Here is a 57,671-nt window from a genome sequence, read left to right on the forward strand (position 1 = left end):
ATGAACGATTTCTGGGAACACTGTTCCGCATTGCTGGAGCGCGAGCTGACGCCCCAGCAGTACGTCACGTGGATCAAGCCGCTGGCCCCGGTCGACTTCGATGCCGGCGCGAGCACCCTGCGCATCGCCGCCCCCAACCGCTTCAAGCTCGACTGGGTGAAGAGCCAGTTCTCCGGACGCATCGCCGATCTGGCGCGGGAGTTCTTCAGCGCGCCCATCGACGTGCAATTCGTTCTTGATCCGAAAGCCACGGCCCGCAGCGCGATCGGCGGCGGGCTGAACGCGGCGCCGCGCGCGGGCGCCACGCCGCCGCGCCCTCCGGCGCCGTCGGTGCCATCGCCGGCTCAGCAGGCGCCTTCGGTCGTCGCGCACGCGAATGCGGCAGCGCACATCAACGCGCTCGCCGCCGAAGCGGCGCAGCAGGCGCAAGCGACACAGGACGATCAAGCCGATCTCGACCTGCCGAGCCTCGACGCGAACGAAGCCGCCGCTGGCCGGCGCACGTGGCGGCCGGCGAGCGCGCCTTCGGCGGGCGGTGAAAACGATTCCGCTTACGAACGCTCGAAGCTCAATCCCGTCCTCACGTTCGACAACTTCGTGACCGGTAAGGCCAACCAGCTCGCGCGCGCGGCGGCGATCCAGGTCGCCGACAATCCCGGCATCTCGTACAACCCGCTGTTTCTGTACGGCGGCGTGGGCCTCGGCAAGACGCACCTGATTCACGCCATCGGCAATCAGTTGCTGATGGACAAGGCCGGCGCGCGCATCCGCTACATCCACGCCGAGCAATACGTGTCCGACGTGGTGAAGGCGTATCAGCGCAAGGCGTTCGACGACTTCAAGCGCTATTACCACTCGCTCGACCTGCTGCTCATCGACGATATTCAGTTTTTCTCGGGCAAGTCGCGCACGCAGGAAGAGTTCTTCTACGCGTTCGAGGCGCTCGTCGCGAACAAGGCGCAGGTCATTATCACGAGCGACACGTATCCGAAGGAAATCTCGGGCATCGACGATCGCCTGATCTCGCGCTTCGATTCCGGCCTGACGGTCGCGATCGAGCCGCCCGAGCTGGAAATGCGCGTCGCGATTCTGATGCGCAAGGCGCTTTCCGAGGGCGTGAGCCTGTCCGAAGACGTCGCGTTCTTCGTCGCGAAACATCTGCGCTCGAACGTGCGCGAGCTGGAAGGCGCGCTGCGCAAGATTCTCGCGTACTCGAAGTTCCACGGCCGCGACATCACCATCGAACTGACGAAGGAAGCGCTCAAAGACCTGCTGACGGTGCAGAACCGCCAGATTTCGGTGGAGAACATCCAGAAGACCGTCGCCGATTTCTACAACATCAAGGTCGCCGACATGTACTCGAAAAAGCGGCCGGCCAACATCGCGCGCCCGCGCCAGATCGCGATGTATCTGGCGAAGGAGCTGACGCAGAAGAGCCTGCCCGAGATCGGCGAACTCTTCGGCGGACGCGACCACACGACCGTGCTGCACGCGGTGCGCAAGATCGCGGCGGAGCGCGGCAACGACGCCCAGTTGAACCACGAATTGCACGTGCTCGAACAGACGCTCAAGGGCTGACGAAGCGGCGGGCGCAAGCGCGCGGCGTGCGTCGATTGTTGCGCGCGCGGGCCTGTTTATTGGCGAAAACGCCCCCAATTTTTAGGGGCCGGTGCCGATTTCAGGCACAATACAGGTTTGCCGTCCATGGCCTGGGCGGTTCTGAAGCGCAAGCTTTCGCGAGTGACCGGCGGGGGGCCGGCAACGCGTGTTACGAGGTTGTCCAGCGGGCAAACGGTGGCGCTACGGTGGCCAACCGCGGGACAGGCCGTCACATCAATGAAGGAACTCTATGCAACTGGTCAAGACCGAACGAGATAATCTTCTAAGGCCGCTGCAAACCGTGAGCGGTATCGTAGAACGCCGCCACACGTTGCCTATCCTCGCGAATCTGCTCATCACCAAGAACGGCGCCGACGTGTCGTTCCTCTCGACGGACCTCGAACTTCAGATCACCACGCGCGCCGATTTCGGCGTCGGCGGCGATCAGGTTGCCACCACCGTCGCCGCGCGCAAGCTGCTCGACATCCTGCGCGCGATGCCTTCGGGCGACGTCGCGCTCGACCTCTCCGACAAGCGCCTCACCGTGCGCTCGGGCAAGAGCCGCTTCGCGCTGCAAACCCTCGCGGCCGACGAATTTCCCACGGTCAACCAGGCTACGGACTTCGGCGCAAGCCTCTCGGTTCCGCAGAAGACGTTCCGCCAGCTGCTCGGCATGGTCTATTTCGCGATGGCCCAGCAGGACATCCGCTACTACCTGAACGGCATGCTGCTCGTGGTGGACGGCGACCAGCTGATGGCGGTCGCAACGGACGGCCACCGTCTCGCGTTCTCGTCGATGAAAATCGAAGGCGGCGCGTTTCCGCGCCAGGAAGTCATCATCCCGCGCAAGACCATCCTCGAATTACAGCGCCTGCTCGAAGACATCGACGACACGCTTCAGATCGACATCGCCGCGACGCAGGTGAAATTCACCTTCGGTCAGGTGGAACTGGTGTCGAAGCTCGTCGAAGGCAAGTTCCCCGACTTCCAGCGCGTGATTCCGAAGGCGCACAAGAACACGTTCGAAATCGGCCGCGAAGAATTGCAGCGTTCGCTTCAGCGCGCCGCCATTCTGACTTCCGACAAGTTCAAGGGCGTGCGCTGCCTCGTCGAGCCGGGCCAGCTCAAGATCATGTCGACGAACGCGGATCAGGAAGAAGCACAGGAAGAACTCGAAATCGCTTATCAGGGCGATACCGTCGATATCGGATTCAACGTCACGTACCTGCTCGACGTGCTCGCGAATCTGAAGGTCGACACGCTGCAAGTCGCGCTCGGCGACGCGAATTCCAGCGCGCTCATCACGATTCCCGAGAACGAGGAATTCAAATACGTGGTGATGCCGATGCGTATCTGACGCGCTCGATACCAATGACACTCCAAGGGGCGGCGCGCCCCTTTGGTGTTTTTAAGGTGTTTCGAAAAGTCAGCCATTACGAGCAGTTATCGAAGCAGTGTCGAAGCAGTGACGCAGAACCGGAAGAAATCCATGACTGAAAACACACATACGCAACCCGACAACAGCTACGGCGCATCGTCCATTCAGATCCTCGAAGGTCTGGAGGCCGTGCGCAAGCGTCCGGGCATGTATATCGGCGATACGTCGGATGGCACCGGTCTGCATCACCTCGTATTCGAAGTGCTGGACAACTCCATCGACGAAGCGCTCGCGGGCTATTGCGACGACATCCACGTCACCATTCACGCGGACAACTCCATCTCCGTGAAGGACAACGGCCGCGGCGTGCCCACGGGCCTGAAGCGCGACGACAAGCACGATCCCAAGCGCAGCGCCGCCGAGATCGTGATGACCGAACTGCACGCGGGCGGCAAGTTCGACCAGAACAGCTACAAGGTGTCGGGCGGGCTGCACGGCGTGGGCGTGTCGTGCGTGAACGCGCTGTCGGAATGGCTGCGCCTGACCGTGCGTCGCGACGGCAAGAAGCACTTCATGGAGTTCGCGCGCGGCGTCGTGCAGAACCGCGAAATCGTCGAGGAAGACGGCGTGCAATATTCGCCGATGCCTGTCGTCGGCGATACCGAAAATCGCGGCACCGAAGTCCACTTTCTCGCGGACGCGACCATCTTCGGCAATGTCGAATTTCATTACGACATTCTCGCGAAGCGCATGCGCGAACTGTCCTTCCTGAACAACGGCGTGCGCATCCGCCTCACGGATCTGCGCACGGGCAAGGAAGACGACTTCGCGTTCGCGGGCGGCGTGAAGGGCTTCGTCGAGTACATCAACAAGCAGAAGCAGGTGCTGCATCCGACCGTGTTCCACGCGACCGGCGAGCGCGAAAACGTGACCGTCGAAGTGGCGATGCAGTGGAACGACAGCTTCAACGAAAGCGTGCTCTGCTTCACGAACAACATTCCGCAGCGCGACGGCGGCACGCATTTGACCGGCCTGCGCGCCGCGATGACGCGCGTCATCAACAAGTACATCGTCGATAACGAGATCGCGAAGAAGGCGAAGGTGGAAACCACCGGCGACGACATGCGCGAAGGCTTGTCGTGCGTGCTGTCGGTGAAGGTGCCGGAGCCGAAGTTCAGTTCGCAGACGAAGGACAAGCTCGTGTCGTCCGAAGTGCGCGCGCCGGTTGAGGAAGTCGTCGCGAAGGCGCTCGAAGATTTTCTGCAAGAGACGCCGAACGACGCGAAGATCATTACCGGCAAGATCGTCGATGCCGCGCGTGCGCGCGACGCCGCCCGCCGCGCGCGCGAAATGACGCGCCGCAAGGGCGTGCTCGATGGCATCGGCTTGCCGGGCAAGCTCGCGGACTGCCAGGAGAAGGATCCGGCGAAGTCGGAGATTTACATCGTCGAGGGCGACTCGGCGGGCGGCTCCGCGAAGCAGGGCCGCGACCGCAAGTTCCAGGCAATTCTTCCGCTGCGCGGCAAGGTGCTGAACGTCGAGAAGGCGCGCTTCGACAAGCTCATTTCTTCCGAGCAGATCGTGACGCTCGTGACGGCGCTCGGCTGCGGTATCGGCAAGGACGATTACAACCTCGAGAAGCTGCGCTATCACCGCATCATCATCATGACCGACGCGGACGTGGACGGCGCGCACATCCGCACGCTCTTGCTGACGTTCTTCTATCGGCAGATGCCGGAGATCGTCGAGCGCGGCTATATCTATATCGCGCAGCCGCCGCTCTACAAGATCAAGGCGGGCAAGGACGAGCGCTATATGAAGGACGCGCACGAGTTGAATCAGCACATGCTGAAGCTCGCGCTGCAAGGCTCGGAACTGCATGCAAGCGAAGGCGCGGACCCGATTACCGGCGACGCTCTCGGCGAACTCGCGCGTGCGTATCTGCTGGCGCAGGCGGTGGTGGATCGCCTGAGCCGCATTTATGACGCGGCGTCGCTCGAAGCGGTGATGGACGGCGTGTCGATCGATCTGTCGTCGGAAGAAGCGGCGGCGGCATCGGCGAAGGCGCTGCAAGACCGGCTGCGCGCCGATCCGCTGAAGCCCGAAGTGACGGTGGAGCCGGCCTACGATCAGGTTCGCGAAGCGCGTTCGCTGCATATCAAGCGGCGTCATCATGGCAACGTGAAAGTCACCGTGTTCGACGAAGACCTTCAGTTGACCGCGGACTACAAGCAACTCGTTTCGACGGCGGATACGTTCAAGGGCTTGATCGGCGAAGGCGCGCTCATCAAGCGCGGAGAGCGGTCGATGGCCGTGTCGGACTTCAAGAGCGCGATGAAGTGGCTGATCGCGGATGCCGAGCGCAACGTCTCGAAGCAGCGCTATAAGGGCCTCGGCGAGATGAACCCCGAGCAGCTTTGGGAAACGACGATGGACCCGAACGTGCGGCGCCTGTTGCGCGTGCAGATCGAGGACGCGATTGCGGCGGACGGCATCTTCACGACGCTCATGGGCGATGACGTGGAGCCGCGGCGGGCGTTTATCGAAAGTAATGCGTTGCGGGCGGGGAATATTGATGTTTGAGGGGTGAAGTGACGCGTCGGCCCTCGCGCCGACGCTTCGCCCCGAACCGCCCCACACCAAGTACTTACACATCGAAACCCCCGATGTCGTCGAAAACGGCATCGCGTTCTGCTGCCTGCATCACAAACTCTTCGATATCGGCGCGTTCACGCTCGGCCGCGAGCAGCGCGTACTCGTCTCGGACGAAGCACACGGAACCGATCGATTCGACGCGATCCTTCTGCGGCATCACGGCAGCCAGTTGAACGCGCCCGTCAGACGGGAACATCATCCGTCGGGGCGTTTCGTCGACTGGCACCGCGCGCAAGTCTTCCGGGGGCGCGCACGGCCGCTCTAACCGAAGCCGGTTCGCCGCCTCAACCCGCGTACACTTCGCCTTCTGACCATCAATCAGGCGCGCGAGCCGAACGCGCGCCATCGCATCAAGAGAATCCATATGTTCACCTGCCGAAATCAATCATGCGGCACGCAATGGGAGCTATCCGACGTCGTCGTCAAGAACGAAGGCCAAGGTCTCCTGTTTCGCTGTCCGATGTGCGGCGCGCGCAACTACGTGACGCGCCATCAGTCGCAAGAAGGCGAAGTCAGCTACGAGCAGGTCACCGACATTCCGCCGCACGGCGAGCGCTAAGCATATGACGATCGATACGAACTTCAACTCCCTGCCGCTCACGCCCGCGATGCAGGCCAACTTGCAGCAGCTCGGCTATCAGTCGATGACGCCGATCCAGGCCGCGAGCCTGCCGCACGCGCTCGCAGGGCACGACCTCATCGCGCAGGCGAAGACCGGCAGCGGCAAGACCGCCGCCTTCACCTTGCCGCTGCTCGCGCGGCTCGACGCGAAGCAGTTCGCGGTGCAAGCGCTCGTGCTGTGCCCGACGCGCGAACTCGCCGATCAGGTCACGCAGGAAATCCGCCGCCTCGCGCGCGCCGAAGAGAACGTGAAAGTCCTGACGCTCTGCGGCGGCACGCCGATGCGTCCGCAGATCGCGAGCCTCGAACACGGCGCGCATATCGTCGTGGGAACGCCCGGGCGCATCATGGATCACCTTCAGCGCGAAACGCTTTCGCTCGACGCCGTTCGCACGCTCGTCCTCGACGAAGCCGACCGCATGCTCGACATGGGCTTTTTCGACGACATCGCGTCAGTCGCGCGTCGATGCCCGAAGGATCGGCAGACGCTGCTTTTCTCGGCGACGTATCCCGAAGGCATCGCGAAACTGAGCCAGCAGTTCCTGCGCAATCCGCGCGAAATCAAGCTCACCGAACAGCACAGCAACGCGAAGATCAAGCAGCGTTTCTATGAGGTCGAAGATGACGAGCGGCTCCACGCCGTCGGGCTGCTGCTGGATCACTATCGGCCGGTGAGCACGCTCGCGTTCTGCAACACGAAGCAGCAATGCCGCGATCTGCTCGACGTATTGCGCGCGCAGGGCTTCGAGGCGCTCACGCTGCACGGCGAACTGGAGCAGCGCGAACGCGATCAGGTGCTCGTGCAGTTCGCCAATCGCAGTTGCTCGGTGCTCGTCGCGACGGATGTCGCCGCGCGCGGGCTCGACATCGCGCAACTGGAAGCGGTCATCAACGTCGATGTCACGCCCGATCCCGAAGTGCATGTGCATCGCATTGGCCGGACCGGGCGCGCGGGCGAAGAAGGCTGGGCGCTGTCGCTCGCGAGCATGGACGAGATGGGGCGCGTCGGCGGCATCGAGCAATTGCTGCGGACCGAAGTGGAATGGCATCCGCTGTCGGAGCTGACGTCGGCGGAACCGGGCCATCTCAAGCCGCCCATGGCGACGCTGCAGATTCTCGGCGGACGCAAGGACAAGATCCGCCCCGGCGACGTGCTCGGCGCGCTCACGGGCGAAGCGGGCTTTACCGGCGAGCAGATCGGCAAGATCAACGTGATGGACATGGTCACGTATGTGGCCGTCGCGCGCGACATCGCCGACGACGCCGCCCGCAGGCTGAGCGCCGGCAAGCTCAAGGGCCGCAAGGTGAAAGTGCGGCGGATGTAGCCTCAGGCCTTTTGCGAGCGCTCCGCCGCGATCTCGTCCGATGCGCTCTTCGGCGCGTCGCGCGTGACGAGCCGCAAGCCGCTCGCAATGCTGCCCGCGCCCGCAAAGGCCGCGCCGAGCGAGAGCGCGAGCGTCGGTCCGTGTTTTCCGGCAAGGCTGAAGCACAGCGCGACGAGCGCCGCGCCCGTCGCCTGCCCGATCAGGCGCGAGGTCGCGATCATGCCGCTCGCGCCGCCGCTTCGTTCGCGCGGCGCGCTCGACATGAACGCCTTCAGATTCGGCGACTGAAAGAAGCCGAAGCCCGCGCCGCAGATCGCCATGCGCACGCAGATGTCGAGCGCGTGCGGCTCGGCCGGCAGCATCGCGAGCGAGGCCATTCCCGCGCAGAGAATCGCGAGTCCGACGCCGCCCAGCAAGCCTGGCGAACGGCGGTCGGACATGCGCCCGGCGATCGGCGCCATCAGCGCGACGAGCGCGGACCACGGCGTCATCAGAAAGCCGGTCTCGACCTGGCTGCGCCCGAGCACGCTTTCGAAGAAGAACGGCAGCGAGACGAACGCGAGCCCTTGCGCGGCGAACGAGCAGATCGCGGTCATCGTCGAGAGCGCGAACATCGGGCGGCGAAAGAGATCGACCGGCAGCATCGGCGCGGGATGGCCGCGCTCGCGTCGCAGCAGCAAAACGCCCGCGATCAGCGCGACGCCGAATGCCGTGAGCACGGAGCGCGCCGGCGCGCGCTGGGCCGCTTCGCCGAGCGCGAAGATCAGCGAGGCGAACGTGACGACGTTGAGCAACGCGGCGATGCGGTCGAAGCCGTGTTCCGCGCGCTTCGTCTGCGGCAGCGACGGCCACGCGATCGTCAGCGCGAACACGCCGACCGGCAGGTTCACCGCGAAAAGCCACGGCCACGTGCCGAGCGAGAGCACGATGGACGCGACCGTCGGCCCGACCGCGAACGCGATCCCGACGACGAGCGCGTTCAACCCGACGCCGCGCCCGAGCCGATGCGGCGGAAAGATCGCGCTGATGAGCGCCGCGTTGACGCTCATGATCGCGCTCGCGCCGAGGCCCTGGAGCAGGCGCGCGGCGACGAGCGTCGGCAGCGACCACGAGAGCGCGCACACCGCGGACGCCACGAGAAACACGACGAGCCCGGCGAGATACACGCGCCGATGGCCGAGAATGCCGCCGAGCGCGGCGAACGGCAGCAGCGTCGCGACCATCGCGAGCTGATACGCGTTGATGATCCAGACGGACGCGGCGGGCGTCGTGTGCAAATCGGCGGCGATGGCCGGCAGTGCAGTGTTGGCGATCGCTGTGTCGAGCGTCGCGAGCGAGACCGAGAGCAGGATCGCGGCCATGCCTCGGCGCTCGAGCGGGGTCATGGGCGCGGCGGGATCGTGAGAGGCGGGTGGGAGAGTGTCGGCGGCCACGTCGGTGATCTGGATTTAAGCGGAGCAGGAATAATCCGACACGATACGGGAACGCCGCGCTTCGTGCTCGACATCGCCGCACACGCTTTCAGAAAGATATCGACGCCGGTTATGCTCGCCGACGATAGCGACGATAGCTCCCGGAGGGCGACACATGGCAATTCGAATCGTGCGGCTGGGCGCGCCGCGAGCGGAAAACGAGGGACTGCGGATCGGCACCGTCCGGCGTCCGCCGCGCGGCGTGCCGAAAGCGGAATTCGCGCGCCGCGATTTCTACGATGTTTGGTATCCGAATCTGTCGCCGTCGCAGGAATTGGTGACAGAGGCGCTGCACGCCGAAAGCGAGAAGGACTGGCGCGGCTTCGTGAAGAAGTTCAAGGCCGAGATGGCGCAACACGATGCGAGCAAGTCGCTCGACCTGCTCGCCGCGCTCTCGCATACGGCGAATCTGTCGGTCGGATGCTACTGCAAGGATGAAGCGCGGTGTCACCGGTCGGTGTTGCGGGAACTGCTGTTGAAGCGGGGAGCGGAGGTAGTTTGAGCGGTGGCGCGCTGCCCGTGAAGGGCAAGCGCGCTCGTCGCCCGGATGGATTGCTTAGTCGGTGCCGTACTTCGGGGAGCGCGGTCCGTACAGCAGTCCTTTCTGGCCGCCCGTTGCCAGAAGCCGCTGGCTCGTGAGGCCGGCGACGTCGTAAGACTTGTCGCTCAGCGTGTGCGCGACCTGCGTGCCGATGCCCGTCGCGATCATCCCGATCAGACCGCCGCCGACGGTCACGTTGTAGCCGACTTCCTTGCCGTTGGCCGTCGCCGATCCCTTCCACAGCTCGTCGCCCGAGCGCAGATCGACCAGCTTCGCGTTCGCGGTCACGGTCGTCTTGCTGTCGAGGATCACGTATTTCGTGCCGTAGTCGGTCACGGTCGTGTAGAGCGCGGCATCGGCGCCGAAGATTTCACGCAGCTTTGCGGGCGCGACGTTCTGGATGTCGGCAGGCGTCGTCAGCCCGTTGTGCCTGAACGTCTCTTCCATTTCGGCGACCGGCACCACGTAGTAGCCGCCTTCGGCGAGCGGCATCGTCATTTGAGACAGCATGCCGTGCGTCGCGTTGACGTCGGCTGTCTGGTCGACGGGCGGAAGCACGAGAATCGAGCGCGGCTTGCTGTTGCGCAAAGCCGTGTAATCCGCCTGCTGCTGCTGCGGCGCGCGCGAGGCGCATGCGCTCAGCATCAGCAGGGCCCCGAACATCGCGATGAGTTTGCGAGAAAAGGTCATGGTCATGGCGGTCGCTTACTTGAGATGGCTCAACAGGAAGTCCATGTAGACGGACGACTCGGGAAACGCTTGCTTCTCCGCGCCGAACTCCTGGCGCGCTGCATCGGCTTGCCCGAGGCTCGCGTACAGATTGCCGAGATGCGCGTGGAAGCCCGGCGGCACCGCGTTGCCTTTCGCGAGAATCTGCTGGCGCGCTTTCTCCAGCGCGTCAATCTGCTCGGACGGGGTCTTCTGGCCTTTGAAGTATTCGTAGACCTGCGGCTGATAGCCGTCCCATTGGTAGAGCGGCGGCGTAGGCTGCGTACTCGCGCATCCCGTCAGCAGCGCGCACGCCGCCGCGACCGACAGCGCGACGCCGGTCGAAATGTGATTCGTGTTGAACATGGTTCGGATGGCTTTGGTTGATGCTTTACTTCGCGGCCTGAAGCGCGCCGGCGTCGACTTTTTCGACGAGATGGTTCACTGCTTCCTGAATCGCCAGGTCGAGGACCTTGCCATTGAGCGTGGAGTCGTAGCTCGCGGTTCCGCCGAAGCCGATGACCTCGCGATTCGACAAGCTGTATTCGCCCGCGCCCTGGCTCGATGCGACGACTTCGGACGTCGTCGTGTCGACGATGTTGAGGCTCACCTTCGCGTAGGCGACTTGCGTCTTTCCGTGACCGAGGATGCCGAAGAGTTGCTGATCGCCGACTTCCTTGCGGCCGAACTCGGTCACGTCGCCCGTGATGACGTAGGTCGCGCCCTTGAGCGCCTGGCTCTTGTTGGCGATCGCGGCTTCCTGCTTGATCTCGCCCAGGTTGTCACGGTCGAGAACGGTGAACCGGCGGCTTTGCTGCAGCGTCGTGAGGAGAATGGTTTTCGCCTGGCTGCCGACACGATCGACGCCATCGGAGAAGACGCCGCGCATGTAGCTCGAACGGTTGTCGAACTTGCCGACCGAAACCGCGACGGGCCGGCCCGCGTAGGGCGTGCGCGCGCTGCTGACTTCGGGTACGGGCAAGGATCGCGATGCTTCGGTCGCGCATGCGCTGAGGATCGCAATGGCGCACGGGACGATGATCGCCGTGCGCGCGTTGATTGACTTCATGGTTTGCCTCTTTGGATACGCCGTCGCGGTGCGCTTGGTGAGGGCGCGCGCTGACACGTCGCGTGTCAGCGGAACTTGCGGCCGGTCAGGACGCGACGGCGAAAAAGGAAGCGATTGTTAAGCGATTCGGGGCGCCGGTTCGTCGGAGCAGTCTGAAATGTCGGCGTGCGACGGGTGAGAGGCTGTCGGAAAGCAAAAAGCCCGGTCAACTTTCGCTGACCGGGCTTCGGGAATTCTTTTGGTGGGGCGTGAGTGACTCGAACACTCGACCTACGGATTAAGAGTCCGCACAAGCGACGCATTACTCGGCATTGATCTGGATTTATCGGTGAGCTAGCTCACTGATTTTAAAGAATAAAGTTTTGTCGTGCCAAGATTTTGTATTGACCCGTATTGCGCCGCGTTCCATAATCGGGTTACATGGCGGTTACATGAGATCGCTGTTTCATTGCGGAAAGGGTCGATATGGCGAAGGTCAATTTCACCGGCGCGCGCGTTGAAGCGCATCGCTGCGCGTCGGGCACGGCGCAGTCGTTTCTGTGGGACAGCGACACGCCCGGCTTGGGACTTCGCACAACCGCGGCGGGAACGAAGTCGTACATTTTCCAAAGCAAATTCCGCGGTTCAACGATCCGCATGACGATTGGCAGTCCGGCCTCGTGGCCGCTGGAATCGCAGTACAAGAAGGGTCTCGACGGCGAACGCGAGGAAGCGGTGCGCGGCGCCCGTCAGGAGGCGCGTCGCCTGCAAAATCTCATTGATCGCGGCATCGACCCGCGAGTTGCCGCCGCGAACGACCGCGCCGCGCACGAAGCGCAGCATGCAGAGGCACGGCGCCGAACTTTGACGGTCGGCGAAGTGTGGGACGTCTATGTCGAGGCGCGTCGGCCGCGCTGGGGCGAGCGGCACTACCGAGACCATGTGTTCTACGCGGACGAGGGCGGCAAGGAAAGAAAGCGTGGAAAGGGGCTGACCGTCCCCGGTCCGTTGGCGCCGCTGCGTCACGTTCGGCTCTGCGATTTGACGAGCGAGCGTATCGCCTCCTGGCTTGAGGCAGAAGCGAATGTCCGTCCGACGATGGCGGCGCTGTCGTTTCGCTTGCTGCGCGGGTTCATGCGTTGGACCGACGATACGCCGGCCTACCGCGGTGTCGTGCCGACGGATACCTATAAAACGCGCAGCGTTAAAGACGCGGTGCCGCGTGCGCGAGCCAAAGAAGGCGATGTGCTGCAGCGCGAGCAATTGCCAGCGTGGTTCGGTGCGGTCCGACGGATCGGCAATCCGGTGATCGCCACCTATCTCCAGGCGCTTTTGCTGACCGGTGCACGCCGGGAGGAAATGGCGGCGTTGCAATGGGACGATGTGGACTTTCAGTGGTGCAGCCTGTCGATTGCCGACAAGGTCGAGGCGGGCGGCAGGGTAATTCCGCTGACGCCTTACCTGCGCGCCCTACTGCTGGAACTCAAGCGACTGAATGAGACGCCGCCGAATGCCCGCGAGTTGGCTCGGATGCAGGCGCGCGGAGAAAGCTGGCGTCCTTCGCCGTGGGTCTTCGCCAGCAAGAGTTCTGCCGACGGGAAGATCGCCGAGCCGCGCATCGCGCACACGCGGGCGCTGAAGGCGGCGGGCTTGCCGCACGTCAGCTTGCATGGTCTGCGGCGTAGTTTCGGGACCTTGAGTGAGTGGCTGGAATGTCCGATCGGTATCGTCGCGCAGATTCAGGGGCACAAGCCGAGCGCGATCGCCGAAAAGCACTACCGTCGTCGTCCGCTGGATTTGCTGCGGATGTGGCATACAAAGATCGAAGAATGGATTCTGGAGCAAGCCGGCAGCGAAGTTCCGATGCAGTCGGATGCGCCGGCTTTGCATCTGGTTGCCTAAACTTGATCCTGTTTCTGCCGCGAGGACGCGCCGCTGCCGTGTGCTTTGCGGGACACATGTTGCTGCGACTGTGAGGCAGCGCATGGAAGGTGCCAGAGATCCGACCGACATTGGCGTTGCCATTCGCGCGCTGCGACTCGGCCGCGTCGGTGCCGCGACGCCATCCGCGCGCCGGCCTTGATTGCCGCAGCACTTCGCGTTTCGCGCGAACCTCAACGTCGGAGGCGCCGGGTTCTTCCGCGCATGACCAGCCGGCTTTAGGACAGAAACCGCGCGGAGCGTCACCGTGGTGCTAAGTTCAGGCAGCGAGCGCAGACCCACTTCGGCGTTCGCGGATTCGAAGGATAACGCTCATATGAAGCGCAAGATCTATATGGAACTGCCCGGCAAGGGACGGCACGACTCACTGGATCTCAGCGACGAATATACGATTACGGTCACCCGTCCCGACGGGCTCGCCTGTAGTGACGACGAGGCGAGGCACGTGCTGGTGGAGTGTCTGCGGGAGGGGCCCCGGCGGCGGCGCCGAGCCAAAGGATCTGAGCAGCAGCAACTCGAAACGCGTGGCCAGTTGCGTTTTCTGGATATGCCGTGACCGCGGGCGTTGCCAGCATGTGTAACGGCGCTTCGCCACGGCTGACCGGCGTGCGTATCAAAATAACGGGAGATCGATATGGCGATACTCGACACACTGAAGCTCGCTCGGGCGCTCGCGGCTTCGGGCGTTCCGCGTGAAAACGCCGAGGCCTTCGCGCTCGCGTTCAATGCAGCACTGGAAGATTCCGCGCATCACGGCCTGCCACTGCAGCGAATGACGACCGACGAACTGGTGGATTTAACGATCAAAAAATGGAAGGAATGCGGATGCCCGCTGCAGCCTCGAACGTGACGATGATTGACGGCGTTCCCATGTCTCTAACGGCGATGTGAACGTCGTCTGGCCGGCGATTACCGCCCGACTCAGTCGATTCGACAATCACACAAGTTCACATCAATCGATCGACGAAGAGCGCGCGCGGAAGTGTCCTCAGGCGATCACAAGTGCCCGGCGGCAATGGCACGCTACTTTGCAAAAATTGGGGGTGTAGGTTCCGCCAGCGCGGGGTGCGGTCGGTGCGGGTCCGCGCAAGAAAGCGGCCGCGCAGGGCCGCCAGGTTGCACCCGCTGCTGCGTTGCAGCGGAGTTGGTTATTCATCGACTAACCGAAGAAAGTCACGCCGGCGTTGAGCAACTGATGCAACGCTTCATGCTCGCGACACGCGGCGCGAAAGTCCATGCAACGCTTGGCCATCGGCTTAGATCCGTCGGCCAGCACCACGATGAACCACGCGGCGCCGTCCCACGACAGCCTAATATGTCGTGCGCGGTGCAAGCTCACATCGGCATCCGGGTCGGCAATCTTGGCAAGATAGGCGGCCGCTTCGGCCGCCGCGGGTTGAAAGCTTTCGACCGTCACCAGGCCATCGCAGTGGCGTACGAACATTTTCCAAGTAGCCTGTTTCATGCTGTTATCCTATTTTTGACGCAGTTATTCCAATCGAGTCCGGTCCGGTCCGATTGCTCGCCCTTCGAACTCTGCGGGCCGGTGACGCACGGTGACTTCTCGCGGGCAGATTTCGCTTCCTTCGAAGCCGCCTCTACCCGCGATTTGAAGTTCGTCCCTTAGGCGGCGCTCCACAGCCATTCGTCATTGGCTGCAAGAAAGCCACGGTTCACGAGGGCATAGATCGCTTCTTTGGCGCGCTGCATTTTGTGCTTCGGCTGGCCGTCGGGCATTTGGTTGGCCACCAGTTCAAAAGCGCGATTCAGACGGATGCTCGCGCGGTTCTGCGGCGCAACACCCTCGCCCACGTCGAACGAGTCGCGCAGCGCGGCGGTGACGGCCTCCAACGCGGCCTTTTGATTCTTGCCCTGGGGCATTCTCACGCGCTTGATCGCCTCGGCGGACTCGTCGGGCACCGCGACGCAGCTGGTGATCGGATCGCCATACTCATCGTCGCCCAACGTGACAGTCACGAGACGGAAGCCATAGACGGTTCCCGTTTCATCGTCCTTGGACTTGGCGACGCGCCACTCTCGTTGATCGCCACCGCCGGTCACTTCGATCGCGCCATCAAGCGCTGCGTGCAAGCTTGAATGACCGCGCAGGCCTTTGGCGGCGTCCTTGCCACTGTGATGGACCAACAGCACCACGCCGCCCAGAAGACCCTGCAGGCGCTTCGCGGCGGCGATGATTTTGCCCATGTCGACCGACGAGTTCTCATCAGCGCCCGGCGTGGCACGGTTCAACGTATCGAGCACGACCATGCCACCAGCACCGTTTACTTCGCGGACTGCCGTGGCAAGCGCCACCACCGCGGCAGGATCCAGCAGGTCAAAGGGTTGGGTCATGAATCGGAGGGACTCGGGCAACTTCGATTCGTTGTGCAGCGCCCACGCGCGGACGCGCTTACTCATGCCGGCTTCACCTTCCAGCACGCAGTAGGTGACCGGGCAGCACTCCACGCGACGGCCAAACCAGTCAGAAGCGGCGCCGGCGACCGCCGCAGCAAGCGCAAGCATCAAGAAAGACTTGCCGCTGCCGGGCGCGCCGAACATCGAAAACAGCCCCTCGCGCGAGATGACGCCACGGACCAGCCACTTCAGAGGCGGAGCGTTCGCGAGCTCTTCGGCCGAGCGCAAGCAGTAGTACGAAGGGGCGCATGCGGCTTTCGGGTATTCGGCATGGCGATGGCCGTCACCAGGCGCGTCGCCGCGTGCCATACGCGCCCAATGCACAATGGATCCGATCGTGACGACGTGATGCGCGCGCCCGAAGCTGGCCCATTCCTTTTCGCACAGGCCAGGCTGATACATCGGCTCGCCATTGCGATCCGTCCGCTCGTCCAGCTGCGACCAGTTGTCCCACATCTCGAGCCATGCTTCGTCGCCTTCGCCTTGATGGTGCAGCGCCATGCCAAGCGTCAGCCAGCGCTTGCGATCCCATTCGTCACCGTTCGGGTCGAGCTCGGTCAGAAGTTCGGTCTTGACGCGTGCGGCAGTCCAGCGCGCATCGGGCTCTTTCATCATCAGGCGATCGAACATCGCTTCGTTGCTCGCGAGCTGGTAGTTCCCATGCGCCAGGAATCCCGAGTCAGCAGGAGGTACGGCGGACGGATCGAGAAAACCGTGACCCAGACGGATGTCGGACAAGTACTCAGCCCCGTCGTTCTGGACAGGCATGTACATGGGGCGAGCCGATTGAACCGAGCCAGGGTCCATGCTTGCGCGCGGCAGGCAGCGTGCGACGAGTTCAACGAGTCCACGATAGGCAAGGCTCGAATCGACGTCGCGACTGAGCGGCACGATCAAGCGAAGATGCGGTACTTCGGGCGTGTGCGAACGCGTCGTGTGACAGATGTACGCGCACGGAAGCAGCGGCGCGCCATCGACGAGCGCGGCATACAGTGCTTCGCTGTCGTGGTCGAAGTCGAGCGTAAGCGCGGAGCGAAACTCGATAGGCGAACCGGCGCCATGACCACTGCGACGGTCACCGTAGAACGCACCAAAGACAACGAATGCATCGCCTTGCTTCAGCGCTTGGCGATCGCTTTGGGGCATCTTCATGAAGTCACGATGGTCGACGTTAGCCTGTTCCGGCGACGAGAAAAGGCGCTCCAATTCTGCGTAGTCCAAGGACTTGCGGCTGACTGCAACGTCCGTCACTCGGCTGCCAAACGAAGCCACGACCGGCCGGCGCGGGCCCATCGAAAGCTGTACGTCGTTGATTTTATTGGGTACCATTGCTTTTATCGATTTGGAGTACTTATGGCCCGACTTACTATCTGAGGGTAGGTCGGGTCTTTTGTTTTACGCGACGCGAGTCAGTTGTTCGACGGCATCCGCCGGCCACATCAGGCGACCGTTGGGCAGCTTGACCGGGCGCAGGCAGAAGTAGGCGCCCGTCTGGCAATAACGTTTGCGGATCGACTGGGGACGCAGGCTGAGGCATGCGGCCAGTTCTTCAGTCGAGAGGTACTGCGGCGGAGGGGAAGAGAAGCGAGGTTGCAGTTTCATTTGCGTGCGGCTCCCAATGATGAAAGGTCCGTGTCGCGCGGATCGGAAACGCATGGACGTGGGTCCATCGTTTTCCTCGCGGATCACGTGAAGCCGAACATACATGCCGCAACAGTTCGTGCACTGTTGCGCAACAGTTGCGCCCTTGTAGAGCGGGGCTCTGCGGCCGATTTACGCAACAGTGCAGCGCAACAGTAGGTTCAGCCGTTTCGAGATTTCTTTCCTGGGCGGCGTACTGCCGGAGCGTGCGGAAATGGACTCGCGGCTTTCTTCTCAAACCGCTCTTTAGCGCGCTTGAGGAGCACCGAAATCCGTTGCGGCGCGACGCCGTACTTCTGAGCGAGCTCGGCTTGAGTGCTTCCCTCCCTGGACTCGGCGCGGAGCACGCGAAGCTCGTCATCCGACCACCGCCGCGGTTTCGTCGGTCCTTCTTCCATTTCTGACGAGCCAGCGTTCGGCGCGTCGCCCGCAGACGGCACGAACTCGTTGGGCGGTTTGGGCTCGGTTTCGGGATGCGTCGCGATGTATCTACGCACGAGCTCATCGATTTCTGGATGACGCTCGAGGTCATCCGACACGGCCAGGCTCCACCATTCGATGATCGACCGACGCGCACTCAGATCGCTGCGCTCGATCTTGTCGAAATGGCCCAGCCACAGCGATTGAAACCGATCTTGCATCGAGCCGTCGACAACCGGCCTTCCGTCATCGCCGTCGCGCGTCAGCGGGTGGGATCCGCACAAGAACAGTGCGGCCTCGCGGGCGGAAGCGATCTTCTTCGGGGCGAGCCATTTCTCGTCGTCAATCAACACGCCAAGCCATTCAGCTCTGGTCGTATCGGGCGCGCGCTTTTGCTCGAAGGCGGCTGAGCCTGCTTGCCCCACAAACCAGAACGGCGTGCACTGGTCTTTCTCATCGATGAGTCGAACGGGCCGACGACATTGCGTGCAGATCACGATGGCGCCCGCATCGAGCGGCTCAGACATAGGCGTACGGCTGCTACCGCCGCACGCGCAGGTATTTTGAAGAGTTTCGATCACGCTCAATGTCACTCCGCTGCTTTGTCGAGTCGCAAGCAGAATCTATGCTTCGACGTCGGCTGAAACCGCATATTTTGGCCGATAGCAAGTGCAACCGACGCTTTTCGTTTTTAGTGAAACCCCTAGTTGAAGTCGACTGCGCAACTCGCCGTTGTGGCAGTCGATCGTCGAGGTGCTCTGATCGCGATGTGATGTGACGAGAGAAGAAATGTCCGATCAGCCCGATTCGCCCGCTCCTTATAGCTGGAGCGGGCGAATACGGGCCGTCTCTAGTTTGGATTAGTCAAGTTCGGCGGAACGGAGCAAAAACGGGCAAACCGGACCGTCAGTCGCGATCCTGGCACGGAGCTGTCGGGCGACCGTATGCCCTCCCGAATTACGTCGGGCTCTGCCGAGTCGGCGCCCCACGTCTGCTCGGCATACATGTATCGCGCGCGCGCGCGAAGCCGATCGCCTCTCTCGGGCGTGCACGTCGCTCCCCTACGCCGTCGAAGCGCGATGCAGCACTCTGCAGTGTCCGTGCGATCTTTGAGGAAGTCGGCCCCTCCCTTTGCAGGCGGAACTCGCCTTGAAAGCCATGATTCCAATCAGGAATCCAAGCTGACGAGCGAGTGGCGTCCCCTAGACTGCCGAAGGGAAGAACGGTTGGCCAACACTTTGCGGATCACCAACTTTGACCAAGAGTCCGTGCGATGCATTCGACGCGTCCGAGCCGTGCTCATCTCCCGCTGCGCGTCGCACTCGCGATGCCGCCCGCGGCGCAGGCGCAATCGGACGCGTCCGCGAGCGACTGAGTTGTAGTGGCGCGCCGGCAGACGCTCGATGCCGTCGGCGCGATGGTGTAACACATAGCTACGGTGCTAGTGAGGCTATGCAAACTGCTGAGCGGATAGCGGTTCCAGTTTGCGGAGGGACCGGTTAAATGTTCGACGGCTCAAATCCGGGACCCGGCCAGATAGGAAGTAGATGACGATGAACTCCATGACAGGCCGGACAAGATTACTCAAGGTTCGCTCGTACGCCGGAGTTCACGACCTGCCGCCGCCGAGTACGTCGGAACGGCACCGGTAGTGCCACCCACCGAGGCGAACCGCCGGGCATGTCTAGGGCATATCGGGCCAGAGGCGGTTGAGCTTTCGGAGGTTTCCACGCCGGGAAGTACCTGTAGGTTGAACTCGTTGTGCAGACCACATACGACGCGGCTGATGAGCGGAACGATGTGGTCGACGTGATATGGCGTACCCATCAGCGCGGAAAGTCGTTGCGCCTCTGCATAGAAGTGCGCGATCTTTTTCTTGTCGGCCCACTGCACCGCAGCCTGACGTTTGGCAGACCGTCGTCGCGCGCATTTGTCGTTTTCCTTCTCCGGAGCGCTGCGCGCGTAGCGCTTGCCGGAGGCGGACACCGAGAAGCGCGTGACCCCGCCTTGCCAGGCCGGATTGAGCGGACCGGTGAAGTTTTTTGACCGATCCAGGCTTACTTCGGGGTCCGCTCGATGACACGCATCTGAGCAGTAGGTCCGCCGATCGGCGCGGCTAGGTGAATCCAAAAAAAATTTGCCGCAGAGCTTGCAGTTAATTTGAAGCCGTTTGTCGTTGGGACGCTTCACTTTGTATCCACACTCGCGAGAGCATGTTCGCACCCGCATCAGACTGGGTGGCGTCCGAAACGGTTTGCCGCAAACCTCACAGTCCCGTGTGGTGTTATTACGGGCACGGGCGCAGGCTTTCGTGCAGAAGTTGCCTACGGCGCTCAATACGGCCTCGAATCTGACGCCACACGCCTGGCAGATCCGTTCCGTCCTGCGCCGCTGCTTTTGCCCGATAAGAACACGTGAGCATTCCCAGGAGCAGGTTTGTCGACCCTTTTGCATGCCGGTATTCACGAACTCTTTGCCGCATACGGGGCAGATAAGTGAAGCGGTATTACGGCGCCGCCGTTCCGCTGCTGCGAGCTTGTGGCCGCATAGTTGTCCGCAGGCGCGGTATGCCGATAGTCGAGCTGCGAAGCTCTTCCCGCAAACTTCGCACTGCTTAATTGGCATGGCACGCCTCCACGATTTATCCGATGCCCGTTATGTCTCGAGCCCGGACTCTTCCTACCGATCTAGGTTGCTTCAAGCTTGCTTCACTTGCCGCCAAGCGTTTGTTCGCTACGGAGTCTAGTCAAGAAATTGAGACGGGCAAAGTTAATTCGTGAACCGACGGATTCGCAATCCGCGCTTCACGTTTTGATAATTCTGACCCAGAAACCCGTCAAATCTGGCTTCTAAAGACGTCGGCTTGGCTCTACGAGTCCCGATAAAAAGTGACATGTAACCGCCATGTAACCGAAACGACTGCCTTGCTCATTGCAAAGGACCTCCGATCACGAATACGGAAGGGCATGCTCAACTTTCACCCGACTGCGCGGTGATCCGCGGCACGAAGCAACCGATGGAATTGCGCGCATAGTAAGCGCGCGGGGAAGCTCACCGGGGCGTGCCGATCCGATTGGTAACTGCAGCTCGGCCTCATTCGCACCGTCCTTTTTACATAGGTCTGGCACTAAGGGCACGTATGAGATTTGCCCCCCGGCACCCCCTTTTTGAGATTGCCAGCGGGTCCCATTCGAGAGCATGGGTCCACACAGGGACATCTCGGAAAATTGGATTGCGGCTAGCGGCGGCGCCTCATTTGGTTGCATTAGGGACAGTCGTTCGGACGGTGAAAACCGACGCCGTCCGATATTTCGGTTGAGTTAAGCGCTCTCGCGACGGGCCACCTTAGGCGTGATCCAAGGTTGGATGCAAGAAAGAACAACGGCTCGCGCCTGGTTAGTTCCGAGCTGGCGACGCAAGGCAATCTGTCTATGGAGAAAGCGGCGCTCCTAAAGCACTTTGCGAAAGGTCGGCATCGGGTTGGCCACACAGAGGCGCGGGATCGGAGGGTTGGAACAGATAGTTCGACTGCGCCACACCCGGTATGATTCGCACGCTCGGTTTCGCATAGAGTCACTCAAGCTTAAGAACGACATGTCCCATACCAAAGCCTATTGCTGCCTCGGAACTGTCAATCAGACAACCGCTGACAAAGCACGCGGAATTCATGCTTCCGGTTTCGCTATCGATGACCGCGCCATCGAGCGGTCTTCAAAGTGCCGGTCGCCGGTACCGCAAACTGCGCGAGTAGGATCGCGTTCCTGATTATTGAAATAGCAAGGCAATTTCGATATTCGCAACGTTCCGGGAGAGCAGATCGATCCGCTGGTCGGCATCGCTCGCCGGAGCATCCTGTTCTCGTAGCCGCGCTCGAAAATCGCCGACACGATGACGCGTGCCGGCTTCCGGCCGATCCACCTCGCGGAAATCAACTTCCAGGCGCTGTACGAGCAACGCCTGGCGCAGCTCGCCGGCGCGCAGGTAGGCGCGGGCAACGGCGCGACGCACTAACTCCATCTGACTCTGCCGACCGGAGCCGAGCATGAAAGCAGCCGTTCTCGGCGCCGGCGCGTGGGGCACCGCACTTGCGGGCCACCTCGCAACCCGGCACGACACGAAGCTCTGGGCGCGCGACGCCGCACTCATCGAATCTCTTTCCCGCACGCACGAAAACACCCGCTATTTCGCAGGCGTGAACCTGCCGCCGGCGCTCGAGTTCGAGACGGATCTGGCCGCGGCGCTCGCGCATGGCTCGGCGGACGACGCCTTGTGTGTCGTCGCGACGCCGGTCGCGGGCTTGCGCGCGCTGTGCCGTTCGATGCGGCAGTCCGGCATCGTGCCGGCGCATATCGTCTGGTTGTGCAAAGGCTTCGAGGCCGACACGCAATGCCTGCCCAATGAAGTCGTCGCGGCCGAACTGCCCGAGCATCGCAGCAACGGTACGCTGTCCGGCCCGAGCTTCGCGCGCGAAGTGGGGCAAGGCTTGCCCGTCGCGCTGACGGTGGCGAGCCCGTCGGCGGAACTGGCCGCGCGCACGGTCGCGGCGTTCCATCACGGCGCGATGCGCATCTATACCGGCGACGACATGATCGGCGTCGAAGTGGGCGGCGCGGTGAAAAACGTACTCGCCATCGCGACCGGCATCTCCGACGGCCTCGGCCTCGGCCTCAACGCGCGCGCGGCGCTGATCACGCGCGGGCTCGCGGAGATGTCGCGTCTGGGCGTCGCGCTCGGTGGGCGCGCGGAGACGTTCACCGGGCTGACCGGTCTGGGCGACCTCATCCTCACCGCAACGGGCGATCTGTCGCGCAACCGCACCGTCGGCAAGCAGCTCGCGACGGGACGCACGCTCGACGAGATTCTCGCGGCGCTCGGGCATGTCGCGGAGGGCGTGCGTTGCGCACGCGCCGTGCTCGGCATCGCGCAAACCCACGGCATCGAGATGCCGATCACGCAGGCGGTATGCCGCGTGCTCTTTGATAGCGTGGCGCCGCGCGATGCCGTTCAGGCGCTGCTCAGCAGGGTCTCGAAGGCCGAAGCATCGCGGTTGTATTCATGCTCTCATCAAGGTGTGCAAAACGGCTGACGCACCGTGGAAGAGAACTGACGAGCGTAGCCGGAGAACTGACAAAGGACGTCGCTAGTGCCGTCGCGAGGCAGAGTGCGGCTTTCCGGTCGAGCGTACGGAGTCCGGTTTACAGTGCGAGATTGCCGGAGATAGACAGAACTGGGCGAATCCATCGTCTAACAGTCGTCTCTTCTTCCGGTATATTCCTCTCGGCTTTTACGGCATCCCTATTCGGCATGAGCGCACACTTTGTGACCGTGCCAACCTCGCGCCAAGCATTAATATCTGCGACCGAAAGGAATAGTAGTTATGGTTTCTGTTGAGCGCCGCCGCTTTCTTCGGCGGCTGCTGGCCTCGGCCGGCGCTGCAACGTCACTCGGCGCGCTGCCGGAATCGATCCGGAAAGCCTTGGCCATTCCGGCAGCGACGCGCACGGGCACGATAGCCGACGTCAAGCATGTCGTCGTCCTTATGCAAGAGAACCGTTCATTCGATCACTATTTCGGCCATTTGCGCGGCGTGCGCGGGTACAACGATCGTTTTCCAGTTCCGCTTGCGAACGGGCAACCGGTATGGTCGCAGCCATCGAAGGCGGACCCCACGAAGCGCGTTCTGCCGTTCCACTTCGATACTTCCACCACGAGCGCACAGTGCATCGGCGACCTCGATCATACATGGCATCCGACGCACCGCGCGATCAATGAAGGGCGCAACGATCGCTGGCCCCCAAGCAAGACCGACATGTCGATGGGCTATCATCTTCGCAGCGACATTCCTTTCCACTACGCGCTTGCCGATGCATTCACCGTTTGCGACGCGTACTTTTGCTCGATGCCGGGACCGACACATCCGAATCGCTCGTATCTGATGACGGGCACCATCGATCCGACGGGCACGATGGGCGGGCCACTTCTAGACAACAACGATTACGTCGACAATCGAAGGCCACCGGAGTATCAACTACTGTCGTGGACCACCTATCCAGAGCGCCTGCAAGAAGCAGGCATTTCCTGGCAGATCTATCAACCGGGCACGAGCAACCGCGATATCTATCAAGGCAATTTCGGCACGAATATCCTGCAGAATTTCGAGAAATACATCAATGCGAAGCGCGGCACGCCGCTTCATGATCGCGCGATGACGGCGCGCACCGTATCCGAGTTGCGCGCCGATGTGCTGGCGGGTCGTTTGCCGCAGGTTTCTTGGCTTTGTCCTTCCGCCATCTATTCAGAACATCCGAAGTACATGCCGGCGTTCGGCGCGGAATACATATCACAGGTCATCGATGCGCTCACGGCGAATCCGGAAGTCTGGAGCAAGACGGTGCTTTTCGTGGTCTACGACGAGAACGACGGCTTCTTCGATCACGTTCCGCCGCCGCAGCCGCCCGCCAGCGACGCTCGTGGACGCTCGACGGTGAGTGTTGAAGGCGAGCTTCATACGGTGGTGAACCCGGGGCGCGGGAAGGGCTACACCGCCGATGGACTGCCATACGGCCTCGGGCCTCGGGTACCGATGACGATCGTCTCACCTTGGACTAAGGGTGGATTCGTGTGCTCGCAAGTGTTTGATCATACGTCAATCATTCGCTTCATCGAGGCGCGCTTCGGCGTGCATGAGCCTAACATCACGCCGTGGCGGCGCACGATCACCGGTGATCTGACGTCGGCGTTCGATTTCAAAGCAGCCGACTCCGGCATGCCGTCATTGCCCGACACGGCCGTGCAGATCGCGAAAGCGACGCGGCAATGCATGCTACAGCCGAAGCCTGTGGTGCCGCCGGTGCCCAGTGAGATCCATGCGCAAGAGCCCGGCGTGCGGCGCACGCGGGCACTGCCTTATGAACTTCATGTAAGCGGCGCGCCCGACAAGGACGGGCGCACGTTCGAGCTCACGTTTCACAACGTAGGCAGTCAAGGTGCACATTTCTACGTGTATGCGCTCGACAGTGAGGTCGCCCCATGGCGTTATACAGTCGAATCCGGCAAATCCCTCGCAGCAAGCTTGCCTCTCATGGGATCGGCGAACCGGTACGCTTACGAAGTACACGGACCGAACGGATTTGTGCGACGCCTGCGCGGCAAGTCGGAGGAGCGTTTCATCGATGTGTCGATCGAGTACGACGTCAAGGCCACGAGTCTGCGTGTGAGGCTTTCCAACGCGGGCGATGGGATCGCGCAGATTACCATTGTCGATAACGCCTATGGCGCAACCGCGCGCAAGCTGAGTCTGGAAGCAGGCTCGACGTCCATCGAGACGTGGCCGCTCGAACGCAGCTCACGCTGGTACGACATCAGCGTTACGTCGGCCGCAGATGCCGAGTTCTTGCGCCGCCTTGCAGGCTATATGGAGAACGGCGAGCCGGGAGTCAGCGATCCGGCCGCCACAGAACCTGTCACGACACTGCGCTGATTAGAGCGCATGCAGCGCTGAGCTGAGCCAGGCAACCGACTTCTCTAGGAGCGACGATGTTTCTCCGGAGCCGAACAACATCATCGCGGCTCCCGCTCCTGCGAAACGCATCAGCACGCCATGAGCGAATCCGCGGCGCGGTGCTCGCAGGCTCGACATGACATAGAACGATGCATTGATCTGCGTCGTATGCATCATGTACCGATAAAAGCGCGTAAAAGTCTTCCGATTCGGCTCGACAGACTCCTGCCAGAATGTGTCCATGCTGACTGCTTCGACGATGCCCGGTCGCGCATAGAATGCGGCGCCAGTAACGCACACGGGCACACCGTGATAAAGCGCCTGGAGTCCGACCGTCGAGTTGATCGTTACCACGCCTTTACTGCGCTTTAACAGCGACGGAACATGTCCATCATGAATATAAAGCACTCGCCCGGTCACGCCGTAACGGTTCGTGCCTGCGTCGATTGCGGCGCCGTAGTCGGCGTGTCCGCGTTCGAGCGGATGATGCTTGAACACCAGAAGATCCGTCGCGCATGCATTGCACGCAAAGGACCGGATGGTCGCTTCGATGAACGCTTCATTGTCTTTCCAGTTGCTCGCGTGCACGATCTGGCTGTCCGTGCTGATTTGCAGCGGTACAAGAAAGAAGTCGGGTCCGTACGTGTCGAGCAATGGCGCAATGATTTCACGCTCGGTCGAACGGTAAAGATGCTTACGGTATCCTGAAAGCATCCAGTGGAACATCTCTTTCAAGCGAAACGGTTTATGGTGCTCGTAATGGGGATATAAGCGACGCGAAAGGACGCCAGCGGCGAAATAGAGAAACGAATACCACGCCATTCGCGTAAATGCCCAACGAAATTGGCGTGGCCGCTGAACCTGCGGATACGTCGGCAATTCTGCCGGAACGACGTCCGCTAAATGCGACGCGTGATTGACGCCGCCTTCCTCCATCGTGATCCACCAGGGCCTCACATAGCCTTCTTCGAACACAATGACCGCGATTCCGATATCACGCGCGAGCGTGAGCGCTGCTTCATGCATGGGACGGCATTGCCCGAAGAGCAAGATCGCGCGAATACTTTTTTGCATGACGAGCATATGCAAATAAGCGGGCCAAGCGTCGGCGGTACCGCGATATTCGACCGAGGAGGAGTCTCGATAGAACAGGGAGTCGCCGCCGTTGAAGTTGACCTTAGTGACGGTGGCCCCTAGCTCGCGCATCCGATCCGCTACTTGCCTAAAAAAAGGCCCGTTAGGACCCTGAAGTAAGAGGAGACTTTGGTAACGACCCAATTCGTCGAGCCTTGAAGTGATGAAGGCATGCGCAGGCATTATGCGAATCTTGTGGTAATTTTGACCGATTTATTATCAACCAGCGCAGCGGTCTACGGATTCCGTTTTGTAATAAGGTTGCAACATCTGCATGACGTCTGTTGCAAATCAGCCTAACAACCGCCGATTTCCGTAGGTCTTACTTGGCATCGTTAAGGAATGTAACGCATAATTCATTTTTCACCAATAGTTGTAATAAAGACGTAAAGAAAGATGGCTAAGACGCAGGTGAAGATCGACGGTTGGACCGTTCCGGTAAAAATGACGCGTCGGTTGTGTTTGTGCTTTGGGACGTCCGAGCGCCACGCGGCTCCGAGCGCGACGCCGCGTTCGTTCGTCGATTGCGGTGTTTGTGAAGCAGTTCGTCATGCTTAAAGAGTTGACGGCTGTAGGACCACGCTCGTCGTGGGCGGTTATGCGTTCGGTGATTCACGCGCTGTTCCTGCGCGAAGCCGTCACACGTCTTTCGCTCGGCCGAGGAGGCTGGGTGTGGATCATTATCGAGCAGGGGGAGCATATCGTTCTGCTAGTGGTCTGGCACGGGATCGTGCAGCACCACATGATTCCCGGCGTGAACGTGCCGTTGTTTATTGGCCTTGGCCTGCTACCTTATTACATGATGAAAAGCGCGGCATTGCGGGGTCTCGATGCGATTCCTGCGAACCGCGCCCTCTTCGTCTATCGGCAGATCAAGCCCATCGACGCCGTCATTGCACGGGCTATGCTCGAGGGTCTTATTTACCTTGTGGTCGGAACGGTTTTGATTGTGGCGTTCGCACTGTGCGGGGTGGACGTCTCGGTGGGACATCCGCTGCAAGTCGCGGTCATGTTTGTCCTCTTCTGGCTGTTTGGCTTGGGTATCGGCCTCACGCTGTCCGTCGCCGCCGAGTTGATCCACGAGATTGGGTCGATCGCGCGCATGACATTCGGAATTGTGTATTACGCGTCGAGCGCACTTTATCCTTCCTCGTGGATTCCGGTGTCGTGGCAATCTGTCTATTTTCTGAACCCGGTCGTTCACGCCATTGAGTTCATGCGTGCGGGATACCTCGTGTCTTACCGGCCGAATAATCTCGCCAGTCTTACGTACCTGATGACCTGGATCGGCGCTTGGCTGGTCACTGGTCTTTTCCTGCACGTTCGCTTCGCAAAGCGGTTGGTGGAGCGATGATCGTCGTCAGCAACATGAGCAAGCGTTACCGCGGCAGTAACGACGAGCAGTATGTGCTCAAGAACGTCACCTTGAACATTCCGCGTTCAACCAAGCTTGCCGTGCTCGGCCGTAACGGCGCTGGAAAGTCGACGTTGCTCAACCTTCTCGGTGGCATGGACCGGCCAACGCGTGGAACGGTGTCCCGGCAGTGCCGCGTGTCATGGCCGCTGGGCCTGTCGGGCGGCTTCCAAGGGTCGCTTAGCGGCGCACAGAACGCCAAGTTCATCGCGCGCATACATGGCGTGGATGACGAAATGCTACGCGAACGCATCGGGTTTATTCGCAAGTTTTCAGAACTCAGCGACGCACTGGATCGGCCGGTCAAGAACTATTCGTCGGGCATGCGCTCGCGACTCGCGTTCGCGATATCGCTCGCATTTGACTTCGACGTCTACCTCGTTGACGAACTGACCTCAGTTGGCGACGCGGCGTTTCGAAAGAAGTCGCGCGACGCATTTCGCGGCATCGCGGAGCGCGCCGGACTGATCATGGTCTCGCACGACGAAGCGACACTGAAAGCCTTCTGCGAAAAGGCGCTCTGGCTGCATGAAGGACAGGCCCTCTGGTTCGACGATCTAAAGGAAGGCCTCGCCCGCTATAAAGAGAGTCTGGCAGCATGAATCGAGATCTACCGATGGATGTCATCGCGCCGCGCAAGCGCAAGCTGCGCGAGCATTTGAGGGCTGAGCACTGGCGCCGCTACTGGTTGCGCCTGCTGCTCATCGTGGCGATTAGCCTCGCGTCGCTCTACTGGGGGGCGATCGAGTCCGATCAATACGTTTCTGAAGCGCACATCGTCGTCACCCGCACCAATGTGGAGGCCACAGAGGCGGCAAGCGGCCTGTTGTCGCTGATCTCTGGATCGGGCAGTTCGCGCGACATGATGCTGTTTCGCGACCGGTTGCTCTCGATAGACATGATGCGCAAGCTCGACGATCGGCTCGATATGCGCGCGCACTTCAGCGACCGCAAGCACGACTGGCTCTCGATTCTCTGGGATAGAGCGGCGCCGGATGAGGAGTTTCAGCGTTACTTGCTGGGCCGTGTCGCGGTGACCTACGACGACTACAGTCAGGATCTCGTCGTGACGGCGCAGGCGTATACGCCGCAGATGGCGCAGGCGATCGTACGTATGATGGTCGAAGAGGGCGAGTCGGACCTAAACCGCATGGATAACGCGGTGGCCGAGCAGCAGGTGTCATTTATCGAGAACGAACTGGTCACCATCCGCGACCGCATGTTCGCCGCACAGAAGCGCCTTATCGCCTTCCAGAACGAGAACGGTCTTGCATCGCCGATTGCCACGGCTCAGGGTGTCTCTGAAGTAGTGGACCGACTCGAATCCGAGCGCAGCCAACTCGAAGCGAAGAAGCTCGCGATGCTCGGCTACCTGACGCCGCAGGCTCCGGACATCGTTCAGATTGAAGGGCAGATAAACGCGCTTCAGCAGCAGATCAAGGTCGAGCGCAGTCGGATCGCGTCCAAGAACGGTACGGCACTAAATCACCTTGCCGAGGAGCAGCATCGCCTTCAGGTCGAGGCGACTTTTGCCGAAGACGTCTATAAGACCGGGCTCGCCGCGCTCGAAAAGGCGCGCGTCGATGCGACGCGCAAGATCAAGAGCGTTCAAGTGCTCCAGTCGCCGAGCTTGCCGCAGGCTTCGATGCAGCCGCGACGTCTCTACAACATCGTTGTTTTCGTTATCGTTTCCTTGCTCGTAGCCGGTGTCATCCGCCTGATCGGCGCGATCATCCGCGATCACCGGGATTGACTGATTCATGTTTCGTTCTTTTCTTCTGACCTGTTTCCTCGGCGGCATCTTGGGCATCAGCCACGCGCAGGCCGCCTCGTCCGCGTACGGCGGCGCCGACCTCGCAGGCGAGGCATCGAATATCAGCCGTCTGAGAACCAGCGATTTCGCCAACATGCCTTCGATGGCGCGGGGCAACGCAATGAACGCCGCAGCGCTCGACGCTGGCATGTCGGAGGCCGCCGAGCCTCGCAAGGAAGCGCCGGGCACCACGGCGGCGCGGCTTGCCGCGCTCACGCCTTCGCAGCGCGCCGACTATCAAGCGAACGGGGCGAGCCACGTGTTCGGTGCAAATCTATTCACGGGCGCATTCGCTTATGGATCGTCGGTCGACTTCAATCCGGGATATGTCATCTCGGTGGGCGATCAGCTTCGCGTGCGCATGTGGGGCGGCTACGAGTTCGACTCGGTGCTCACGGTCGACCAGCAAGGCAATATCTTCCTGCCGCACGTTGGGCCGCTGCATGTGGCGGGGGTGACCAATTCCGAGCTTCAGCCGACGGTGACGGGTGCGCTGCGCAAGGTGTTTAGCAGCCGCGTGTCCGTTTACTGCAATCTGCAGATGGCGCAGCCGGTTCGCGTCTATGTGGCGGGCTTCGTGCGGCATCCGGGTATGTACAACGGCACGTCAAACGACAGCGTGCTGCGCTACCTCGATCAGGCGGGCGGCATCGATCCAGGTCGCGGCTCGTTCCTCGACGTGCAGGTAAAGCGCGGCGAGCAGGTGCGCGGCACGATCGATCTCTATGATTTTCTCCTGCGTGGCACGTTGCCTTCAGTCCCGCTCTCCGATGGCGACGTGATCTTTGTCAGCCCGCGCCATAGCACCTTGTCGGTGACGGGCCTCGCGGAAAATGCCAAGCAAATAGAGTTCCTCGGCGAGACCACGCCGCTCGACCGAATCATCGCCGCGGCTCATCCGCAGCCTTCGGCGACGCACGTGCGAATCACGCGCAACACGGGCACAACGCTGAACGTCGAATATGTCGCGCTCTCTGACGCGGGCAACGTCAGGTTGCAAAACGGCGATGTCATCAGCTTCACGGCCGACAAGCAGCCCGGGACGATCACCGTGCGCGTTGAAGGTGAGCATCTGGGCCCGCAGGAATACGTGTTGCCGTACGGCAGCCGCCTTGGCGCACTACTTCGGCAAGTAACAATGACCGAGCGCTCCGCCGTCGACGACCTTCAACTGTTCCGCCCGAGCGTAAAGCTCCGCCAGAAACAGATGCTTGATTCAACGCTCAACCATCTCTCCGAAGCGGTGCTGACCGCACGCTCCGGCACGCAGGAAGAAGCCGCGCTGCGCAAGGATGAAGCGAGTCTCGTGCTGCAATGGGTCGAGCGCGCGAAGCATATCCAGCCGCTGGGCCAGACCGTGGTGGGTAAGCCCGAGATCCGGGATCAGCTTCTGCTCGAAAACGGCGATGTGCTGTTCGTGCCGGTGAAGGACGGCATCGTCCTGGTTGGCGGAGAGGTGCTTTTCCCGACGGCGATCGCGGCAGATTCGAGCTACTCGGTCGAGGACTACATTACAAAGGCCGGTGGTTTCACGCAGGATGCGGATACGTCGCGCGTGGTGGTGGCCCACCTCGACGGCACGTTCAGCGACGGAAAGCGAGACAAGACTGTCGTGGCTGGCGATCAGATCATGGTGTTGCCAAAGGTCGACTTCAAGACCCGCCAGTTTGCGAAGGATGTGTTCCAGATTCTCTACCAAATTGCAATCAGCGCGAAGGTAGCGCTAGGACTGTGATGCATATGCAGTCTTGAAAAGGAAATCTAAGAACAGTGGCCAGTAGCCGGCCTTCGCCGGCAATCCAACCTCGGGGATAGCGATGAGAACAGTCATTACGTACGGAACGTTCGACCTGCTGCATGTAGGTCATCTGAATCTGCTGCGGCGCGCCAAGGCTTTAGGGGACAGGCTCGTGGTCGCGCTCTCGACCGATGAGTTCAATATGAATATGAAGAACAAGCGCACCGTCATTCCGTACGCGGACCGGCGCCACATGCTGGAGGCGTTGCGCTGCGTCGATCTGGTGATCCCCGAGGAAAACTGGGAACAGAAGGCGCTCGACGTGCAACGTTATCAGATCGACACCTTAGTCATGGGCGACGATTGGGTCGGCAAGTTCGATTTTCTCAACGACTATTGCAACGTCGTCTATGTCCCGCGCACGGAGGCGATCTCGTCGACCGAACTGAAGCGTCACATTCGTGACGGCGCGTCCGGCCCTCTTGCGGCCGGCGGCTTCGGCGAGCAGCATGCGAAAAACGGCGACGCCCGCTGGCTCGCGGCCTGAATGCGCTTCATTGAAAAAATGATCGCGCGTCGTCGCACCCGGCTTTGGCTGGCGCGGCTGCTCGATCGCTGCCTTCCGCTCCGCCCGAATCGCGTGGTGTTCGTCACACGGCCGAACGTCGCGATCGCCGGCAATCTGCGTGTCGTGCTCGACGCGCTGGCGGATACGGCTACCAGCGGCACGGCACACCGAGAGCTCGCGGTTTTCAAGGATGGTCCCGTCGCACCGGAGACGGCAGCCGCGCTGGCAGAGAAAGGCGTGAAGGTTTTCGAGTGCTTCAGCATCGAAGCACTGTGTTTCATCGTGTCGAGCGCGACCGTGGTGTTGAGCCATTCGGCGCGCGACGCGTTTCTGCCGGGCCGACGGCGGGGGCGGCGCGTGATTAATCTGTGGCATGGCGTGGCGCTAAAGCGCATCGAGCTTCTGATGGAGCCGCGCGGTGACGCGCAATCACGCACGAGGCGCGCGCTCATGGTCCGCAATGCGCGGCTCTATGATGCACTAATCGCGAGCAGCCCGGTAGATCGGGTCGTGAACGCGCAGGCATTCGGTCTGCCTTTCGAGAAAGTGCATGCGACCGGATTGCCGCGCTTCGACTATCTGCGCGCGGACTGGCCGTTGCCGTGCGATTTGCGGCGCCAGGCCGACGCGCTCGACGCGCAGCTCGCCGGCCGCCGCCTCGTGCTCTATGCGCCGACCTTCCGCGAAACCGCAGATTCGCCGCTAGACTGGATGGATAGCGCCTGCATCGACGCGATTCGCGGTCTGTGCCGGCGCATGGGTCTCCTGTTCGGCCTGCGGCCGCATCCCTACGAGAAGCGGCCGCTTGATACGTTGTGCGACGGCGTCGACATCATTGATGTATCGCCCGCACGCTTTGCCGAGGCTGCGCTGCTGTTGCGCCGCGCAGATGCACTCATCGTCGACTATTCGAGCATCTGGGTCGACTATCTCGCGATGCGCAAGCCCATTCTTGGTCTCGTGCCCGATTACGATCGCTACTGCAGTGAAGAACGAGGCTTCGTCTACACGCAAGAGTCGGTGTTTCCAGGACCGTTGCATCGCGACTGGCAAGCGGTGCTCATTGATCTCGAACGCCTCGCGCACGTAAACTTCGAGCCTGCCGACCCGCATCGTCTGGATTCTGCAGCTGGCCTCTTCCTGCCGCCGGATAGACTCGCGGGTTCCTGCACGCAGCGCTGCATCCAAGTGCTCTTCAACGGACTGGAGCGAGGCGCCGCGCCAGCGCGTGCACTGTCGAGGAGCGCCGCACGATGACACACGCGATTGGTATTGTCTCGCCGGGCATCTGGGGCATTCCGCATCTCGACAGCATGCTTTCGGGAACGCCCGTGCGCGTGCGCGGAAGGTTTGCGGTTCGTAATGCAGGGGTTGCCGCGATCGCCGGATGGGGCGCGAAGCCGAGCGCCGAGCGCGCGCGGCGCCTTGCGCGTGCGTGCAATCTGCCGTACCTCGCGCTGGAGGATGGCTTCCTTCGCTCGCTAGGCCTCGGCGTAAATGGCGCTCCGCCGCTGTCAATCGTCGTGGATGATCTCGGGATTTACTACGATGCGGGCCATCCATCGCGGCTCGAACGTCTAATCGCGGATTGCGGTGCGGACGCGGCCACGCTGCAGGACGCGCGGCGCGGAATCGACGCGATCGTGCGTTATCGTCTTTCGAAGTACAACGACTCCCCCACGTTGCATCTGCCGCCTGCGAAGGCCGGCGGGCGGGTTCTGGTCGTCGATCAGACGGCGGGCGATGTTTCCGTGTCGCTCGGCGGCGCGAACGCCGAAACGTTCGCAAGGATGCTTGCTGCCGCAAAAGCCGAGCATCCCGACGCCGAAGTCTGGGTCAAGACGCATCCCGACGTGTCAAGCGGACGCAAGCGCGGCTATTTCGGCGGCGTAAAGGCGCAAGGGCGCGTGCACGTACTCGCGAAGGCATGCTGCCCGCTTACCCTCCTCGAAGCATTCGATCACGTCTATGTCGTGACCTCGCAACTCGGCTTCGAAGCTTTGATGCTGGGTAAAACCGTTACATGCTTCGGCATGCCGTGGTACGCGGGATGGAGTTTGACCGACGACCGGCATTCCTCCATCGGCGACGTGCGCCGTCGTCGCGGCGTGCCGCGCACGGTCGAGCAACTCTTTGCCGCGGCCTATATCAAATACGCGCGCTATCTCGATCCGGCGAGCGGACAGCCGGGAACACTGTTTCAGGTTATCGACTGGCTCGCGCGCAATCGCGAAATCGACGAAGCGAGCAGCGGCACGCTCTATTGCATCGGCATGAGCTTGTGGAAGCGAGCGGTGATTCACCCGTTTCTGAGCACGCCGTCCAACCGGCTGCGCTTCGTGGCCCGGCTCGGAGTGAAGCAACTCGACGCGCTCGAAGCCGATGCGAAGCTCGTTGTCTGGGGCGGGCGTCATGCAGATCTGTGCCGAGCCGCGAGAGCTCGGGGCATAGGTGTGGCGCGCGTCGAGGATGGTTTCGTGCGCTCGGTCGGTCTCGGATCGGACCTGCGCGGGCCGCTTTCGCTCGCCGTCGACGATGACGGAATCTATTACGACCCCGCCTCGGGCAGCCGAATGGAGCGGCTCGCGCACGAGGTGCGGCTCGACGCTCACGATCGCGAGCGGGCCGCGCGGTTGCGCGAAGCGCTCGTGCGCCTGCGGATCAGCAAGTACAACGTGGGCGCCGCGTATCGCTGCGCGAGCGCGGCAGCCGGGCGGCTGCGCATCCTCGTGCCTGGCCAAGTGGAGGACGACCAATCGATCCTCGCCGGGTCGCCGCATATTCGGCGCAATCTCGATCTGTTGGCGGCGGTTCGCCGAGCGAATCCGCAAGCGTGGATCGTCTACAAACCGCACCCCGATGTCGTGGCGTGCAACCGCAGCGGCGGCGTCGATGCGGCGCTTTCGGCGTCGCTCGCCGATGAGTGTGTGGTCGACGCCAACATTTCCGATTGCATCGCCGAGGTCGACGAAGTGCACACGATGACCTCACTCGCAGGCTTCGAGGCGCTGTTGCGCGGCAGGAAGGTGCACTGCTACGGCGGTCCGTTCTACGCCGGCTGGGGCCTGACCGTCGATCACATGGCGCTGCCGCATCGCACGCGCAAGCTCACGCTGGAAGAGCTCGTGTACGTCGCGTTGTGCGCGTATCCACGCTACCGCCTGCCTGGGGTGCGGGGCTTCTGCGCGGTCGAGGATGCTATCCAGTCGCTTGTCGCGCAGGGCGCGAGCCGTGGGGTTCCGGCGGGCAGCCAACGGCTCAGCAGACAGTGGCGCAAGGGCTTACAGGTGCTTCGCGCTCTCGTGACATCGAAATGAGGCTAGCCGGTTTTCACCGACGTTCCGAAGACGACCATTTGCATACACCATGAATCTCGTCGCGACATACAAAAAGGCAAAGAAGCGCTACGGCGTGTTTCTGCTCAATCGATCGGCCGCAAATCTGCAGTGGATCGCGCAACGATTTCCCAAGTGGGACAATCCGCGGTATCTGCGCGGACTCTGCCTGCTCACGCTCGGCAAAACGGTGGCCGCGGAACAGTCGCTGCGCGAGGCGATCGCGCTGAACCCGACTCGCGCCCATGCACAGTATTTGCTCGGGCTTGCCCTCAGCAACAAGAACAAGTGGTGGCAGGCCGTCGCGGCGTTCGAGGCCGCGGTACATGGCTCGGGCAAACAAGCGCGGTGGCACTACGAGCTCGGCAAGGCTCGCGAGCACATGAAGCGTTTCGACGGAGCGGCCGAGGCCTTCGCCGATGCGGTGGCGTTGAAGCCGAAGCGCTCGGTCTGGCAATACCGGCTCGGACGGGCGCTCGAGCGCGCGGGGAATCTCGCGGGCGCGGAGAAGGCGTATGCCACGGCGACGAAGCTCGATGCGAGCGGACAGTTGCGCAGGCACGGGGTGGGCGCCTGGCATCAGAAGGATGGGCTTTGGATGATGGCGCTCGGGGCTTATGCGAAGCGGTTGAGGCATGCGCCCGAGAGTGCGGAGCTGCGTTATCGGCTTGGACTCGCCAATGAACGAAGCTATGAGTGGGATGCGGCGGAAACGTGCTATCGGCGGGCGCTGCTGCTTCTGCGCAAGCCGAAGGCCGACTGGAGCTACCGACTTGCCTTCGTGCTTGAGCGTCAGCAGAAATGGGGCGACGCAGCACAGGCTTACAACGCGTCGGTCATCGGGGACGCGACGCACCGGCCGTACCGGAACTACCGGCTGGGCTATGTGCTCTCGAAAGCGGGTGATCATCGCGCGGCGTGCGCGGCATTTTTGAACTCACGCAAGAACGTCGCGTATGTCGTTCAGAATCCCACTAATCTCGGGCTGCGCGATCGCGACGCTTGGCACCTCAAAATTGCACAACTGGAGCTGAGAATCGCGGCCGACGCCACCGATCAAAACCTTTATGTGCAACTCGCCCGCGCTCACGAAGCGATGGGCGACTGGGAGGCGGCGGCGCGCGCCTATCGCGCGGCGCTGCTCCGCTGCAGTGACTTCAAGTCCGACTGGTATTACCGTCTGGGACGCGCGTTGACGCAGGCGGGTCGATACGAAGAGGCCTGCGAGGCGTTCATCGAGACGGTGGTGTTCAAGTTGCCGCACGGCGTCGACGAGAGGGATTACAAATCGGTCGTGGTCGTCAAGGCCTTGCAGTACAGCGAGTATTACGAAACCCTCGCGGTCACCGACAACGTGATTCTCTATGAGAGCTTCGGCGGCAACTCGATGAGCTGCAATCCCTACGCGATGTTCAAGCGGATCGTCGATGATCCGCACTATCGCTCCTGGCTGCACATCTGGGTGCTGAATGATCGCAGCCGAATTCCCCACGAGTATCGAACGCGCAATAACGTCGTCTTTGTGGCCAAGGATTCGGACCGATATCGGCGCCATCTTGCGAGCGCCAAGTATCTCGTGAACAACTCGACCTTTCCGCCGTACTTCATCCGCAAGGAAACCCAGCGCTATCTGAATACGTGGCATGGCACGCCGCTTAAAGCGATGGGGCTCGATATCAGCAACAACTTCATGGAGCATCGCAACTCCGCGCGCAATCTGCTCCAGGCCAGCCACATGCTGAGTCCGAACGCGCATACATCGCGCATTCTGCTTGAGAAATTCGACGTCGCGAGCTTCTTCCCTGGAAAGATGCTGGAGGCAGGCTATCCGCGCATCGATGCGACGCTGAATCTTGCTTCGTCCGCGCAGGCTGCCTTGCGTGAACGACTCGGGTTGTCAACCAATCAGCCGGTCGTGCTGTACGCGCCGACTTGGCGGGGCGTGCTCGGCAAGGAGCAGGTCGAGTTCGAGCGACTGGCAGCCGATCTCAAACGACTTGGTGCATTGCCGTGTCAAGTGTTATTCAAAGGGCATAACTTCGTCGAGAAGAAGCTGGCTGGCCAAAAGACTCCTGGCATATCCGTCGTGCCGGGCGACATCGACGCGAACGAGTTACTGTCGATTGTCGATATCCTGGTTACGGACTATTCAAGCATCTTCTTCGACTTCATTCCGACGCAACGCCCCATTCTCTATTACACGTACGACTACGAGCAGTACGCGGCCGAGCGCGGCCTCTATTTCGACTTCGGCGAAATGCCGGGCACGCAGTGCTTCGACATCGATGCGTTGTGTTCGAAGATCGCCGTCCTGACCGGCTCCTGGCCTGTATTCGAAGAGCAATACGAGAAGGCGATTGCGCGCTTCTGTCCGTACGATGACGGCAATGCAACGGATCGAGCCATTGACTTTTTCCTGCGCGACGCGAACGTCGGCAAGGTGATTACGGCTCGCCACGATCGTCCGCGATTGTTGTTCTTCGGTGGTCACTTTGCGCCCAACGGCATCACTTCTTCGTTCGTGAGCCTGCTCAACGGCCTGCGCGACGCGGGGCGCCACGATGTGGTCGCGCTGATCGACTCAGGGCAGGTTGCGGGTAATCCGGTCCATCGACAGAAATTCGCGGATATAGCCGGAAGAGTTCCCGTCGTCGCACGTGCTGGCGCGATGACAGTGACGCTCGAGGAACGACGAATCGTCGACCGGTCCGAGGATGCTCCGGACGGTTACATGAACGCCGAACGCAAGAGCGTGCAGGCGCGTGCATTCCGCCGCGAGTTCCGCCGGATGTTCGGTGAATCGGGGTTCGATGCCTTCGTTCAGTTCGATGGCTACAGCCACTTCTGGACGTCGCTTCTGGCCGAGGCCGGTACACCGGACAACACACGGTTGATTTATCTGCACAACAATATGATCGAGGAGTGCAGGGTCAGATTTCCTAAGCTCGAGTCTCTGTTCGGCCTCTACGATCGGTTCGACAAGCTTATTTCGGTTTCGGCCAGCGTACACGAGCAGAACCTCAGCGCGCTCGCGCGCCGCTTCTCACTCGATCCGGGCCGTTTCGAGTTTCTCAACAACACGATAGACGCGGACCGGGTTCTGAAACTCGCTGATGAGGAGGTCGATCCTACTTTAACCTCGTGGATCGGTGCGTCTCGCGTGGTCGTGACGGTTGGCAGGCTCTCGCCGGAAAAAGGTCAGGAGAAGCTCATCCGTGCGTTTGCGAAGGTGCGCGCACACATGCCCGACGTGAAGTTGGTGATCGTCGGCGAAGGGCCCCAGCGAGCACATCTCGAAGGCGCGCTGGCCGAACTGGGTGCAACCGGCTATGTCCGGCTGGCCGGCGGGTACGGGAATCCATTCCCTATCATCCAACGCGCAGACGCTTTCATTTTGTCGTCTGATCACGAAGGCCAGGGCCTCGTCCTGCTCGAAGCGCTCACGCTCGGCAAGCAGGTGGTATCGACCGACATTCCCGGCCCGCATAGCGTACTCGAAGGCGGCTATGGCCTGCTCGTCGAGAACACCGAGAGCGGCGTCGTGCATGGTTTGACGGAGTTGCTCAATGGTTGGACCGCGCCGAAGCGCTTCGACACACGCCAGTATCAGGCGGAAGCGCTGCGCGCCTTCATGACGCTGATCGAGCGGTATGCGCCGGCGCCCACCGACGTGTTGGCGCGCATGGAAGCGCAAGTCGAGCCCGTCTGAACCGAACGACCGAATCGCCGATGCTCGACACACTGAAAGAACGCATAGCCGGCGTCATGCTGATGACAGTCATCGTGCCGCTCGCCGTGCTCGGCTATTTGCTGATCGTCTATGTCGGCTTCTTCGGCAAGACAGAGCGGGGCCGTGCCGGCGTGCGCGCGCTCGATCATTTCGTCAACGCCACTGTGTTCAACGGCTATGCATGGGAATCGATTTCGTCTCATGCCTGGCGCGAGCGCGACCGCAGGTGGGCGAAATTCATCATCGCGGTGACCGAACGCTTCCAGACCGACCATTGCCGCCGCGCGAACAAGCGCGAGCAGCCTGTCGTCGATCTGGTGTTGCGCAAGCGACTGCACGACCGGACCCTGTGATGGACAAGAACCCAGCCATCGGCGACAGCGCCTGCGTACAGGCACGCCGAGTCTACTACGTGAGCGGCTTCGACCCTCGCGGTCCCGGCTACTATCACCGGCTTTACCGTGAAGAGGCGGTCAGGCAGGCGGCGCTGCTAGGCGTCGCGATCAAGACCGGCCCGCGCACGCGCAAGAACCAGTACGCGAGCGTATGGCATGTCGACGCCAACTGGGAAGGGCGTTCGGTTTCGACCGAGTATCAGTTCCTGCACTGGGACGATATTGTGCGCAACAACTGGGAGCGCAATCTGGCGAAGCTCGTATTGAATAGTCTCGTGAGCTTCTTCCAGTTTGCGCAATGCGGCGCGTGGGCGCAACTACGCCGCGACTTCCGCGGCCCGTTCCTAAGTGCAATCTATCCGCACGCGTGCCTGGTCCTCATTATGCTGTTCTCGTTCGTGGCGGGATTCGTCGCCGCGGGTCTCGTCGCGCGCTTAAGCGGTCACGGCGCGCTGGGCGTCGCGTGCGGCTTCGTGACTGCGGCGGCCTTGTGTATCGGCGGCGTGCGTCTCGCGGATCGTTCGGCCGTCTTCTGGCTGCTCAGGATTTACGATTTCGTCGGCGCATGGAACGAGGAAAAGCAACGACAAGTCGAGGCGCGCGCCGGCGAGCTCGCAAGGCACATTCTGGATGAGCAAGGCCGCGCGCCGTGCGACGAGGTGCTAATCATCGGCCACAGCGTCGGGTCGATTGTCGCGGTGATGGTTGGCGCGCGTCTATCCACGCTCGCGCGCGCCGGCGAGCATACCAACCTGTCGGTTCTCACGCTGGGGCAGTGCATTCCGCTGCTTGGGATGCAGCCTTCGGCCGAACGATTTCGCGCCTGCCTGCGTACGCTCGCTGACCATCGCGAGTTCCAGTGGCTAGACATGAATGCGCGCGCCGACGCCCTCGCCTTCTCGCAGGTTAATCCGCTCGACGCGTCGGGTGTCACGGGGGCCCTGATCGGTCGTCCCGTCGCACAAGTGGTCCGCCCGTTTCGAATGTTCCATGATGCCACCTGGAAGAAGATCCAGCGCGACAAGATGCGTCTTCATTTCCAGTATCTGATGGCGAGCGAGTTGCCCAATCAATACGACTACTTCCGCATGACGGCGGGCCCAAATCGCCTTGAGCCCTATTGAGACCGATGAACTTTACTCCTCCCTATCCGAAGCCGCACAGCAACAAGAGTTCGCTGCTGCTGCGCTTTTTGCGCGGCTGGAATTCCTGGATCGATGTGCTCTTCGAGCGCAGCTACTCCATGAAAATGGGCAGCATTTCGCAGTTCGGCATGAAGATCTTCATGCTTAACGATACGAAATGGGTGCCTGGTATTCTCGCCGATGCGAAGCGTTATCCCAAGCACGCGCTGATGCACCGGATGCTCGAGCCGCTACTTGGCGAAAGCATCTTCACGACGAACGGGGAAGTTTGGGAGCGTCAACGCCGGCTCATGGAACCAGCTTTCTCTGCTGCGCGCCTCAAGCTCGTGTTCTCGCTGATGCACCAGTCGACGGCCAACATGCTCGACCGGCTGGATCATGTCGCAGACGGCAACTCCTACGAGGTCGATGAAGAGATGACCTATGTCACCGCCGACATCATCTTCCGCACGATCCTTTCACAAGATCTGACCGAGAACGAGGCGCGCGAGATCTACGCCGCGTTCACCGAGTTTCAGGGTCACGCGCAACGCGCGGCAATTCTGATGATCTACCGCCTGCCGCCATTCCTTTGGACGCGCGCGAGCAGGCGGTCAGCGAAGCGCATTCGCTCCATACTCTCGGGCATCATTAAACGGCGTTGCGCAGATCGCGATGCAGGGAAGTCGGCCGAATATCGCGATATTCTTGGCGGCATGATGGAGGTGAGTGATCCCGAAACCGGCGACCGCTTCGGTTTTCCAGAACTGGTCGATCAGGTCTGCATGCTGTTTCTCGCCGGGCATGAGACGTCGGCGAGTGCGCTGACCTGGGCGCTCTATCTGCTTTCGAACTGCGCACATCTGCAGGAACGGATCTGTCAGGAGATTCGCGAAACGGTGGGCGACGGTGACTTTGAGATGAGCGACATGAAGGCGTTGCCGACCGTTGGCAATGTATTTCGCGAAGCGCTGCGTCTTTATCCGCCCGTCGGCTTCTTCGTGCGCGAGGCGACACAATCGCAGTGCATCCGCGACAAGGACGTGGCCGCTGGCTCGCCCATTCTCATCTCGCCGTGGCTGCTCCATCGGCATCGGGCGATCTGGGAGCGGCCTGACGAATTCGATCCCGACCGCTTCGACTCCGAGTCTGGCAAGGAAGCGGCGCGCTGCGCCTACATTCCATTCAGCAAAGGACCGCGCGTGTGCATCGGCGCGGCGTTCGCAACACAGGAAGCAGTGCTGATCCTCGCGAGTATTGTGCGGCGATACCACATTGAGCCCGACAGGACACACGTCCCGCGCGTCGTTGGGCGGGTGACCATACGCTCGGGTAACGGCGTGCGTATAAAGCTGAGAAGGCGCGACGCTTCGTGACAACGCGCGATTCGCATCTGTGAGAAGCCGCTCACTAGTGCATCGCAGCATCTACCGACGCCGTATTGAGGTTGGCAGCCCTGGCGTGAAATTTGTCACCCAGACGCTGCCGTAGTCGGCTAGCAAAGTGCACGAAGCGAGAACTGGCTGAGGATCGTCGGCGCGTTGGAGGAAGCAACGACTATCGCCGATGGTGTCGTATGGACCGTGTCTTTCTTGTTTCAGCTCTGAAGTCAATTTCCAATGGAGATGCGCCCAACGTCTGAAACCATTCACACATGGCAAGATGCGACTCGGCTTGTTCTTGAGAAGCTAGGGGATTGTCGACGTCCGGGCCGCCACCGATATCCGCAAAAGACCCGGTTCATGGGCGGGCAATGCTGGATAAGTTCTTCTTCAGATGCGACGTTTGCTGGACAATGGGTGCGCGCTCCAACATGAGAAAAGGAGCGTGAGACGTTCGGGCAATTCAGCGAACGGATCGCCGATTGAATGATCGGTGTCCAGCCATCCCGTTGGCTTTAGGAAGGCCAAGTCAATACGGCGCGCTAGTTCATGCCCGATATTCCGGATCGGGTTGGGGCCGACAGTTTCATTTGCTTGGTTTGCTGTAACGCCCAACTTTTGCCCGAATCCGGTTGTTCCTATGTGCAAGCAAGTTTTCGTGAGTTCAGGTACCGGAGCTCTTCAGTCGTGTAGCGGTGCTTCGCATCCGCGGCGTTGTGCAGCCATGTTCGATCAAAACTAGGTAGCTTTGCCGTTTCCGAAAATGCTACGGCCCAAGCGACACAGTCGTCGTCGACTGGCGTCCAGTCAATAGGCCGTACCTGAGAATCGTACAGCTTAATTGCCACGGCGGCAGTCGCATCGCACGCGACGCGCCCGATGACGGAGATATTATCGCTATCTAGCCAGCCAGCCGGTTTGTCATAGGCGAGTTCTATGCGACGTGCAAGTTGGCCACCGATCCCACGAATTGGGTTCGGTCCTACGATGTGGGCCGCCTGAGCGCTGCTGACTTCTAGCTTCCGCGTGAATTCCGATAACGTGTCGCCAGCCATGAGGTCGAGCGCGTTCTAACGACGCAACTCAAGTGACGTTTTAAATTCCTGTCCGGTCAAATCTGTACTCCGTCTTCGCCCACGAAAGCATCGTGAGAAACGATCGCGCGCCTCGAGTCGCGCATGATCGCCGCACGTTCACACTCACCCGCTGGCTAAGGCTCGTTAACTGCGCTGCATGAACGGCCTCTGCGTCACCAGGAACCGCGCAGTTCGGCGGCTGAAGCCGCCTAGGGAGCAGCTAGCGTTATGGCTCTTGCACAAACGTTGTCTGTTGTCGTCGAAGGGGCTGAGATGCCCGCACCGACATGTACCCCTCATATAAATGCTGGTCGAATAACCTGTGCTTCTTCGCGGTGGCTAATCGGAGAACACCGTGGCTTCCTCAGTTTGAGCCGGGACTAAATTCGGACCCCTCGGCATGGGACGAAGCCAGAGGCGCTTGCGCGCGCAACTCTCATCCCTGTCGTGAGCCTCATCTCAACGTGTCTTTATTACGGCCACCATGGAGCGTCTCGGCTGGCGCGTTCACAAGTCATTCATTGCCATCGAATCCGGCCGGGGCGCGGACTCCTCTGAGATTATTCAGGGAATCAATTGCTGCGCCCGGATTCAATCCAAGGCCGAAACCGTTCGCTCCTCCGAGGGTCAGGACTGCACGTTCTCTGATGATTTCTTAGGGGCGCGGTAGCCGGCTTCGAGCACTCGCCACTTCGCGGCGCAAGCCGTAGGGTGGGGCGGACATCGAGCGGCACGACGGGAGTCGATTGTCGCAAAGCGGTTACACGGCGGTTACATGGCGACAGAAGCGAAAAAGGGTTACAAGCGAAATCGCTGTAACCCTTTGAATTTGTTGGTGGGGCGTGAGTGACTCGAACACTCGACCTACGGATTAAGAGTCCGCTGCTCTACCAACTGAGCTAACGCCCCAACAGAAGCGAAATTATAGCGGGAGTATTTCGAAAAGCGCAAGCCCTCGGCGCGCGGAATTTCGCCGCACGCAGAAAGCCAGCGCAAAGCCAGCCCCAAAGCGCGCACCGCCAAACAGCCGGTATCATGGCGAAACCGCGAACCTTCGTTCGCTTCCCGCCCGCACCACGACACGAACGAATCGACACGACATGGACGAATCCGCCATCCGCGCGCTGCTCGAACACATTCTCGCGCCGTGGGTGCGCGAGTTGTCGCTGACGCCCGAAGCCATCGCCGATGATTCCGTCACGCTGCGGCTTCCGTATTCGGAGCACCTGCGGCATGCGGGCGGCGTCATCTGCGGACAGGTCTTCATGGCCGCCGCCGATACCGCGATGGTCGTCGCCATCTCGCACGTCATGGGCGGCTTCTCGCCGATGACCACCGTCTCGCTCAACACCACCTTCATGCGCCCGGTCAAAGCGGGCGACGTGCGCGTCACCGCGCGCGTCATGCGGCGCGGGCGCAACCTCGTCTTCGGCGAAATCGACATGCACGACGACAAAGGCGAACTCGCCGCGCACGCGACGACCACCTACGCGCTCATCAACAAAGATCAGTAAGCCATGTTCGATCAAGTCGTATTCGCCGGCGGTGGCAATCGCTGCTGGTGGCAAGCCGGATTCTGGAACGTCGTGCAGCCGGAACTGGATCTGCGCCCGCGCATCATCGCGGGAATCTCGGCGGGCGCAGCCACGGCGTGCATGCTCTATACGAACGACGCGCGCTGGGTCATGGACTATTACGCCCGCGTGCTCAGCGGAAACACGAAGAACGCCTATTGGGGCAACCTGCTGCGCGGGCAGTCGGTGTTTCCGCATTACCGCATCTATCGGCAGGCGCTGCTCGACATCTTCGCGGATCGCTTTCACGAACTCGCGCGGGCGCCGGAAATTCGCATCGGCGTGTCGCATTTGCCGCGCTGGCTTGGCGCGCGCAGCGCAGTCGCGGCGGGGCTGATCGCGTACAACATCGAAAAATACGTGCGCAAGACGCTGCATCCGACGCTCGGTCAGGCGCTCGGCTTTCATCCCGAGTTCGTCAGGGCGCAGGAATGCGCGAGCATCGAGGATCTCGCCGATCTGATCCTGCAATCGTCGAGCACGCCGCCGTTCACGCCGATTCTGCGTCGCAACGGCCGGCCGGTGCTCGACGGCGGCATGGTCGACAACGTGCCGGTCTCCGCGCTCGATGCGTCGCCGGGAACCGTCCTCGTGATGGTCACGCGGCTTTATCCGCGCGAGCGCGCGTTCGTCGTGCCGCACGGCGAGCAGCGGCGTCTCTACGTGCAGCCATCGCGCAAGGTGCCGATTTCGAGCTGGGATTACACGAGCCCCGCGCAGATGCAGCATGCTTACGACCTGGGCCGCGCGGACGGCGATGACTTCCTCCAGCGTCTGCCGCGTCTCGTGGAAACGGCATCGCACGTTAGCTAGCGAGGCACGCCGTGCCAAAGCACACCTATGAGCTGAGCGTCGCGTGGACGGGCAATGCCGGCAGCGGCACATCCGCCTACGACGCCTATTCGCGCGACCACCTCGTGCGCGTCGCGCATAAGCGGGCGATCGAGGCATCGAGCGATCCGGCGTTTCGCGGCGATTCCACGCGCCACAATCCCGAGGAATTCTTCGTGGCGTCGCTGTCGTCGTGCCACATGCTCTGGTATCTGCACCTATGCGCGACGAACGGCGTCATCGTGAACGCTTATGTCGATGACGCCGTCGGCACGATGCAGGAAGAGAGAAGCGGCAGCGGGCGCTTCATCGACGTGCTGCTGCGACCGAAAGTGACCATCGGCGCGGGCAGCGACGCAGCGCTCGCCGCGCGCCTGCACGAAGAAGCGCACCGCTTCTGTTTCATCGCCAATTCGGTGAATTGTCCGGTGCGCTGCGAGCCGTCGATCGAAGTATCGACGCCCTGAGCTTTTAGCGGCGACGCGCGTGTTGCAGCGCTTCCGGGTTGGCGGCGCTCGATGTATCGCCCGCATCGAAAGCGAGAATGTTCTTGAACGCCGCGCCGAAGTACAGCTCGTAGCTCTCGCGCTCGACGTATCCGATGTGCGGCGTGCAGATCACGTTCTCCATGCGCAGCAATCCGTAGCCTTGCAGGATCGGCTCGCTCTCGTAGACATCGACGGCCACCATGCCCGGCCGGTTGTGATGCAGCGAGTTGAGCAGCGCGTTCTCTTCCAGCAGCTCCGCGCGGCTCGTGTTGACGAAGAGCGCGGTCGGCTTCATCCGCATGAGATCGTCGGTTTTCACGATGCCGCGCGTTTCGTCGTTCATGCGCAGATGCAGCGTCAGCACGTCGCTCTGTTCGAAAAGCGCTTCGCGGCTTTCGGCGACCGCGAAGCCGTCGTCGCGCGCCGCCGCCTGCGAATGCTCGCGGCCATAGACGAGCACGTTCATGCCGAACGCCTTGCCGTAACCCGCGACGAGTTGACCGATCTTTCCATAGCCCCAGATGCCGAGCGTCTGACCGCGAAGCACTTGCCCGAGCCCGAAATTCGGCGGCAGCGCGGAGGTCTTCAATCCCGACTGCTGCCACGCGCCCTGTTTCAGGTTCGCGACGTACTGCGGAATGCGCCGCTGCGCCGCCATGATGAGCGCCCACGTCAGTTCGGCCGGCGCGACGGGCGACCCGGTGCCTTCCAGCACGGCGATGCCGCGCTCGGTACACGCGTCCATGTCGATGTGTCCGCCGCCCGCGCGCCCCGTCTGGCTGATCATGCGCAGCTTCGGGCACTTGTCGAGCAGTTGCGAGCTGACTCGCGTGCGTTCGCGAATCAGCACCAGGGCGTCCACTTCCGAAAGTCTGCTCGCCAACTGTCCGAGCCCACGCACCGTGTTATTGAAGACCTTCACCTCATGGTCATCCAGCAAATGGAAGCAGTCGAGCTTCCGAACGGCGTCCTGGTAGTCGTCGAGAATGGCGATTTTCATGGGCATTTGAATTTTGATGGGCATTGAACGTGCTGCATGATCGGATTGGGCTTTCTGGCGGCGAGCCATTAACTTCGGGTAATTACCGATAAATACGCTCTATTCCGCCTAAACCCTGCATTAATGCGCGCCGTCAACGTCAGGCTGCGGTGCGGTGTTATGCTTGATTCCCCAAATTGAGGCGGCTCATCAAGCGCGGAACCGAAAGTGGAAGTTCGCGCCGGCCATTGCGGAAAACACGGTAATGCGCAAGGAGACAGGCCGTTTAGTATCTCTTTTTAACAGTTTGTTCCTTTGCGACGCAAGCCGCGCAAGGGAACTCGGCCTTTGGACGCGCAGGGCACGCAGCGACCGTCTTTCGTGTGACGAAAAACGCAGTCGCCGATGCCTCGCAATGCCTCTCGCATGCCGCGTCACGGTCACGGTTTCATTGCGAAGAACGGAGACAGCCCGATGAACCAGCCTGCAGTAATCGAAGACAACAAGAACAACGCCGTCGACATCGAAGCGCCGGCGTATGTCCGGAACCGAAGACTGATCGAATGGGTTCAACGCGTCGCGGCCCTGACCAAGCCCGAACGCATCGTCTGGTGCGACGGCACGCAGGCCGAATACGACCGCCTCTGCGAGCAAATGGTCGCCGCCGGCACCATGAAGAAGCTCAATCCCGAAAAACGCCCGAACTCGTATCTTGCGTGCTCGTCGCCATCGGATGTCGCGCGCGTCGAAGATCGCACGTTCATCTGCTCGCAGCGTCGCGAAGACGCCGGTCCGACCAACAACTGGATCGAGCCGCAGGAAATGCGCTCGACGCTCGACGGTCTCTTCGACGGCGCGATGCGCGGCCGCACGATGTACGTCGTGCCGTTCTCGATGGGCCCGCTGGGTTCGCCGATCGCGCATATCGGCGTGGAGTTGTCGGATAGTCCCTACGTCGTGACGAACATGCGGATCATGACGCGCATGGGCCGCGAGGTGTACGACGTCCTCGGCGAGAACGGAGAGTTCGTGCCGTGCGTGCATTCGGTCGGCGCGCCGCTCGGCGATGGCCGCAAGGACGTGCCCTGGCCGTGCAACGACACGAAGTACATCGTTCACTTCCCGGAATCGCGCGAAATCTGGAGCTTCGGCTCGGGCTACGGCGGCAACGCGCTGCTCGGCAAGAAATGCTTCGCGCTGCGCATTGCATCGACGATGGGCCGCGACGAAGGCTGGCTCGCCGAACACATGCTGATTCTCGGCGTGACCTCGCCGCAGGGCCGCAAGTATCACGTCGCGGCGGCGTTCCCATCGGCATGCGGCAAGACGAACTTCGCGATGCTGATCCCGCCGAGCGATCTGAACGGCTGGAAAGTGACGACCATCGGCGACGACATCGCGTGGATCAAGCCGGGCCGCGACGGGCGTCTCTACGCGATCAATCCGGAAGCGGGCTATTTCGGCGTCGCGCCGGGCACGAGCGAAAAGACCAACTTCAACGCGATGGCCACGTTGAAGGAGAACGTCATCTTCACGAACGTCGCGCTGACGGACGACGGCGACGTCTGGTGGGAAGGCATGACGGAAGCGCCGCCCGCGCATCTCATCGACTGGCAGGGCCGCGACTGGACGCCCGAGATCGCGAAGGAAACCGGCGCGAAAGCGGCGCATCCGAACGCGCGTTTCACTGCGCCGGCATCGCAATGTCCGTCGATCGACGCCGACTGGGAGAACCCCGCCGGCGTGCCGATCGACGCGTTCATCTTCGGCGGACGCCGCTCGAATACGGTGCCGCTCGTGACCGAAGCGCGCGACTGGAAGGAAGGCGTCTACATGGCCGCGACGATGGGCTCCGAAACCACGGCCGCCGCCGCGGGCCAGCAAGGCGTCGTGCGCCGCGACCCGTTCGCGATGCTGCCGTTCTGCGGCTACAACATGAGCGATTACTTCGGCCACTGGCTGAAGATGGGCGAACGCCTGCAGGCGGAAAACGCGAAGGCGCCGAAGTTCTTCTGCGTCAACTGGTTCCGCAAGGGCGGCGACGGCAAGTTCGTTTGGCCGGGCTTCGGCGAGAACATGCGCGTGCTGAACTGGATGATCGGGCGCATCGAAGGCACGGCGAGCGGCGAGGAACACGCATTCGGCATCTCGCCGCGTTACGAGGACATCGACTGGGGCGGGCTCGATTTCACGCGCGAGCAGTTCGAGCAGGTGATCTCGGTCAACGACGCCGCATGGCGCGCCGAACTCGCGCTCCACGACGAGTTGTTCACGAAACTGCAACAAGGGCTACCGGAAGCACTGCCGGAAGCCAAGGCGGACATGGAAAAGCGTCTCGCCGCCTGATCTTCTGCGCAGTGGACCGCCCGGCGCATCGCGCCGCCGGGCGCGTCGTGTCTTCTTTCTGTCGCTTTTTCGCACCGGAAGATGACCGAACGGTCATCTTTCTCCGCCGAACGCCTTTCTCTGACGAATTTTTTCGAAAAGTCCCGCGCTGCCCGCAACTTCTGCACGAATCGCCAAGTCCTAGGATAATTCTGAATTGCCTTGCAGCAGAATTTATAGCCGCCTGGCGGCAGGAGTTGTCCCATGGATCATTTGCAGTCGATGAGAGTGTTCGTCCGCGTCGCCGATCTCGGCAGTTTTGCCCGAGCCGCGAGCGCGATGGACATCTCGAACGCAGTGGCGACGCGGCATGTCGCGGATCTCGAAGGTCGCCTCGGCACGCGTCTGCTCAACCGCACCACGCGCAGTCTTTCGCTGACCGAATCCGGTCAGGTTTATCTGGAGCGCGCGCGCCAGATTCTCGACGAACTCGAAGATGTCGAGCAGATGGTCGTCGCGCGCAATCACGAGCCGCTCGGCTCGCTGCGAATCGTCGCGCCGGTCGTCTTCGGGCTGCACAATCTCGCGCCGGTGCTTCAGACCTACGCGCAGCGTTATCCGAAAGTCGTTCCGGATGTGACGCTCGTCGATCGTCAGGTCGATCTCGTCGAGGAAGGATTCGACGTCGGCATCGTGATCGCGCGGCAAGTGAAAAGCGCGAGCGTCGTGACGCGCCGCCTGACGACCGGCTGCATGACGGTCTGCGCGACGCCCGACTATCTGGAGAAGCACGGCACGCCGACGCGCCCCGAGCACTTGCTCGAGCATCCTTGCCTGAGTCTGCCGTCCGAATATTGGGGCGACGAGCGCGTGTTCACCGGTCCGGACGGCGAAGTGCGCGTGCGGCCGCAGAACGTCATCATCGCGAACAATACGGAAATGCTGCGGCAGTTCGCGCTGCTCGGCATGGGTATCGCGATTCTGCCGAGCTATCTGATCGGCAACGACATGAAGCGCGGGCAGCTCGTGCGGCTGCTCGGTGACTATCAGTTGCCGCAGGTCGAGATCAACGTCGCGTATCCGAGCCGGCGGCACTTGCCCGCGAAGGTGCGCACGTTCATCGATCACCTTGTCGAGCATTTCAGCCAGACGCCGAATCACCAGTTCGGCGAGCAATGGATTCGCGATGGCATCGGCAAGCCGGCGCCCGCCGCGAGCAGCGCGCAGGCGCACTACGAAGAGGCCGATGAACCCGAAGCGCCGCCGCCCGCGCCGCGTCCGCGATCGATGGACGGGGAACTGGGGCCGAAGCTGTCGAAGCCGTCGCGCACGCGCGGGCGCTTGCCGGCGGCGTCGCCTTTCTGAGCGGCGCGTTCGGCTTCGCGGTTCGCGCCAAGCCGTAACCGCTGGAACGAAAAAGCCCGCGAGTTTCTTCGCGGGCTTTTTTTCGTTCTGACAGCGCGTTCGCGGCGCGGCCGATCAGCCCGCCTTGCGCGCCGCCGTTTTCTTCGCCGCCGCCTTTTTCGCGGGCGCCTTCTTCGCGGCAACCGTCTTCGTCGCGGCCTTTGCGCGCGTGGTCTTGGCGGCCACGGCGACGTCGCTATCGCCTTCGTCGGCGCTGTCGTTCTGCGCTTCCGATGCCGCACCGCGCTTGACCGCCGCCGTCTTCGCGCCCGGCCTCGGCTCCTTCTTTTCGAATTCGAAGCCGATCTTGCCGTCCGGCTGCTTCACGAGAAACGCCTTGAAGTTCCGTCCGGTTCGCGACGACTTGAAGTTCGTCAGCAAGTCCGTGCGCCCTTCGTTCAGGAGCTTCTCCATCTGCTCGCGCGCGATTTCCTGCTGCAGGATGACCTTGCCCGAACGGAAATCACAGGTTTTCGGATTCGCGACGGAGTTCTCGCACACGAAGCTCATGCCATGCTCGAACACGCGCGACTGGCACTTCGGGCACGCGCCGACCGGCGTCTGCTCGGAGAAATCGGGCGGTTCGCCGTCTTCGCCGCCCGCGTCCTGACCGAAATCGAATTCGAGCTTGAAGTTCTTGATTTCGTCGTCGAAGGCGAGCTTCAGAATCGCCGAAAAAGGACGACCCATCTTGCTGCGGAATCCCGACAGCGGCCCGATCGTCTTTTCGCGCAGCAACTCCTCGACTTCCGGAATCTCGAACTGACGGCCGCCCGGAATCTTGGAAATGGAGAATTCGCACTTCGTGCACGCGAAGCGCCGATAGTTTTCCTTCACCTGCGCGCCGCAGTTCGGGCACGGCGTGGCGAGCGTCGCGTAGTCGCCGGGAATCGTGTCGGAATCGTATTCCTTCGCCCGCTTGACAATGGTTTGCGTCATGCGCGCGATTTCCTGCATGAACGCATCGCGATGCAGGTTGCCGCGCTCCATCTGCGAGAGCTTGTGCTCCCATTCGCCGGTCAACTCCGGCGCGGTCAGTTCCTCGACGCCCAGGCCGCGCAGAAGCGTCATCAACTGGAACGCCTTGGCGGTCGGAATCAGCTCGCGGCCTTCGCGCACCATGTACTTCTCGCCGAGCAGCCCTTCGATGATCGCGGCGCGTGTCGCTGGCGTGCCGAGGCCCTTCGCGGCCATCGCTTCGCGCAATTCTTCGTCTTCGACGAGCTTGCCCGCGCCTTCCATCGCGGAGAGCAGCGACGCCTCGTTGTAGCGCGCGGGCGGTTTCGTGACGAGGCCGTGCGCCTCGACCTTCTCGACATCCACCTTTTCGCCCTTCTGCACCGGCACGAGATTGCCTTCCTCGCCCGCCGCTTCGCGTCCGTAGATCTGCAGCCAGCCCGGCTCGACGAGCACCTTGCCTTCCGTCTTGAAATGATGCCCCGAGACTTCGGTGATGCGCGTCGTCACGAGATACTCCGCTGCCGGGAAGAACACCGCCAGGAAGCGCTTCACGACGAGGTCGTACAGCTTCTGCTCGGGCTCGGACAGCGACTTCGGCGCTTGCAGCGTCGGAATGATGGCGAAGTGGTCGCTGATCTTCGAGTTGTCGAAAATGCGCTTGTTCGGCTTCACCCAGCCCTTGTCCAGCACTTGCTTGGCAAACGGCAGGTAGTTGTTGCTCTCCTTGAGCATGGTCAGCGTTTCCTTGACCGTGCCCAGATAGTCTTCCGGCAGCGCGCGCGAATCGGTACGCGGGTAAGTGAGCACCTTGTGCTTTTCATACAGCGCCTGCGCGAGGCCGAGCGTGTTCTTCGCGGAGAACCCGAAGCGGCCGTTGGCTTCGCGCTGAAGGCTCGTCAAGTCGAAGAGCAGCGGCGACATTTGCGTGGACGGCTTCGATTCCTCCGTCACGCTGCCCGTCTTGCCGCGACACGCCGCGACGATGGATTCCGCCGCCGGCAGGCTCCACAGACGCGAGTCGCGTTGCTCGGGATCGTTCTCGACGCGCTTGAACTTCGGGTCGAACCAGCGGCCTTCGTAGATGCCTTTCGCCGCGACGAATTCGCCGCGCACTTCCCAATAGTCGCGCGGCACGAAGCGGCGGATTTTCTCCTCGCGTTCGACGACGATGGACAACGTTGGCGTCTGAACGCGGCCGACTGTCGTCAGAAAGAAACCGCCGCCCTTGCTGTTGAACGCGGTCATCGCGCGCGTGCCGTTGATGCCGACGAGCCAGTCCGCCTCCGAGCGGCAGCGCGCGGCATCCGCGAGCGGCTGCATGTCGGCGTCGCTGCGCAGGTGCGCGAAGCCTTCGCGGATGGCGGCCGGCGTCATCGACTGGAGCCAGAGGCGCTGCACCGGCTGCTTCGCCTTCGCGTGCTGCGCGATCAGACGGAAAATCAGCTCGCCCTCGCGCCCCGCGTCGCATGCGTTGATAAGCCGGTCGATGTCCTTGCGCTTCAGCAGCTTCGTGAGCACCTTCAGGCGCGCCTCGCTTTTCGCGATCGGATTCAGATCGAAGTGAGGCGGGATGACGGGCAGGTTCGCGAAGCTCCACTTGCCGCGCTTGACGTCGTATTCCTCCGGCGCGGCGATTTCAAGCAGGTGGCCGACCGCGGACGAGAGCACGTAATCGTCGCTCTCGTAGTACTCGTCATGCTTCGTGAAGCCGCCCAGCGCGCGCGCGATGTCGTTCGCGACGGAGGGCTTCTCGGCGATGATCAGGGCTTTGGACATGACTCAATATGGTTGGGTACGGGCAGCGGCCCCGTTTGGGCCGCTTTAACGTCCGCTTTATAGCACAGGCTTTGCGCCGTGCGCGCCGCGGCTGCGATAAGCACGCTCGCCCGATTGGCGCGTCGCAGACGTCTCGAAACCGGCTACGAACCGGAAATGCAGCGGTTTTGTCTACGCCGTAGCAAGCGCCGGACGCAGTTTCGGCGCGCCGGTCACGTTCGGCAGCGCGGTCAGGTCCATGAGCATCCGCTCTACGATCGACGCCTGCGGCAGCACCGTGCCGAAGAAGCGCGTCGCCGCGGAATCTTCGATCAGGATCGTCGGGAAGTTTTCGACATCGAGATCGTCGAAGCGATCCGCGTGGTTCTCGATATCGATCCAGGCGAAGCAGATGTCCGGATGCGCGGCCGCCAGCCTGTCGAAGCCCTCGCGGTATTCGCGGCAAGTGCCGCACCACTCGGCGCACAGGCACGCGACGAAGAGCGTCCCCGGCACGGCGATGCGCTCGGCGATTTCTTCGGCGTCGGTATCGAGGTTCAACGCGGACATGGGGTGTGCGCAATCCTTTCTTTGGCGAACTAGCGGCTCGTTTTCGGCTATCTGCGGCCGATTTTTCCGCGAATGTAGCACGTGGCGCGCTTACGAGCGCTCGAGCGCCGCGTACCGTCCGCCGGGCAGCGCCGTGAGCCGGCCGGCGAGTTCCAGTTCGAGCAGCGCGCCCTGCAGCGCCGCGCCGTCGAGATCGGTGCGCGCGGCGAGAATTTCAAGCGTCGCGGGCGCGTGGCCGAGCGCGGCCAGCACCGTTTCCGCATCCGCACCCGGCGCGGCTTCGGCGACGCTCGCGGACGCCCACGACGCGCTCGCCGGCCGAGGCTTGCCGCGCCTCGCCCGTGCGCCGGCGTGCGCAGCCGGAAAGCCAAATTCTTCGAGCACGTCTTCCGGCGTTTCGACGAGCTTCGCGCCCTGTTTGATGATGCGGTGACAACCCTGCGACAACGGCGCGTGAATGGAGCCGGGAATCGCGAAGACATCGCGCCCCATTTCGTTGGCGAGGCGCGCGGTAATGAGCGATCCGGAGCGCATCGCCGCCTCGACGATCAGCACGCCGCCCGACAGCCCGGCGATCAGCCGGTTGCGCTGCGGGAAATTCGCCGAGCGCGCAGGCGTGCCGAGCGGCCATTCCGACAGAATCGCGCCGTCGCGGGCGATGTCATGCGCGAGCGTATGGTTGTGCGCCGGATACACGAGGTCCGCGCCCGTGCCGATCACCGCAATCGTCCCGCCGCAGCCCTCCAGCGCGCCGCGATGCGCCGCCGCGTCGATGCCGAGCGCAAGCCCCGACACCACGGCCACGCCCGCCTCAGAGATCGCCCGCGCGAAGCGGCGCGCGTCTTCGGTGCCCTGCGGCGTGGCGTGCCGGCTGCCGACGATGGCGACCGCGCGCGACTGCAGCACGTCGAGCCGTCCTTTCGCGTAGAGCAGCGGCGGCGGATCGGGCATCGTGAGCAGCGCCTGCGGATAGTCGGCGTCGGCGAGCGTCAGCACGCGGTTGCCGGGCTCCGACGCCCATTCGCGCACGCGTTCAATATAGTGGTCAAACGCGGCGCCTTCGATATCGGCGGGCGGCGCGACGACGGCCTTCGCCGCGGCCTCGTCGGTGCATTGCGCGAGCGCGGCGAAGCTCTCCGCGAGCACTTCGAGCGGGCCGCCGAACGTCGCGAGCAGCGTGCGCAACGCGAGCGGACGCAGACCTTTGGCATGCGCGAGGCGCAGCCAGGCGCGCAGTTCGTCGGCGTCGCGCGCGCACGCGCCGGTTGCGGGAAGCGCCGACTCGGTCGGCAAGGTGGCGGTCGTCATGTTAAGATTTTTGGTCCCGAACAAATCAAGAATCGTCGCCTGGCCGCGCTTTCGGCCCGTAGCGACGCTGTCTGCCGCTTGCCGGCGGCGTTGAATCCGGTGGATTCACCCGCATATCTTCGGCATGCCGCCAGCCACCCGCAACCTGGCCGAATGGCCGACTTCACACGCGTCGCGGCGCGCGTAGACAATCCGAATCATGGCTCTGCTCAAGATACTCAACTACCCGGACAAACGGCTCAACAAGGTGGCGAAGCCCGTCGCCGTGGTGGACGACCGCATCCGCAAGCTCGTGGCGGACATGGCCGAGACCATGTACGCGGCGCCGGGGGTCGGTCTCGCGGCGACGCAGGTGGACGTGCACGAGCGCGTGATCGTCATCGACGTGTCGGACGCGCATAACGAACTGATGGTCTTCATCAATCCGGAGATCGTCTGGGCGAGCGAAGTCAGGAAGGACTGGGAAGAGGGCTGTTTGTCGGTGCCTGGCATCTACGATGTCGTCGAGCGGCCGGACAAGGTGCGCGTGAAGGCGCTGAACGAAAAGGGCGAGCCGTTCGAGATCGACTGCGACGGGCTGCTCGCCGTGTGCATCCAGCACGAGATCGATCACCTGGACGGGCATGTGTTCGTCGAATACCTGTCGGCGCTGAAGCAGACGCGCATTCGCGGCAAGATGAAAAAGCTCGAAAAAGCGCTCTGAGCGGCGGTACGATTCAGGTTTTTGCAGGCGCGCCACAAACGGCGCTTTGATCGATGACTCAATCGCTGCGTGTCGTTTTCGCCGGTACGCCTGAATTCGCCGCCGCCGCGCTCGCGGCCATCCATGCGGCAGGCTTTTCCGTTCCCCTCGTCCTCACGCAGCCCGACCGCCCGGCCGGGCGCGGCATGAAACTGACCGCGAGTCCGGTCAAGCGCTTCGCGCTCGAGCAGGGCCTCGCCGTCGCGCAGCCGACATCGCTGCGGCGCGCGGGCAAATATCCGCAGGAAGCGGCCGACGCCATCGAACAGTTGGGCGCCACGCCGCACGATGTGATGGTGGTCGCCGCCTACGGCCTGATCCTGCCGCAGGAAGTGCTCGACATTCCGCCGCGCGGCGCCATCAATATTCACGCGTCGCTGCTGCCGCGCTGGCGCGGGGCCGCGCCGATTCATCGCGCGATCGAAGCGGGCGACGCGCAAACCGGCATCACGCTGATGCAAATGGATGCCGGCCTCGACACCGGCGCGATGATCCGCGAGGCGCGCACGCCCATTAATCCCGACGACACGACCGCAACGCTCCACGATCGTCTCGCGCATATGGGCGCGGGACTGATCGTCGGCGCGCTGCGCGATCTGCAACGCGACGGCACGCTCGCGTCCACCCCGCAGCCCGAAGAAGGCGCCACTTACGCGGAGAAGATTGCCAAGCACGAGGCGGCGCTCGACTGGCGCCGCCCGGCGGAAGAACTCGCGCGGCAAGTGCGCGCGTTCGATCCGTTCCCCGGCGCGTTCGGCACGCTGGACACCGCCGCGATCAAGATCTGGGCGGCACAGGCCGTCGATGGCGCGGGCGAGCCGGGCGTCATCGCCGATGTTTCGCCGGACGGCATCGTCGTGAATTGCGGCACGGGCGCGCTTCGCCTGACGCAGCTTCAGAAGCCGGGCGGCAAGCGCTTGCCGGTGCGCGAGTTTCTCGCGGGCGCGGGCGTATCCAGAGGACAGCGATTCGCCGTTCCGGACCACGCGCCCGGCATAGAATAAAGTCGCTCACGCTCAACGGAGTCCGCAATGCTCGGCATCACCGGTTTCGCCTTCTTTCTCGTCGCCGTCTTTCTGCTGAACGTCACGCCCGGTCCCGACACCGCGTATATCGTCGGGCGCAGCGTCGCGCAGGGACGCGGCGCGGGCATCGTCTCGGCGCTCGGCATCTCGGCGGGCTGCATCGTGCATACGCTCGCTTGCGCCTTCGGCCTCACGGCCATTCTCGCGGCATCGGCGACGGCGTTCACCGTCGTCAAGATCGCCGGCGCGATGTATCTGATCTACCTCGGCGTGCGGCTCGTCTTCGCGAAAGACGACGCGGCGAGCGAGGCGGCATCGGCGCAAGCGAGCGCGAAGTCCGCGCCGAAGTCGCTGCGCCAGCTCTTCACGCAAGGGTTCGTCACCAACGTGCTGAACCCGAAAGTCGTGCTCTTCTTCGTCTCGTTCTTCCCGCAGTTCGTCGCCGCCGACAGTCCGCACAAAACCCTCGCGTTCCTCACGCTCGGCCTCGTGTTCATCGCGATGAGCACGGTCTGGAACAGCTTCGTCGCGTGGATCGCGGGCAGCGTCACTGAGCGTTTCTCGGGCAAGCCTGGCGTGAAAAAGTGGCTGGATCGCGGCGTGGGCAGCGCGTTCGTCGGCCTCGGCATCAAACTGGCGACATCGCACAGATAGTTGAATTATTCGCGGACGCCCCTATCTAACGTTTTGCTTACAATGGCCGTCCCGGTCGATACCGCCGGGACCACCGCGCGAA

At 62.2% G+C, this 57,671-nt stretch carries 44 protein-coding genes, 1 tRNA gene and 2 pseudogenes; 32 read left to right on the forward strand and 15 right to left on the reverse strand.

The annotated features are described in order from the left end of the window. The 6 genes and pseudogenes from dnaA to dbpA all read left to right on the forward strand — a co-directional run bounded on the left by dnaA (position 1) and on the right by dbpA (position 7,578). Entirely contained in the window at positions 1 to 1,578 is a 1,578-nt protein-coding gene (gene dnaA / locus LDZ27_RS00005) for a chromosomal replication initiator protein DnaA (RefSeq protein ID WP_244814759.1), read from the forward strand. A 271-nt stretch (positions 1,579 to 1,849) separates the two neighbouring features. Further along, on the forward strand, positions 1,850 to 2,956 hold the full coding sequence (gene dnaN, locus LDZ27_RS00010) for a DNA polymerase III subunit beta (protein ID WP_244814760.1): 1,107 nt from the start codon (positions 1,850 to 1,852) through the stop codon (positions 2,954 to 2,956). 132 nt (positions 2,957 to 3,088) lie between these two features. Then, positions 3,089 to 5,560, forward strand: coding sequence for a DNA topoisomerase (ATP-hydrolyzing) subunit B (gyrB, locus tag LDZ27_RS00015; protein WP_244814761.1), 2,472 nt, complete (start codon positions 3,089 to 3,091; stop codon positions 5,558 to 5,560). 76 nt (positions 5,561 to 5,636) lie between these two features. Then, positions 5,637 to 5,897: pseudogene (locus LDZ27_RS28960) on the forward strand (HNH endonuclease); the annotation flags it as partial. A 99-nt stretch (positions 5,898 to 5,996) separates the two neighbouring features. Continuing rightward, complete coding sequence (locus LDZ27_RS00025) at positions 5,997 to 6,191, forward strand: hypothetical protein (protein WP_244814763.1); 195 nt, start codon at positions 5,997 to 5,999, stop codon at positions 6,189 to 6,191. Between the two features lie 4 nt (positions 6,192 to 6,195). Then, the gene (gene dbpA / locus LDZ27_RS00030) at positions 6,196 to 7,578 is read left to right on the forward strand and encodes an ATP-dependent RNA helicase DbpA (RefSeq protein WP_244814764.1); all 1,383 of its coding nucleotides are present in this window, start codon (positions 6,196 to 6,198) and stop codon (positions 7,576 to 7,578) included. A 2-nt stretch (positions 7,579 to 7,580) separates the two neighbouring features. On the opposite strand, the gene LDZ27_RS00035 is transcribed toward dbpA, so the two are convergent. Then, positions 7,581 to 8,963 (reverse strand): MFS transporter, encoded by a 1,383-nt coding sequence (locus LDZ27_RS00035; protein WP_244814765.1) that lies wholly within the window; start codon positions 8,961 to 8,963, stop codon positions 7,581 to 7,583. A 202-nt stretch (positions 8,964 to 9,165) separates the two neighbouring features. Between LDZ27_RS00035 and LDZ27_RS00040 the strand changes: the two genes are divergently transcribed. Continuing rightward, positions 9,166 to 9,552, forward strand: coding sequence for a DUF488 domain-containing protein (locus LDZ27_RS00040; protein ID WP_244814766.1), 387 nt, complete (start codon positions 9,166 to 9,168; stop codon positions 9,550 to 9,552). 54 nt (positions 9,553 to 9,606) lie between these two features. On the opposite strand, the gene LDZ27_RS00045 is transcribed toward LDZ27_RS00040, so the two are convergent. The 3 genes from LDZ27_RS00045 to LDZ27_RS00055 are packed head-to-tail and all read right to left on the reverse strand — an operon-like array spanning position 9,607 to position 11,368. Further along, a complete protein-coding gene (locus LDZ27_RS00045) occupies positions 9,607 to 10,287 on the reverse strand; it encodes a DUF799 domain-containing protein (RefSeq protein WP_244814767.1) in 681 nt (226 codons plus the stop codon). 9 nt (positions 10,288 to 10,296) lie between these two features. Further along, entirely contained in the window at positions 10,297 to 10,665 is a 369-nt protein-coding gene (locus tag LDZ27_RS00050) for a DUF4810 domain-containing protein (protein WP_244814768.1), read from the reverse strand. Between the two features lie 25 nt (positions 10,666 to 10,690). Continuing rightward, positions 10,691 to 11,368 (reverse strand): CsgG/HfaB family protein, encoded by a 678-nt coding sequence (locus LDZ27_RS00055; RefSeq protein WP_244814769.1) that lies wholly within the window; start codon positions 11,366 to 11,368, stop codon positions 10,691 to 10,693. Positions 11,369 to 11,833: 465 nt separating this feature from the next. On the opposite strand from LDZ27_RS00055, the gene LDZ27_RS00060 reads away from it, so the two are divergent. The 3 genes from LDZ27_RS00060 (at position 11,834) to LDZ27_RS00070 (ending at position 14,138) form a co-directional block, all read left to right on the forward strand. Beyond that, positions 11,834 to 13,249, forward strand: a complete 1,416-nt coding sequence (locus tag LDZ27_RS00060) for an integrase family protein (RefSeq protein ID WP_244814770.1) — start codon at positions 11,834 to 11,836, stop codon at positions 13,247 to 13,249. Between the two features lie 355 nt (positions 13,250 to 13,604). Next, complete coding sequence (locus LDZ27_RS00065; protein ID WP_244814771.1) at positions 13,605 to 13,844, forward strand: hypothetical protein; 240 nt, start codon at positions 13,605 to 13,607, stop codon at positions 13,842 to 13,844. Between the two features lie 78 nt (positions 13,845 to 13,922). Beyond that, a complete protein-coding gene (locus LDZ27_RS00070) occupies positions 13,923 to 14,138 on the forward strand; it encodes a hypothetical protein (RefSeq protein WP_244814772.1) in 216 nt (71 codons plus the stop codon). Positions 14,139 to 14,447: 309 nt separating this feature from the next. Here the strand turns inward: LDZ27_RS00070 and LDZ27_RS00075 are convergent, their stop codons facing one another. The 5 genes from LDZ27_RS00075 to LDZ27_RS00095 form a co-directional block, all read right to left on the reverse strand. Then, positions 14,448 to 14,753 carry a hypothetical protein gene (locus LDZ27_RS00075; RefSeq protein ID WP_244814773.1) on the reverse strand — a complete coding sequence of 102 codons (306 nt, stop codon included), beginning with the start codon at positions 14,751 to 14,753 and terminating at the stop codon, positions 14,448 to 14,450. A 158-nt stretch (positions 14,754 to 14,911) separates the two neighbouring features. Further along, positions 14,912 to 17,032, reverse strand: a complete 2,121-nt coding sequence (locus LDZ27_RS00080) for an AAA family ATPase (protein WP_244814774.1) — start codon at positions 17,030 to 17,032, stop codon at positions 14,912 to 14,914. A 66-nt stretch (positions 17,033 to 17,098) separates the two neighbouring features. Further along, positions 17,099 to 17,305 carry a DNA-binding protein gene (locus tag LDZ27_RS00085; RefSeq protein ID WP_244814775.1) on the reverse strand — a complete coding sequence of 69 codons (207 nt, stop codon included), beginning with the start codon at positions 17,303 to 17,305 and terminating at the stop codon, positions 17,099 to 17,101. Between the two features lie 200 nt (positions 17,306 to 17,505). Beyond that, positions 17,506 to 18,351 carry a hypothetical protein gene (locus LDZ27_RS00090; protein ID WP_244814776.1) on the reverse strand — a complete coding sequence of 282 codons (846 nt, stop codon included), beginning with the start codon at positions 18,349 to 18,351 and terminating at the stop codon, positions 17,506 to 17,508. A gap of 997 nt (positions 18,352 to 19,348) precedes the next feature. Then, a complete protein-coding gene (locus tag LDZ27_RS00095) occupies positions 19,349 to 19,954 on the reverse strand; it encodes a hypothetical protein (protein ID WP_244814777.1) in 606 nt (201 codons plus the stop codon). Between the two features lie 1,514 nt (positions 19,955 to 21,468). Between LDZ27_RS00095 and LDZ27_RS00100 the strand changes: the two are divergent. From LDZ27_RS00100 to LDZ27_RS00110, 3 genes and pseudogenes are all read left to right on the forward strand, one after another. Continuing rightward, positions 21,469 to 21,775 (forward strand): annotated as a pseudogene (locus tag LDZ27_RS00100) (protein-export chaperone SecB); the annotation flags it as partial. 31 nt (positions 21,776 to 21,806) lie between these two features. Further along, positions 21,807 to 22,850: an NAD(P)H-dependent glycerol-3-phosphate dehydrogenase gene (locus LDZ27_RS00105; protein ID WP_244814778.1), complete on the forward strand. Its 1,044-nt coding sequence runs from the start codon at positions 21,807 to 21,809 to the stop codon at positions 22,848 to 22,850. A 291-nt stretch (positions 22,851 to 23,141) separates the two neighbouring features. Further along, on the forward strand, positions 23,142 to 25,244 hold the full coding sequence (locus LDZ27_RS00110) for a phosphocholine-specific phospholipase C (RefSeq protein ID WP_244814779.1): 2,103 nt from the start codon (positions 23,142 to 23,144) through the stop codon (positions 25,242 to 25,244). Here LDZ27_RS00110 and LDZ27_RS00115 read toward each other — a convergent pair whose 3' ends face one another. Beyond that, complete coding sequence (locus tag LDZ27_RS00115; RefSeq protein WP_244814780.1) at positions 25,245 to 26,582, reverse strand: capsule biosynthesis protein; 1,338 nt, start codon at positions 26,580 to 26,582, stop codon at positions 25,245 to 25,247. Positions 26,583 to 26,934: 352 nt separating this feature from the next. On the opposite strand from LDZ27_RS00115, the gene LDZ27_RS00120 reads away from it, so the two are divergent. From LDZ27_RS00120 to LDZ27_RS00170, 11 genes are all read left to right on the forward strand, one after another. Then, positions 26,935 to 27,753 (forward strand): ABC transporter permease, encoded by an 819-nt coding sequence (locus LDZ27_RS00120; protein WP_244814781.1) that lies wholly within the window; start codon positions 26,935 to 26,937, stop codon positions 27,751 to 27,753. After that, the gene (locus LDZ27_RS00125) at positions 27,750 to 28,415 is read left to right on the forward strand and encodes an ABC transporter ATP-binding protein (RefSeq protein ID WP_244814782.1); all 666 of its coding nucleotides are present in this window, start codon (positions 27,750 to 27,752) and stop codon (positions 28,413 to 28,415) included. Before LDZ27_RS00120 ends, LDZ27_RS00125 begins: the two co-directional genes overlap by 4 nt. Positions 28,416 to 28,429: 14 nt before the next feature. Further along, entirely contained in the window at positions 28,430 to 29,566 is a 1,137-nt protein-coding gene (locus LDZ27_RS00130; RefSeq protein WP_244814783.1) for a chain-length determining protein, read from the forward strand. A gap of 7 nt (positions 29,567 to 29,573) precedes the next feature. Then, positions 29,574 to 31,361, forward strand: coding sequence for a polysaccharide biosynthesis/export family protein (locus LDZ27_RS00135; protein ID WP_244814784.1), 1,788 nt, complete (start codon positions 29,574 to 29,576; stop codon positions 31,359 to 31,361). Between the two features lie 82 nt (positions 31,362 to 31,443). Further along, on the forward strand, positions 31,444 to 31,911 hold the full coding sequence (tagD, locus tag LDZ27_RS00140) for a glycerol-3-phosphate cytidylyltransferase (RefSeq protein ID WP_370653328.1): 468 nt from the start codon (positions 31,444 to 31,446) through the stop codon (positions 31,909 to 31,911). A 96-nt stretch (positions 31,912 to 32,007) separates the two neighbouring features. Then, positions 32,008 to 33,189: a CDP-glycerol glycerophosphotransferase family protein gene (locus LDZ27_RS00145; RefSeq protein ID WP_244814785.1), complete on the forward strand. Its 1,182-nt coding sequence runs from the start codon at positions 32,008 to 32,010 to the stop codon at positions 33,187 to 33,189. Beyond that, a complete protein-coding gene (locus LDZ27_RS00150; RefSeq protein ID WP_244814786.1) occupies positions 33,186 to 35,249 on the forward strand; it encodes a capsular polysaccharide biosynthesis protein in 2,064 nt (687 codons plus the stop codon). The genes LDZ27_RS00145 and LDZ27_RS00150 overlap by 4 nt, the downstream gene beginning before the upstream one ends. A gap of 49 nt (positions 35,250 to 35,298) precedes the next feature. After that, positions 35,299 to 38,976 (forward strand): CDP-glycerol glycerophosphotransferase family protein, encoded by a 3,678-nt coding sequence (locus LDZ27_RS00155; protein ID WP_244814787.1) that lies wholly within the window; start codon positions 35,299 to 35,301, stop codon positions 38,974 to 38,976. 74 nt (positions 38,977 to 39,050) lie between these two features. Further along, positions 39,051 to 39,350, forward strand: a complete 300-nt coding sequence (locus LDZ27_RS00160) for a hypothetical protein (protein WP_244814788.1) — start codon at positions 39,051 to 39,053, stop codon at positions 39,348 to 39,350. Beyond that, positions 39,350 to 40,516, forward strand: coding sequence for a hypothetical protein (locus LDZ27_RS00165; protein WP_244816160.1), 1,167 nt, complete (start codon positions 39,350 to 39,352; stop codon positions 40,514 to 40,516). Before LDZ27_RS00160 ends, LDZ27_RS00165 begins: the two co-directional genes overlap by 1 nt. A 5-nt stretch (positions 40,517 to 40,521) precedes the next feature. After that, the gene (locus LDZ27_RS00170) at positions 40,522 to 41,892 is read left to right on the forward strand and encodes a cytochrome P450 (RefSeq protein ID WP_244814789.1); all 1,371 of its coding nucleotides are present in this window, start codon (positions 40,522 to 40,524) and stop codon (positions 41,890 to 41,892) included. Between the two features lie 1,915 nt (positions 41,893 to 43,807). On the opposite strand, the gene LDZ27_RS00175 is transcribed toward LDZ27_RS00170, so the two are convergent. Continuing rightward, positions 43,808 to 43,883 (reverse strand) — tRNA-Lys (locus LDZ27_RS00175). Positions 43,884 to 44,074: 191 nt separating this feature from the next. On the opposite strand from LDZ27_RS00175, the gene LDZ27_RS00180 reads away from it, so the two are divergent. The 3 genes from LDZ27_RS00180 to LDZ27_RS00190 are packed head-to-tail and all read left to right on the forward strand — an operon-like array spanning position 44,075 to position 45,846. Next, the gene (locus LDZ27_RS00180; RefSeq protein ID WP_244814790.1) at positions 44,075 to 44,488 is read left to right on the forward strand and encodes a PaaI family thioesterase; all 414 of its coding nucleotides are present in this window, start codon (positions 44,075 to 44,077) and stop codon (positions 44,486 to 44,488) included. A gap of 3 nt (positions 44,489 to 44,491) precedes the next feature. After that, complete coding sequence (locus LDZ27_RS00185; protein ID WP_244814791.1) at positions 44,492 to 45,361, forward strand: patatin-like phospholipase family protein; 870 nt, start codon at positions 44,492 to 44,494, stop codon at positions 45,359 to 45,361. Positions 45,362 to 45,372: 11 nt separating this feature from the next. Next, the gene (locus LDZ27_RS00190; protein ID WP_244814792.1) at positions 45,373 to 45,846 is read left to right on the forward strand and encodes an OsmC family protein; all 474 of its coding nucleotides are present in this window, start codon (positions 45,373 to 45,375) and stop codon (positions 45,844 to 45,846) included. Positions 45,847 to 45,850: 4 nt separating this feature from the next. Here LDZ27_RS00190 and LDZ27_RS00195 read toward each other — a convergent pair whose 3' ends face one another. Then, the gene (locus LDZ27_RS00195; RefSeq protein WP_244814793.1) at positions 45,851 to 46,867 is read right to left on the reverse strand and encodes a D-2-hydroxyacid dehydrogenase family protein; all 1,017 of its coding nucleotides are present in this window, start codon (positions 46,865 to 46,867) and stop codon (positions 45,851 to 45,853) included. Positions 46,868 to 47,320: 453 nt separating this feature from the next. On the opposite strand from LDZ27_RS00195, the gene LDZ27_RS00200 reads away from it, so the two are divergent. Together LDZ27_RS00200 and LDZ27_RS00205 are read left to right on the forward strand one after the other, a co-directional pair. Further along, positions 47,321 to 49,192 (forward strand): phosphoenolpyruvate carboxykinase (GTP), encoded by a 1,872-nt coding sequence (locus LDZ27_RS00200; protein ID WP_244814794.1) that lies wholly within the window; start codon positions 47,321 to 47,323, stop codon positions 49,190 to 49,192. Between the two features lie 243 nt (positions 49,193 to 49,435). Next, entirely contained in the window at positions 49,436 to 50,536 is a 1,101-nt protein-coding gene (locus LDZ27_RS00205; RefSeq protein WP_244814795.1) for a LysR family transcriptional regulator, read from the forward strand. Positions 50,537 to 50,650: 114 nt separating this feature from the next. Here the strand turns inward: LDZ27_RS00205 and LDZ27_RS00210 are convergent, their stop codons facing one another. The 3 genes from LDZ27_RS00210 to dprA form a co-directional block, all read right to left on the reverse strand. After that, on the reverse strand, positions 50,651 to 53,311 hold the full coding sequence (locus tag LDZ27_RS00210) for a DNA topoisomerase III (RefSeq protein ID WP_244814796.1): 2,661 nt from the start codon (positions 53,309 to 53,311) through the stop codon (positions 50,651 to 50,653). 171 nt (positions 53,312 to 53,482) lie between these two features. After that, complete coding sequence (locus LDZ27_RS00215) at positions 53,483 to 53,860, reverse strand: thioredoxin family protein (protein WP_244814797.1); 378 nt, start codon at positions 53,858 to 53,860, stop codon at positions 53,483 to 53,485. Positions 53,861 to 53,950: 90 nt separating this feature from the next. After that, entirely contained in the window at positions 53,951 to 55,168 is a 1,218-nt protein-coding gene (gene dprA / locus LDZ27_RS00220; protein ID WP_244814798.1) for a DNA-processing protein DprA, read from the reverse strand. A gap of 199 nt (positions 55,169 to 55,367) precedes the next feature. Here dprA and def point away from each other — a divergent pair, with 199 nt between their 5' ends. The 3 genes from def to LDZ27_RS00235 are packed head-to-tail and all read left to right on the forward strand — an operon-like array spanning position 55,368 to position 57,589. Continuing rightward, on the forward strand, positions 55,368 to 55,871 hold the full coding sequence (gene def / locus LDZ27_RS00225) for a peptide deformylase (RefSeq protein WP_244814799.1): 504 nt from the start codon (positions 55,368 to 55,370) through the stop codon (positions 55,869 to 55,871). 53 nt (positions 55,872 to 55,924) lie between these two features. Beyond that, positions 55,925 to 56,914, forward strand: coding sequence for a methionyl-tRNA formyltransferase (gene fmt / locus LDZ27_RS00230; RefSeq protein WP_244814800.1), 990 nt, complete (start codon positions 55,925 to 55,927; stop codon positions 56,912 to 56,914). 27 nt (positions 56,915 to 56,941) lie between these two features. Next, positions 56,942 to 57,589 (forward strand): LysE family translocator, encoded by a 648-nt coding sequence (locus LDZ27_RS00235; protein ID WP_244814801.1) that lies wholly within the window; start codon positions 56,942 to 56,944, stop codon positions 57,587 to 57,589. Positions 57,590 to 57,671: the final 82 nt, after the last annotated feature.

The organism is Caballeronia sp. Lep1P3 (assembly GCF_022879595.1).
Classification (GTDB): Bacteria; Pseudomonadota; Gammaproteobacteria; order Burkholderiales; family Burkholderiaceae; genus Caballeronia.

Bases quoted from the DNA above. Each gene is read 5' to 3' on its own strand.
- LDZ27_RS00070 (WP_244814772.1), top strand. From the start codon at position 13,923: ATGGCGATACTCGACACACTGAAGCTCGCTCGGGCGCTCGCGGCTTCG.
- dnaA (WP_244814759.1), top strand. From the start codon at position 1: ATGAACGATTTCTGGGAACACTGTTCCGCATTGCTGGAGCGCGAGCTG.
- LDZ27_RS00110 (WP_244814779.1), top strand. From the start codon at position 23,142: ATGGTTTCTGTTGAGCGCCGCCGCTTTCTTCGGCGGCTGCTGGCCTCG.
- LDZ27_RS00165 (WP_244816160.1), top strand. From the start codon at position 39,350: ATGGACAAGAACCCAGCCATCGGCGACAGCGCCTGCGTACAGGCACGC.
- LDZ27_RS00065 (WP_244814771.1), top strand. From the start codon at position 13,605: ATGAAGCGCAAGATCTATATGGAACTGCCCGGCAAGGGACGGCACGAC.
- LDZ27_RS00135 (WP_244814784.1), top strand. From the start codon at position 29,574: ATGTTTCGTTCTTTTCTTCTGACCTGTTTCCTCGGCGGCATCTTGGGC.
- LDZ27_RS00195 (WP_244814793.1), bottom strand. From the start codon at position 46,867: ATGAAAATCGCCATTCTCGACGACTACCAGGACGCCGTTCGGAAGCTC.
- LDZ27_RS00055 (WP_244814769.1), bottom strand. From the start codon at position 11,368: ATGAAGTCAATCAACGCGCGCACGGCGATCATCGTCCCGTGCGCCATT.
- LDZ27_RS00115 (WP_244814780.1), bottom strand. From the start codon at position 26,582: ATGCCTGCGCATGCCTTCATCACTTCAAGGCTCGACGAATTGGGTCGT.
- LDZ27_RS00050 (WP_244814768.1), bottom strand. From the start codon at position 10,665: ATGTTCAACACGAATCACATTTCGACCGGCGTCGCGCTGTCGGTCGCG.
- LDZ27_RS00025 (WP_244814763.1), top strand. From the start codon at position 5,997: ATGTTCACCTGCCGAAATCAATCATGCGGCACGCAATGGGAGCTATCC.
- LDZ27_RS00035 (WP_244814765.1), bottom strand. From the start codon at position 8,963: ATGACCCCGCTCGAGCGCCGAGGCATGGCCGCGATCCTGCTCTCGGTC.
- fmt (WP_244814800.1), top strand. From the start codon at position 55,925: ATGACTCAATCGCTGCGTGTCGTTTTCGCCGGTACGCCTGAATTCGCC.
- LDZ27_RS00180 (WP_244814790.1), top strand. From the start codon at position 44,075: ATGGACGAATCCGCCATCCGCGCGCTGCTCGAACACATTCTCGCGCCG.
- LDZ27_RS00075 (WP_244814773.1), bottom strand. From the start codon at position 14,753: ATGAAACAGGCTACTTGGAAAATGTTCGTACGCCACTGCGATGGCCTG.
- LDZ27_RS00215 (WP_244814797.1), bottom strand. From the start codon at position 53,860: ATGTCCGCGTTGAACCTCGATACCGACGCCGAAGAAATCGCCGAGCGC.
- LDZ27_RS00080 (WP_244814774.1), bottom strand. From the start codon at position 17,032: ATGGTACCCAATAAAATCAACGACGTACAGCTTTCGATGGGCCCGCGC.
- LDZ27_RS00085 (WP_244814775.1), bottom strand. From the start codon at position 17,305: ATGAAACTGCAACCTCGCTTCTCTTCCCCTCCGCCGCAGTACCTCTCG.
- gyrB (WP_244814761.1), top strand. From the start codon at position 3,089: ATGACTGAAAACACACATACGCAACCCGACAACAGCTACGGCGCATCG.
- LDZ27_RS00205 (WP_244814795.1), top strand. From the start codon at position 49,436: ATGGATCATTTGCAGTCGATGAGAGTGTTCGTCCGCGTCGCCGATCTC.
- dprA (WP_244814798.1), bottom strand. From the start codon at position 55,168: ATGACGACCGCCACCTTGCCGACCGAGTCGGCGCTTCCCGCAACCGGC.
- LDZ27_RS00150 (WP_244814786.1), top strand. From the start codon at position 33,186: ATGACACACGCGATTGGTATTGTCTCGCCGGGCATCTGGGGCATTCCG.
- dnaN (WP_244814760.1), top strand. From the start codon at position 1,850: ATGCAACTGGTCAAGACCGAACGAGATAATCTTCTAAGGCCGCTGCAA.
- LDZ27_RS00185 (WP_244814791.1), top strand. From the start codon at position 44,492: ATGTTCGATCAAGTCGTATTCGCCGGCGGTGGCAATCGCTGCTGGTGG.
- LDZ27_RS00040 (WP_244814766.1), top strand. From the start codon at position 9,166: ATGGCAATTCGAATCGTGCGGCTGGGCGCGCCGCGAGCGGAAAACGAG.
- LDZ27_RS00155 (WP_244814787.1), top strand. From the start codon at position 35,299: ATGAATCTCGTCGCGACATACAAAAAGGCAAAGAAGCGCTACGGCGTG.
- dbpA (WP_244814764.1), top strand. From the start codon at position 6,196: ATGACGATCGATACGAACTTCAACTCCCTGCCGCTCACGCCCGCGATG.
- LDZ27_RS00045 (WP_244814767.1), bottom strand. From the start codon at position 10,287: ATGACCATGACCTTTTCTCGCAAACTCATCGCGATGTTCGGGGCCCTG.
- LDZ27_RS00200 (WP_244814794.1), top strand. From the start codon at position 47,321: ATGAACCAGCCTGCAGTAATCGAAGACAACAAGAACAACGCCGTCGAC.
- def (WP_244814799.1), top strand. From the start codon at position 55,368: ATGGCTCTGCTCAAGATACTCAACTACCCGGACAAACGGCTCAACAAG.
- LDZ27_RS00210 (WP_244814796.1), bottom strand. From the start codon at position 53,311: ATGTCCAAAGCCCTGATCATCGCCGAGAAGCCCTCCGTCGCGAACGAC.
- LDZ27_RS00060 (WP_244814770.1), top strand. From the start codon at position 11,834: ATGGCGAAGGTCAATTTCACCGGCGCGCGCGTTGAAGCGCATCGCTGC.
- LDZ27_RS00130 (WP_244814783.1), top strand. From the start codon at position 28,430: ATGGATGTCATCGCGCCGCGCAAGCGCAAGCTGCGCGAGCATTTGAGG.
- LDZ27_RS00105 (WP_244814778.1), top strand. From the start codon at position 21,807: ATGAAAGCAGCCGTTCTCGGCGCCGGCGCGTGGGGCACCGCACTTGCG.
- LDZ27_RS00125 (WP_244814782.1), top strand. From the start codon at position 27,750: ATGATCGTCGTCAGCAACATGAGCAAGCGTTACCGCGGCAGTAACGAC.
- LDZ27_RS00235 (WP_244814801.1), top strand. From the start codon at position 56,942: ATGCTCGGCATCACCGGTTTCGCCTTCTTTCTCGTCGCCGTCTTTCTG.
- tagD (WP_370653328.1), top strand. From the start codon at position 31,444: ATGAGAACAGTCATTACGTACGGAACGTTCGACCTGCTGCATGTAGGT.
- LDZ27_RS00170 (WP_244814789.1), top strand. From the start codon at position 40,522: ATGAACTTTACTCCTCCCTATCCGAAGCCGCACAGCAACAAGAGTTCG.